The following is a 57,671-nucleotide window of genomic DNA, read 5'->3' on the forward strand; positions in this document are numbered from 1 at the left end:
CGTTGTAACCTTTCCGCTAATGACAATGGCAGTGTTTTCTTGGTAAGATACCTTAGCTTGCGTTTGAGTGTTTGCCAAGCCTGTTCGCTTACTGTTAACTGATAATGTCCCTTTAACTTTGTAAACTATCTGCCTTAACGAACAGTTACCAAAAAATGAGAAATAGAATCTTAACAATATTATTTTTAGCTATAAATCTGACTTTATTCGGACAAGAATCTCAAGACTGTTATGAAATAAAGTATCTCGATTTTTTTGGGTTAGACAAAATGGAAGTTATAAAATGGCCAGAATCTGAACTTGATGGACTATCGAAAATGGATTTTCCTAAAGACAGAGGTAAATCTGAAATCAAAACCAATTTCATTTTTAGGGAAGGCTACAGCAAGTCTAATAGAAATTTGCTATTGATTCATATTTGGTGTAAATTTACATCAAAATATAATATTATGGCTAGACAAAGTATTTCATTCACAAAACCAAATGATGAATGGCTGAAAGATCAAGTTGACAATAAAGAATATTCAAGTAAAAGTGAATTAGTCAACGATTTAATTAGACAAGCAAGAAGTCAACAAGTTCAAATTGATTGGATTAGGACTAAGCTCGAAAGAGCTGAAAATAGCGGATTTACTTCTGATAGTAAAGCGCAAATTCTTAAGCAATCTAAGGACTTACTTAATGGCTGAATTTAGAATAAGTAATACTGCGAGAGAGGACTTGATTCGAATTCATCATTACGGAGTTAAAAAGTTCGGAATTACTCAAGCGGATAAATACTTTGAGTCTTTTTTTGAATACTTTGAGATTATATCGGAAAGACCGTTTTCATTTGAATCAGTTGATTTTATAAAAAAAGGGTATCGACGTTGCGTTTGCGGATCTGATAGTATTTTCTTCAAAGTGAATGAAGACATTGTGGAAATAATGACAACAATTGGAAGACAAGATTTAAACAATATTCTATAAAAATACAGTTGGCAATAACTAAGCGTTCGTGCGAACGGTACGACCGAGCATGAATGCGGTGTTGAACTACACCGAGTCTTTGGCCGCTTTCTTTCCTATGGGGATTGCTATGTATTGGGATGGAAGTAATGTAAATGGGTCCATACCGGTTCGCTACCGGGGATTTCCTCCGCTATGAGCAGACATAATGATACTTTTAACTACACGGTTGAAATGAACAAAAGAAGCTCCAATTACGAATCGATTCTAAATTCAATGCAATCCGTCATTAATAATGAAATCGATACAAGGGTAGCATGGCCCAACCAAGATTTGTTTGATGAATAATTGAAAGGGCTACCCAGTCGATGCAGAATTACAGCAGAGACTAGGATCCTTACATATTTCAAATTAATCGACCCCACGCTTACTATATTAGAACTACATCTAAAAATGATTAGAGGCATCGAAATCTTGTCATCAAGAAAATAGGTTTTAAAATTAAAACTTATGCATTGTTCTTACTTATAGTTTTAGAGATAGAAGGTTGCTCCAAAATCCAAAAATAATTTTAATGGTTCATTTTAATGACCATTTTTGAAAATTGAATATTAAACTTATGATAGAATATTTCTTTTAAACCACATCATATACCCAATTCTACTTCTCTTAGTTTTAAGGGAGCGAAGAACATCCCATATTAAAAAACACGGCCATTCGCAAAAGTTGTATATTCGTCGTTATCAGATTTTTGTTACTTAAAATAAATCTTCAGAATTAATAAAGTATGCGATTATTCATGGACTTTCATAGTATCGACTCGGATGCTTTCACCGAGGAGGATATGTATAGAGCACATTTGAGAGATGTCGCTGTTCAAAATAAACATGGATTGATCTACAAGAGATATTACCTGAATCTTCACCAGAAGACGGCTTTTTGTTTAGTGGAAAGCCCAAGTAAGGAGGCCTGTATTGAAAGCCATAAAGAAGCACATGGTATTGGTGCATGCAACGTGATAGAGGTATCACGTGAAAATGAATTTATTCCGTTCTTGGGTGAAGGTGATCAAAACGAACAAGATTTGGCCTTGACCCTATCAGGAGATATTGATAGCGGCTTTCGTACAATTATGTTGGTTGATTTTTTACAATTAACGGAAACGCAAAAATCGATAGGACCTAAAATTATTGACGTTATTAAACAATACAGGGGAAGTGTTATCAAAGTCCCCAGTGAAAAGCATATGGCCTCTTTTATTGATGCCGGTGATGCGATTTCCTGTGCATTGCACTTATATAAGTACTTTGAATCTTTTGATCAAAATTTTCTATATAGTTTAGCTATGGCTACAGGTAGGCCCGTAGACGAACATAGCACCAATTTATTCCAAGAAACGAAGACCAAAGTAAATATTATGTCAACGTTTGGTATTAAGCATGGGGTTTACATGGATTTGGAAACCAAAATTTCTGCATCCCGAGGCCAAGATTTTTCCAAAATCGACGCTTCAATGGTTACCGTTCTAAATCAAGTCTCCTATAACGAAATTCAAAAATTAGAGAATTTACTACTGAAAAACCTAAACAATTCAAATTTTAAAAGTGAAGACCTTATTAAACAATTGGGTCTGAGCAAAAGTCAGGCCTATCGAAAAATTTCTTCCCTAGTTGGTCTTCCGCCCAATAAATTAGTATCAGAAATACGTTTGATACATGCGGCAAGGGCATTAAAAAAAGGAGGTAAGACGGTTTCAGAAATTGCATATGAATCCGGTTTTAGTAGTCCAACCTATTTTACAAGGGTGTTTCGAAACAGGTTTAATATACTTCCTAACGCCATAGCCAAATCTCAATCCGACTAACCCCTAAAAATAACTTTATAATCCAATTGGTGTAAATTGTTACAGCTTTTGGAACAAAACTTACACCTTAAATGTAGGTTTCCCTTTAGTTTTATCCTGTAGAACAACGGGTAAACATCCTTCATTTTCAATATTGGTATTTGAAGGCTTCCCTGTACTATGTGCCAATCAAATACAAAAAGAGAACTACTATGGAAATAGAAAAATTAAAGGACAAATTAGAAGGAAGCATTATTTTACCTCGAGATGCCGAATACGAAGAAGCAAGAACGATTTATAATGCGATGATTGACAAGCGACCCCGAATTATAATTAAATGCATAAATAAAAAAGATGTTGTCAAGGCGGTAAATTTTGCAAGGGAGAACAAATTGGAGGTTTCTATACGAAGTGGAGGTCACAACGGGGCGGGATTGGCCCTGGTAAACGATGGCTTGGTCATCGACCTTTCTGAAATGAAAGGTATTGAAGTAGATACCGAATCAAAAAGGGCAAAAGTACAACCTGGCCGTACACTTGCAGAAGTAGATAAAGCCACACATGAGCATGGTCTGGCGTTACCTAGTGGTATCATTGGAAGTACTGGTGTTGCGGGGCTTACACTCGGCGGGGGTATTGGTTATTTAAGTCGTAAGGGCGGACTTACGATAGATAACCTATTGGAGGCAGAGGTGGTATTGGCATCGGGGGAGCTCATAACAACCAACGCCTCTAAAAACCCAGACCTTTTCTGGGCGCTTCGTGGTGGTGGTGGTAATTTTGGGATAGTAGTTTCATTTACATTTAATTTAATTCCTATACGAAATGTATATGCGGGGCCCATGCTCTGGCCCTTGGAAAAGGCAGAAGAGGTTATGAAGTTCTATGATAAAATTACCAAGAACGCATCCAACGACCTCTACGGATTTTTTGCATTTTTGACCGTGCCGCCCGTCGACCCTTTCCCGCAACATTTACAGATGAAAAAAGTCTGCGGCATAGTTTGGTGCTACACGGGCTCTTTGGATAAAGCAGCAGAGGTATTCAATCCCATCCGCGCATTTGGACCACCTATTTTAGACTTTGTTAGCGAGCTCCCTATGCCAGCCCTTAATGGTATGTTCGACGGATTATATCCGCCAGGATACCAATGGTATTGGAAAGGGAACTACTTTGATGAATTGACAGACGAGTGTATTCACCAGCAAGTAATCCATGGGTCCAAAATGCCGACAATGCTTTCAAGCATGCACCTCTACCCCATAGATGGCAAAGTGCATGAAACACCCCAAGAGGATACCGCTTGGGCAAATCGTGGTGCGCGTTGGGCACAAGTTATCGTCGGTGTTTCCCCTAATCCTTCAGATGCCGATAAAATTACTGAATGGTGCCGAAATTATCATGAAGCAATGCAACCCTATGCCTTAGGTGGCGGGTATGTCAATTTTGCGATGGAAGATGATCAAGGACGGGTAAAAGAAAGTTATGGTAAAAATTATGATAGACTTCGTAAAATAAAGAAAAAATACGACCCGGATAATTTCTTTCATATCAACCAAAACATTCAACCAGCCAATTAATAATTACGGACTGCGCTAGTATCCATATAAAAACCTTGATCTTGATATTCTCCTATTAACGCTTCCAGAAGAATGTTTTTGATGCCAAAATCTTACTTTTTTGAATAACTAAACTTTTTGACCATGAAGGACAAGAAAAAGAACATTTCTCGTAGAAAATTCCTGAATCTCGGTGCCAAGGGATATGCCAGCGCCCATTTGGTTCAAAGCGTACCCTTTTCTTTATTTGCCGGGGTTCATCCTATTTCATCAACCCAGGAGACTTTCCACGGGGTTTGTTATCATGATTGCCCTGATTCCTGCAGTTGGTCCGTCAGTGTAAAGGATGAAAAGGTTTTGGAATTCAAGGCGAACGAACTGAACCCATTTACAGGAGGTAAACTCTGTGGAAAGATGGAGCGGTTTCCGGAGGATGTTACATTTCATCCAAATAGGATATTGACCCCGCTCAAGAGAATTGGCAAAAAAGGCGAGGGTAAATTTGAACGTATCAGTTGGTCACAGGCGCTGGAAGAGGTGTCCTCTAAACTCAAGGTAATCCTTAAGGAAAATGGTGGTGAATCCGTATTGCCTTTTGGTTACATGGGTACCCAAGGGCTTATCCAAAAAGCAGCCATGAGTAAACGCTTTTTCAAAAGAATTGGCGCCTGCAATCTGGCCGAGTCAATTTGTGGGGCATCTGCCATGTCTGGTGTATTCATAACCAACGGCCAGTCAATTGGTGTTTTGCCCGAGGATATTGTTCATAGTAGATATATTATACTCTGGGGTACGAACACAAAGCACTCAAATGTTCACCTTTGGCCCTATGTGATGAAAGCAAGGAAGCAAGGAGCCAAAATAATTGTTGTGGACCCGTTTGAATCCGCTACCGCCAAAGAGGCGGATTGGCATGTTCGGCCTATGCCGGGGACCGATGTGGCATTGGCGCTCGGGATGATGCATATCATAGTGAAAGAGGGGCTTGCAGATGTCGATTATATAAAAGATCATACCTTGGGTTTTGAAGAATTGAAAGAGCATATCCAAAATTATGATTCCAAAACCGTTTCCCGTATTTGTGATATTGAGGAGCAGGAACTCATAAAATTTGCCAAAGAATATGCGATGGCCAAACCATCGCTGATTCGTATGCTTATTGGCATGGAACATAATCTCAATGGAGGGGATGCCTTCAGGGCTGTTTCCATGCTACCTAGTATTACGGGAGCTTGGAGAGAACTTGGAGGAGGACTAATGCATTTCACATTTGAATTGGGTGGTAAGGCTTTAAATTTTGAGCGATTGGATTTTTACAATACCATACCAGTTGAAAATGGACGAACCATAAATATGGTTGAACTGGGCAAGGTGTTGAACACTGAAAATTTTAACCCTGAAATAAAGGCTCTTTTTGTGTTCAATTCAAACCCGGTCGTGACTATTCCCAACCAAAATCTAATTCGAAAGGGAATGAAAAGGGATAATCTATTTACGGTTGTCTTAGAGCACTTTATTACCGATACTGCCAAATATGCCGATTATATTTTTCCGGCGACAAGCCAATTGGAACATTGGGATGTTGCGGATTCTTGGGGGCAGGCGTATATTAATCTAAACCATCCAGCCATTAAACCTTTGGGGGAGTCCAAGCCCAATAGCGAGTTCTTTCGGCTACTCGCTGCGGAGATGGGCTTTGACGACCCGTACTTCAAGGAAACGGATTTGGAAATAGCTGAATCCCTATTTGACACAGATCACCCCTATATGAAAGGAATAACCTTTGAATATCTTAGGGAAAATGGTTGGGCACGCTACAACCTACCAGAACCATGGTTACCGCATAAAAATGGAAATTTTGGAACGGTATCCGGTAAATGTGAATTTTATAGCGCTCAACTTGAGAAGTCAGAAAAATCTCCGCTGCCCCAATACAAAAAACCCTCTTATTCCGTGGAAGAGGAAAGAAAATATCCTTTAAAATTACTAGCTATTAAATCAACAAAGGGATTCCATAATTCATCCCATGCCAACGTCAAAAGACTCATCGATGCTGAAGGTGATATTGAGTTGAAAATATCGGAATATGACGCAAAAGCAAGGAATATCTCTAACGGTGACAAAGTAAAAGCATTCAATAAAAATGGTATAGTAATCCTATATGCAAGAATAGGGAAACGCACAAGGAAGGGCGTTGTGATCATCCCCCACGGATACTGGCCCTCTTTGTTAGAAGGAGGTTCCTCTGTCAATGCCTTGACCAATGACTGGTTGGAAGAGATAGGAGGCGGTGCCGCTTTTAACGATACCAGGGTCCAAATAGTGAAAATTTAATAATGCAATTTCTATGAAAATAAGGATTCGCGATAATTCGGTGAGGTTTCGGTTGACCAAGTCGGAAGTCTTACAATTGGCTTCAAAAAAGCGTATGGAGAGTTTTACCGAAATAGCTGAAAAGACTTTTGTATATAAAGTCCTATCCAAGACCAATGCTGCTAAAATGTCCATTGTTTTCGAAGCGGATGGAATTGTCCTTACCGTACCGGATGATTTATTGAAGAAATGGCCATCGAACGATGAAATAGGCTTTTATGGAGAGCAGATTAACAAGAGTGGAAGCTTAACGAAATTGATGCTAGAAAAGGATTTTGTCTGCCTTGATGAGACGGAGGAAGATCAGTCTGATAACTATGAAAATCCCCGAACGGTCAACTAGTTCAAACGTCAAGGGCGTATTAATAGCATTTGATTATCGGTGTTCAGTATTACGATGCTGATTTCAAAGAAACCTAAAGTGTAATGACATTAACAATTTATAATCAACTTTTAGTCGTTTAAATACATAAACGTCCGATATTGTAGCATTTCAATTTTGTTTATCTTTTTTAAGCAGAAGTTTGCCGAGTTTTTATTTGTTTGGTTTTTTATTGATGGAGCTTTGAACCTCACCTTAAATCAATAGCATGAAAGCAATTTTTCTTTTAAAGGATATCTACAGGGAAGGCTTTAGAAACATTGGCAACTATATGATCAGAAACTATTTCAAGGCCTTTACCTGGTTTTGTCTTCTCATGCTGGCAGTAGTATTATATGCATTTCTCTATCGCCTATTCACAGGTTTCGCATTTGATTAAAAATTTCCGAACTTACAAATATGGGAAGCCTTTTAGCTTGGATAATTGATGATGATTTGGTTGCTCAATATACTGCAACCTATAAAATCCAGCAATCCAATTCAGAATTCAGGGTCATTTGCCATGATTCGGTTGAATTGGCACTGGACGCTCTGAAAAATGCAGTACAAGATAAAAATAGTGTCCCTGAAATTGTTCTATTGGATTTATCCTTTCCAAATAAAGGTGGGTGGTATTTTTTGGAGGAACTAGAAAGATTGGGACCGGAGTTATTTGCCATAAAAATTTATATTATCTCCGCATTCACCAACTCGAGGGATCGCGCTATAGCTGCTCTACATCCATCAGTAAAAGGGTACTTCGATAAACCCTTAACGGCAGTAGATTTTACTGAAGTTTTCGGTAAAACTCAAAATGAGTCTTAATGGAGACATTTTGTTTCACCAATAAAAAAGATTTTGTCAAAACAATACTTCTTATTGAAGACGTCATAATCTTTATTGGCCCAATTCATAACGTTCGTGCGTTCCCTTTTCCATGACACCTACTGGTTTCACCATTTGTCACAACTAAACTCTCAGACGTCAAAATCCTGGGAATGGATGCAGAAAAAAATACCTTTAGTTTTTCCAATACAGTACAACCACTATATTTGGAGTAAGGTGGTTATCGAGATTATAGGACTACGATTTTGACTAACACCATACGTCTATAACCCCTGCGTGTTTATTGTAGGTATCTCTACCTTTTTAACCAAAGAACAAAGGGTTAATCTCCAACACCCTCCCTGATATGACATGACTACCGTTATCCATGTCTGGGTTTCAATTAAAATCTTTTCATTCAATATAGAGAAGCCCAATCCTAAACTTTTGCCCATTGATGTACTGAAAATGTAACTTCGGTTTTCCGGTTCCCCTTCTGTCCCTACCCTTTGGCTACGACAGCCCAAGGCAAATTTGCCTATAAACAATACTATTTTAAAGTGCGACCTACAACTACCCGGGAAATTAAAACTAGATTTTGAAACAATCATTAAACCTAATTAGGTTTTTCATAGCTCCTTTAATTTTACATTAAGCCACATTAACTCCTATTAACCTTTCCTTAGTCCAAAGTTGTCCGTTTCACCTCTAATTTCGCAAAAACAGTTGAGAAGCACTGTACGTTGGGTTCCTTCTAAAAAACTTATGATCGAACTTACATTACGCTCAACATAGTTATTGACCAACTAAAGATAAATTATGAAAGACATTCCAATACCTGATTTTAGGATGAAATCCTATCATCAGGTTTTTAGGCCCCAATCGACTATTTTAAACCTGGCCGCCCTAATATTTACTTTCCTTATTACATCCAATATGATTTCCCAGACACCTACGGACGCCTTGATGATGCCATCAAGAAACGCTTGTGTTCTACTTAGTTATGATATGGGCAAGTTTGACCGATACTATGAGGGGGATTATTTAAGAGGGAATCAGACCATTGCCACGGTCAGTAGAAATACTTTTTTACCCATGGCAGCCGTGAGCATTTTAGAAGATCTAGACCTATATTTGGGACTGCCCTATGTAAAGACAGAATCCTCCGAACCTAACGGGGGAAAGTTCGAAGGAGCCCAAGGGTTTCAAGACTTTGTGGTTGCCGTAAAATACAGGGCTTTAGAAAAGCAAATGGGCATTGGTAAATTGAGCCTTCTATCCACAATAGGATTCTCTTCCCCTGCAACAAATTACCTATCTGACTACTTGCCTTATAGTATAGGTTTTGGAGCTCCCGAGTTTTCGTTAAGAGGTATTGCCCAATATGATTTCAACAATGGTTTATATATAAGGGGTATGGCCGGTCATTTATGGAGGGGTTATACGGAAGCCGAAAGGGATTACTATTACAACAATGGTAGTTATTATACTGCATGGATGGATGTTCCCAACGCATGGAACTTTGAAGGGGTGTTGGGCAAATGGTTTTTCAATTATACCCTAAAGGCGGAGCTAAGTTATTCGGCTCTTAAGTCGACCAGTGGCGACGACGTAAGGTTCTACAATGCGGCTCAGCCCACTAATAAAGTAGCGTTTGAACGTATAGGTGCTTCTTTGCAGTATTATATCCCTTCAATCAAAGGTCTGGGAGTAGTAGGCTACCACAGCCGTGTGGTCAATGGCCGAAATACGGCAAAAATGGCAAACACTGGATTTGGACTAACCTATCAATTCAATTACCTAAAGGATAAAAAAAACATAGAGGATGAAAACTAAATATATATTTATAACAGCGATAATAGTCCTGGTTATTGCAAATTCCTGTCAGAAGGATTTACCCCAATACACAGAATTTAAAAGTTATACCTACACCGAAAATGATGAGACCGGCGGAAACTGGAACCCTGTTTTGTTGGAAAATGCCACGGCTATAGACATTGCAGCACCTGAAGTAGTTACTTCCACCCAATATCAAGCTGAAATTGAAGATTTAAAGTCGAAAATTGCAAACATCAATGGCAATCAACGAAATTCAATTGATTACTGGACCAACAATGCCGTAGTACGATGGAACGAAATTGCATTGGAATTGATTGCCAAGTATAATTTGATACCAGGACCCAATGAAGATGGGTCCTATACATTGCCCAACCCTACTAATCCGGATGGGCCACCAGCTTTTCCCTTTGCGCACCCACCCTATGCCTGTAGGGCATTGGCCTATCTATCCGTGGCTCAGTTTGATGGTTTAATTTCCGCATGGCATTATAAATATCAATACAATAGGCCTGCCCCCTACCAACTTGACGAATCCATTAGTTATGCGTATGAGCCCAATGAAATACCCTCCTACCCATCAGATGGTGCGGTGTTGGCACGGGTATCCAAAAATATACTTACTGCCATGTTTCCATTGGAAGCCGAGTATCTAGAAAAGATGGAAAATGAGCATTTGGAAAGCCTGTTGCTATCTGGAGGAAATGTCAAAAGCGATATTGACGCAGGGGTTACCATAGCCAATACAGTGTCGCAAATTGCACTGGAAAGAGCGTCCAATGATGGGATGAAGAATGCACAGGCTCCAAAGGCGGTTTCTGATTCCATAAAAGCTGCGGCCTTTGAAAGGTTTGGATGGCAATGGGACAATCTTGAACTACCGGTGCGCCCCGTTGGACTAACACCATTGTTCGGGAAAGTTACCATGTGGAACGTAGATGATGTGGAAAGTGTACGTCCTATTCCACCACCAGCCTTGGACTCCGATGAATACCGAGATGACGTTGAAATTTTAAAAAATTACGCGGACAATATGACCGAAGAATATAGGGCCATTGCTAATTTCTGGCAAGATGGTCTGGGTACCTACACCCCACCGGGACATTGGAATCGATTTGCAAATGAATTTATAGTGGAAAGCAAAATGAATCCGTTGAGAAGTGCCCGTACCATGGCCTATATGAATATGGCAATCATGGATGCTGGAATCAGCTGCTGGGATGCCAAATACTATTACCACTACCCCAGACCGATTCAGACGATTCCAGGTTTTAAAACCATAGCTGGAACTCCTAATTTCCCCAGTTATACCTCTGGACATAGCGTATTCTCCGCCGCAGCTTCCGAAGTATTGGCATATATTTTTCCCGAAAAGTCCGATTTGGTCAGAGGGTGGGCAGAAGAAGCGGCTATCTCTAGGGTATATGGAGGTATTCACTGGACCTTTGATGCCACTGTGGGTACGGACCAAGGAAGAAATGTGGCACAATATACCATTGATGTCGCCAAATTGGATGGTGCAGATTAAGACATTCAAAAAAGAAATTCTTTAGAATGAAATTCAAAAGCTTACGAAAATTAAACCTTTTAACACTGGCAATTTTTACCCAAAATTTTCTTGTTTCGCAAGTCTTGGTCACTGGAACGGTAGTCGATGGAGAAAATAAGGAACCCCTCTTAGGTGCACAGGTCATTATTGACTCGATCACAGGAACATTGACCGACAACCACGGCTTTTTTAAAATCTCTCTAGAGGAAGGCGAATACACGGCAACAATAACTTATCTAGGCTTTGAGAAAAAAAATATTACTATAAATACTCGTGAACCGGATATAGGAACTATTGTCTTGCAACTGAGCAATACCACCCTTGAAGAAGTTATAGTGAGTGCATCGGCGAAAAGTTTTAAAGAAGACTTTAAAGGAAGTAATTTCAGAATTGCGCCCGCCACCCTGACCAATAGAAACCCATTGAGTACGGAAGAACTATTGAAAACCGTTCCCGGAGTAAATATCGTTGGGGACATGGGACTTTCCAACCGACCCAATATAAGTGTTCGTGGTTCTTGGGGAAGACGTTCCAAAAAAGTATTGTTAATGGAGGATGGAACACCCTCCGCTCCTGCGCCCTATATTGCACCGGGCGCCTATTACAATCCTGTTAGCGACAGAATTACGGCGATAGAGGTATACAAAGGAGCGGATATGCTAAGGTATGGTCCCAATAACATGTATGGAGCCATAAATTATATTACAGCACTTCCTCCACAAAAATCAAAATTGCGATTGAAATTAATTGGAGGCCAACGAAATTATCAAACCGGACTTATTTCTTATGGGGGAACATGGAACAATTTGGGGGCCTTGGTAGAAGGGGTCTACAAAAAGTTTGATGGTTTCACGGATAATTCTTCCGTAGAAGTTTTGAACTTGAACGCCAAAGTATTCGCAAAACTCTCCAATAATCAATCCCTTTACTTTAAGGTAAGTGGACAATCCGAGGACAACCAGGCCTCACTAAGTTCGCAGACCCCTTTTACATTTGAAACCGACCCTACACAAAATCCCTTGGATGCAGATCAATTCACTATGAGAAGGTATGGGTTGGATATTATACACAAATGGCTACCTACCGACAATCTCAGCTTTACTTCAAAGGCATATGCAAGTGATTTTGAGCGCGATTGGTGGCGTCAGGTAACAACAAAAATTAGGACTTCAGAATTGCAAAATTATGTTGGCGATGATATTTTTAATGACCGCTATAACTATCTGAATAATACAACCTTCAATGAAGAGGACTATGTCATTGTTGGTAGAATAGATGACGGGAAGGAAAGCACGACGGATAGTAGATGGACTTATACCGTTTCTGGTATCAAGGAGACCATGAAGTTACAGTATACGCTTTTTGAAGCTACTCAGCAATTGGAATCGGGTCTAAATTTGCATAGAGAGACCTTTAAAGACCGTTTCCTTATAGCCCAGAATAGCCGCTGGGCAAGAAGCGGGGACACATCTACAGATCTTTGGTACCGCCTATGGTCATTGAACGGATATCTAAGAAATGAAATAACTATTCAAAATTGGAGCATAACGCCTATACTTCGTTTTGAACATGTGGACATGTACCGACAAAATCTAATTGCCTTGGCACAAGAACCCTACCTTAAAAATATAGAAGAAGGAAGGGAACCGAATATTTATAATCAGTTTTTGCCAGGTATCACCTTGGAATACAGAATGTCCAATGGAGATCTTTACGGTAGTATCTATGAGGGTATGATAGCCCCTTCAAAAGTATTTGGTTTTTTAGTTGAACAGGACGGAATTGTTACCAATCCACTTTCTGGTGAGAACATTAATATTGAACCAGAATTAAGCTGGAATAGAGAAATAGGTTGGAGGGGAGAATTATTTCAAAATCGATTAGATGGTCAATTGACCTATTTTAACAATACGAGTCGTAATTTCTATGCAGGCGGAAGAAATGAAGTCTTTAACGAATTGGGAAAAATAAATGTTCAGGGAGTTGAATTGGCCCTAGGATTGGATGTACTACAAGGTAATGAACACAAATTACGGTTTTCAGGGAATATGAACCTTATGAAATCGAAAGTACTGGAAGGCAAATTGGAGGATAAGGATTTATTTTCCCAAGTAATCCATAGCGCTTCAACAGAAATGGAATATATCAATAAAGTAAATAACAATAGAAACGCCTATGACATTTACGTATCGGATGGTACGGGAGGAGAAACACTGATTACAGATCAAAATATTGATTCTGGAACCTTCCAAAATATGGTGAAGAGTGTTATTAAATTTGGAAATCAGGGCGTATCGGATGGTGAGGCACCCTATACCCCACTCGTGACCGCCAATTTTGGATTGAATTATAATTATAAAAGAATATCGTTGGGTGTTAGCGGGAATTTAGTGGGAAGTCAATATACCGAGTTCCATAATTTCGACCAGGAATCGGCGGACGGTGCCATAGGAAAACTATCCTCATATAAGACCTTTGATTTCTATATAAACTATGATTTTGAACTAGGCAACGGCATAGACTTGAATGCCTTTATTAATGGAAAAAATATTACGGATGAGATTTATAGGGCCTCAAGATTAAACCGAGCTACCTCGGGCATTTTTGGGGGTGGATTTCGACAGATAATTTTTGGATTGAATTTTGCCATTTAATGCCTCAAGGGGGCTTCCTTAAAATTAATATCGGGATTCATGTTTCAATTTTGAAATTTCGGTCAAGGTGGATTTTATTAAGGTTTTCAATTGTTTTCTTTTTTCCCTACAACTTACATGGTCGAAATCAAATTTGGATCTGCTAATGAGCCTATTGCAATATTCTAATCGGGTAGAAAGAGGTAAATGGGATATGGCTTTGGCATAAATATCGTCCAATTCAACCAAAGGGAGTTCTTTAGAATTGAAAAATTTGATTTGTTGGAGTAATCTCATTAAAGCATCACCTTTCCACTATAATAATTGCCACAAGAAGTTTGCCAAATTAAATCAATGTGTGGTACTGAAATTATTTTCCAATAATGTTGACCTTACTTAGGAGTTTCAAATTGACATAATCACACAATAGATTCTAAAAAATATGTTCTAATATGGTTTTAAATTATTAAATTTAGAATCTAAGTCAATGTAGAAATAGAGCACACGCTACCGCATACGATTTTGGCGAAAAATTGAAGACCAACCTCTGGGAAGCCCCATAAATAGGGTTTTATATCGAATTCATAACCCGGAGGCCGAGGGTTCAAGCCCCTCTCCGCTACCAATAAACAAAGAAAAAACCCAAGATTAAGGTCTTGGGTTTTCTATTTGCTACAATTTAAAAATCGATCTAGATTTCCCTCTAAGGATTTAAGAATATCACATTTTACCTTTTAACCAGGTTCTAGTTTCTTAAGCCATGAAGTATAGGCGCTATTTAAAATGCTCGCCTTTTCTTACATTTAAATAAATTGAAACTATAGGTATCATTTAATCATCTCAAAATTTTGTGCAAATTAGTGTTAGAAATCTGTTTTTTTCTTTTTTATGAATTGCACCTTAGTTGACTAGTAAAATACATGCCTTTTCAGTAAATTACTGCAAAAAATAGATCAAAGTTCACGTGAATGAATTTTATAGATTATTACAAAATTTTAGGGCTTGATAAATCAGCTACCGAAAAGGAAATCAAATCTGCTTATCGTAAACTGGCAAGAAAACATCATCCTGATTTAAATCCCAACAATACTGAGGCCGAAGAAAAATTCAAACAAATAAATGAGGCCCATGCAGTATTAAGCGACTCGGAGAAACGCAAGAAGTATGATCAGTACGGTAAAGACTGGCAACATGCCGAAGAGTTTGAAAAAGCTAGGTCGCAGAGACAAAGCCAGTCGAATCAAAATAATTATAGGCAGTATACTTATACGGGTAATCAAGAGAGTGATTTCTCTGACTTTTTTGAGTCTATGTTCGGTGGAGGCGGCGGATTCAGTGGCCAACAAAAATCAACTAAGTTTAGGGGGCAGGATTATAATGCGGAACTTCGTCTAAATCTGACAGAGGTACTTGAAAATCATAAAAGAACACTTACCATAAATGGTAAAAATATTAGAATTACAATTCCTGCTGGAATTGAGGATGGGCAAACGATAAAAATTAAAGGTTATGGAGGTGACGGAATACAAGGAGGTCCAAAAGGAGATTTGTACATAACTTTTTCCCTTTTAAACAATACTTCGTTTAAAAGAGATGGCGCCAATCTATATAAAACCATAGAAATTCCTTTAACCAAAGCTATTTTAGGTGGTGAGATTATTGTGGAAACCCTATCGGGTAAAGTAAAGTTAAAAGTTCAGCCTGGTACACAAAATGGCACTAAAATAAAATTGAAAGGAAAAGGTTTTCCCATCTATAAAAAAAATGGATTTGGAGATCTTTTTATCACCTTTAGCCCCAAAATACCAACGAATTTAACAGAGCAACAAAAAAAGCTATTTGAGGAATTAGAAAATACCGGTCTTAAATAACGAAACATGAAAAATTCCACATTCATATACATAGAAGAATTCTGCACTATTCACAATATTGAGACTTCACTTGTTCACCAACTTGTGGAATTTGAAATATTGACTCTTAAAAAAACGGATAATAAAGAAGTCATTGAATTAGAAGAACTTCCTAAGCTTGAAAAAATGGTAAGGCTTCATCAGGAATTGGAAATTAACCCACAAGGATTACAAGCTATTCATCACCTATTAGAGCAAGTAAACAAGCTACAAGAAGAAATTTTGGCACTTCGAAGAAAGTTGAATCGATTCGAAGAATAATAACTAATCCACATCTTTAATCTTACCGTGGGACCGTACATTTTACATTCAAACTGTTACTATTGGAAAGCAATGTTTTAGATTAAAAATAATCTTTAACTCATATGGTGCTATAGTTTTTCCATTAAGCCAAACCTTGGGACTGAAAAATAAGGGGTTACTCTGATATTAGAGCGAAACATCCCGCCCACATTAACATTATCGGTGCCAGTGTATCATTTTTTTTAAGACAAATAAAAAATAAATATTAATTTTATGGATTAACTATAAACCGGATTTTTTTAAACACTAATGCTCTACATAAATTTTGAACATCCTTGTGATCAATTAAGGAAATTAGCCCTTAGTTTGGGTGCCGACTTCAAGGAAAATCAAGATTCTGCAGTTTTAACTCTAGACAATGAAGTAGGAAAGGGTCACGTAACTACTTACAATGTTTTTGAAGGTCTAAACGTAAGAGTTTATGACATTACCTTCAATAAAGAATTAAAAATAACGAAAATGGAACAAGATCCTTCAGTTATTTATTTTCTTTATTGTGTTAAAGGACATTTCTTTCATAGGTTTGAAAATGAAGAAAAACCAAATAAAATATATCCCAAGCAGAACGTTATTTTCTCCAGTGCTTCCAACTCGCCTAATATCGTAATCTTCCCTGCCAAGATTCACATAAGGCTCAGCGCTATTTTTGTAAAAGAGAAGGTTAAAGTCCCCAACCCGAAGAGAAAAACCATTTTAGAGACGGCCATAGAAGAAATAACCTCTTTCATAGACAGAGACGCACCGTTTAGTTATTACGGCCAAATAAATCCCCTTACCGCGAAATACGCCAAAATATTAGTGGACAACACCAGAATGGATGCCGTGGGTAAACTTTTAATCGAAGGCGCTGTTGTAAATACATTAGCATCACAGGTAGATAGCCATGATGCCAATAAAAATGATACCAAATTAAGTTTTCCACTAAATAGCACAGAAACTTTAAAAATATCTGAGGTCGCCGAATACATAGCTGAACATATTGATCAATCTTTGACCATAGAACAATTATCCAAAAAATTTGGACTCTCTCCTAAAAAACTTCAGGCTGGATTCAGACATCTTTTTGGGGAAAGTTTGGGGAACTTTATAACTCATTTGCGCTTGGAGAAAGGCAAGGAATTAATTCAGCATTCAGATTTAACCATTTCTGAGGTTTGCTATAAAATAGGCTTTTCAAGTAGAAGTTACTTTTCAAAATCATTTGCTGAAAGATTTGGACTTTTGCCCAGTAAATACAAAAAATCATTGTCCTCGGAAGATTTAATTTACGAGCTAACTTATAAATCGACCATGGCCGATGCTATTGGCGCCAAAGAAATTGAAGAAATAATCGATGAAGCTTCTTCAACGAACGAAAAACATGATATTACCGGCTGTTTAGTGTGTCAGCAGAATAATTTTTTCCAGTTATTGGAAGGATCAAAATCAAACGTCCTTCTTATTTACGATAAAATAAAAAAGGACCCTCGCCATTTTAATTTAGAAGTGCTGACTAGAAAAATAAATTCCCATCGTTTTTTTCCTCAATGGAGTATGGCCCTGTTATCCGACAAAGATGAACTTAAGGAAACCTTCAAAAATAAGGCTATAAACCTTAACCTGGATACCTCCAAAATTTTGAACAATGATGACTTGAGTGTTTCCAGTACTGTCTTTTGGAGAAGGGTATTAAATATGATTAAAGCCTCTACAACTCCAGACTCATAGACTCTTATTTAACCGACCCTCAATAAACCACCAAGGAATAGGTGATTTATAAATTGAGTTAAGACACATGGTGTTTAATTAACTCAATTATAGATCAATGAGGGTTCAAGTTTCAAGATCAAAATTGTAATTTTGCAACTTTGCCATATTCTATGATCAACTACGAAGAAAATATTGAGGTTAAAGGTGCACGCGTCCATAATCTCAAAAACATAGACGTTACTATACCTAGGGAAAAACTGGTAGTGATTACCGGACTTTCTGGAAGTGGTAAGTCTTCTTTGGCATTTGACACCATCTATGCCGAAGGTCAACGTAGATACATAGAAACATTTTCCGCATATGCACGTCAGTTTTTAGGAGGTCTAGAACGACCGGATGTTGATAAAATTGATGGTCTATCACCTGTAATTGCCATAGAACAAAAAACGACCTCTAAATCTCCAAGGTCTACAGTAGGTACTATTACAGAAGTTTATGATTTTCTTAGACTACTATTTGCGAGAGCTGGCGATGCACATAGCTATAATACCGGGGAGAAGATGGTAAGTTATAGTGATGAACAAATAAAAAAACTGATTATTGGTTCCTATAAGGAAAAGAAGATAAACGTCCTAGCTCCGGTCATAAAATCAAGGAAAGGGCATTATAGGGAATTGTTCGAGCAAATTGCGAAACAGGGCTTTGTTAAGGTCCGCGTGGACGGTGAAATCAAGGACATTGTCAAAGGGATGAAGGTAGACCGATATAAAACCCACGACATTGAAATTGTAATAGATAGGCTAAAGGTCGTCGAAAGCGAAGATTTACACAAACGCTTGGCCGAAACCATAAATACCGCCATGTATAGCGGTGACGATGTATTGATGGTTTTGGAAGAAGGTTCCGACGTCCCTCGTTATTTCAGCAGGGACTTAATGTGTCCTACAACTGGTATTTCATACCCTACGCCAGAGCCCAACACGTTTTCATTTAACTCTCCAAAAGGTATGTGCCCAAAGTGCAGTGGTTTGGGGCACGTTTATGAGGTAAACGAGAATAAAATATTTCCAAATAAGAAACTATCCATAAAAAACGGGGGTATTGCACCTTTAGGAGACTATAAAAAATCATGGGCCTTTAAACAAATAGAGACTATTGCCCAGCGTTTTGATTTTGAGTTGACCGACCCAATCAACAAAATTCCAAAAGAGGCTATAGAAATTCTTCTAAAAGGTGGTAATGAGAGTTTTGAAGTGGATTCAAAAACACTTGGGGTCAAAAGAACCTATAAGATTGATTATGAAGGAATATCCAACTTTATAAAAAGTCAATTCGACCAGGCAGAATCAACCTCCATAAAGCGATGGGCCAAGGAATATATGGACAAAATTGAATGCCCTTCCTGTGAGGGAAGTCGCTTACGAAAAGAGTCCCTATATTTTAAAATTGATGATAAAAATATTGCTCATTTGGCCCATATGGATATTGCCGAGCTAGCGGAGTTTTTTGATGGACTGGAAAAGAAATTGGAAGGCAACCAATTAAAAATTGCCGAAGAGATCATAAAAGAAATTCGTACAAGGATTCGATTTCTTTTGGATGTAGGACTGGACTATCTTTCACTTAATAGAAGTTCCAAATCATTATCCGGTGGTGAAGCGCAGAGAATAAGGTTGGCCACACAAATTGGCTCCCAATTAGTTGGAGTGCTTTATATACTGGATGAACCCAGCATTGGACTTCATCAAAGAGATAATTCCCGGTTAATTAAGTCCTTGGAATCACTCAGGGATTTGGGGAATTCGGTCATTGTGGTAGAACATGATCGCGACATGATAGAGCGGGCAGACCATGTCATAGATATCGGCCCCAAAGCAGGGAAACATGGCGGAGAAATTATATCAGAAGGAACTCCTAAAGATTTAAAAAATCATCATACCCTAACGGCTGATTATATAACCGGAGTTAGGGAAATAAAAGTACCAAAGAAACGAAGAAAGGGAAATGGCCATAAAATTGTTCTTTCAGGATGCACAGGTAATAATTTAAAAAACATCACGGTTGAATTTCCCTTGGGGAAAATGATAGGGGTTACAGGAGTTTCAGGTAGCGGAAAATCTACCTTAATCAACGAAACTTTGTATCCAATTATGAATGCCCATTATTTTAACGGGGTTAAAAAACCAATGCCCTATAAAAAAATAAAGGGTCTTGAACATATTGATAAGGTAATTGATATTAACCAATCACCTATCGGTAGAACCCCACGCTCGAACCCAGCCACTTATACTGGTGTTTTCAGCGAAATCAGGTCTTTATTTACGAAAACACCGGAAGCAGCGATAAGAGGTTATAAACCAGGGAGATTCAGCTTTAACGTTAAAGGGGGACGTTGCGAAACTTGTCAAGGAGGCGGTTTACGGGTCATAGAAATGAACTTTCTTCCCGATGTATATGTGGAATGCGAAACGTGTAACGGTAAGCGCTTTAACCGTGAAACCCTAGAAATAAGGTATAAGGGCAAATCGATATCAGATGTTCTGGAAATGACCATAAATGAGGCCGTGGATTTCTTTGAAGCCATACCCAAAATACACAGGAAATTAAAAACGATACAGAACGTGGGTTTGGGCTATATTTCGCTTGGTCAGCAATCCACCACGCTTTCTGGAGGTGAAGCACAAAGGATAAAATTGGCAACAGAACTATCAAAAAGGGATACTGGAAATACTTTTTATATATTGGACGAACCCACCACAGGTCTTCACTTTGAGGATATTAGGGTGCTTATGGATGTATTGAACAAATTGGCGGATAAGGGAAATACAGTTTTGGTAATCGAGCATAACCTCGATGTAATAAAAATGGTGGACCACGTTATAGATATAGGCCACGAGGGAGGACGTACAGGAGGCCAATTGGTTGGATCGGGCACTCCCGAGGAAATCTGTAAGTTAAAAAATAGCCATACGGCAGAGTTTTTGAGGAAAGAACTAAAAATTAAAGCACACAAATGAGAAACGAAAAACATCATAAAGGATGGAATGAAATAAAAACCAATGACTCTTGGGCCATTTTTAAAATAATGGGTGAGTTCGTCAATGGGTTTGAAAAAATGAGTAAAATAGGTCCATGTGTTTCCGTATTCGGTTCTGCAAGAACAAAAGAAGATGGGAAATATTATCAATTGGCAGTACGTGTTTCCAAAAAAATAGCTGAGGCCGGTTATGGTGTCATCACCGGTGGCGGACCTGGAATTATGGAAGCCGGTAATAGAGGAGCTCATTTGGCAGGAGGTACTTCAGTTGGACTGAATATCGATTTGCCTTTTGAACAGCATGACAACCCTTACATAGACAATGATAAGAGTTTGGATTTCGACTATTTCTTTGTACGAAAAGTTATGTTCGTTAAATATTCCCAAGGTTTTGTAGTCATGCCCGGTGGTTTCGGCACATTGGATGAACTATTCGAAGCGATTACATTAATACAAACAAATAAAATTGGCAAATTCCCGATTATCCTTGTAGGTAGTGACTTTTGGTCTGGTCTTTTTGATTGGGTCAAAAACACGATGTTATCATTCGGGAATATAAGCGCAGAAGATTTGGACCTAATAAAAATAGTGGATACCGAAGATGAAGTTGTAGAAATTATTGATGCTTTCTATAAAGGTCACACTTTAAGTCCCAATTTTTAAATAATAATTTGAAGCACCCCCAACGTCTTAAGAATCAACTTTTAATTTTACTATTTTCCATAGTAAACTGGGTTACCTATGCCCAATATGAAACCAACCTCACCGTAAAACTAAATCAGTTTAACCATGAGTTGGATATTAAACAAGAGTTTAATTACTACAACGATTCCAATTACACATTGGGTTTAGTTTATTTCAATGATTGGGCACATGCCTATTCCAATAAAAATACGGGACTTGCCAAAAGATTTGCCCAAGAATTCAAGAAAAGTCTTCATTTGGCCAAAAAGAACGAAAGGGGATACACCACTATTATTAGTGCTGTAGATGGCAACTATGAAGGCTTGGAATGGGAAAGAACTGAGGATGACGACATCCTCAAAGTCCGATTGAACAAGGGTTTGGCTCCTCGAGAATCCGTTAAAATAATTATCACTTACAAAGTTAAACTTCCTCCAAATAAATACACGCCTTACGGGTTCGATGGAAAGGGCAATTACTATTTAAAAGATTGGTATTTAACTCCTGCAGTATATGATGGTAAATGGCATCTATATTCAAATAAAAACCTGGAAGACCTCTATACGCGTATTACAAAGACTACCATTGACTTTACCTACCCTAAAGGTGTTTTTCTAAATTCCAATTTTAAGGAAAATAAAAAAGCCCAAATGAGTAATAGCCAAAGGGTAGAATTGGTTGCTGAAAATCAAAAAAGTGCAGAGCTAATTATTTCCTCCCAAAATCTGTTTACAACTCATATTACTCCACAAATGAAGGTGGTGTCCAATATTTCGTCTCCGAGATATGATCAAATTGCCCAAGGTATCTCCATAAATAGGATTACCGATTTCATTGATAGAAATTTGGGCAAGTATCCGCATGATAAACTATTGGTCAGTGAAATAGACTATAATAAAGACCCTATTTATGGAATAAACCAGTTACCCTCATTTATTCGACCTTATGACCAGCAGTTTCAATTTGAAATGAAGTTTCTAAAAACTGCACTGAACAGTATCCTAAGAGAGACAGTGTTTTTGGACCCTAGAAAGGAACAATGGTTAAATAGTGCCATTGCAAATTATTTGATGATAGAATATGTAGAAGAGTTTTATCCAGATCAGAAGTTATTAGGGAATCTATCGAAAATTTGGGGAATTCGAAGTTTCAATCTAGCAAAAATGGAATTTAATGAACAGTATCCCTTTCTCTACAACCTGACCGCTAGAAAAAATTTAGATCAAGCCCTAATCACCCCCAATGATTCTTTAATAAAATTCAACCAGAAAATAGCCAATAAATATAAGGCTGGTCTTGGCCTAGCTTACCTGGCCGATTATATTGGTAAAGAAAAAGTAGATGAGAGTATAAAAACTTTCTTCAAGTATTACCAGCTCAATAAGGTCAAAATTTTAGACTTTGAATCCATACTAAAGCGCTCAACGGAAAAGGATATCAATTGGTTCTTTAGAGAATATGTTTCTACCGACAGGAGAATAGATTTTAAAATAAAAAAGGTAGACAAAACCCGGGATTCGCTGAATGTAACCATTAAAAACAAAGAAGGTACCAATGTCCCGATTAGCATGTTCGGCCTAAGAAATGATACTTTAGTCTCTAAATATTGGTTTAAGGATATCAAAACCCTGGAAACCTTTTCGGTACCAAACAATAATGAGGATAAACTGGTTTTAAATTACGACCAAAAAATTCCCGAATTTAACCAAAGAGACAATTGGAAGTCGCTAAAGGGATTTCTATCGAGCAATAAAAAATTAAAGTTCACTTTTTTCAAGGATTCCGAAAATCCGTACTACAATCAAGTATTCTATGTTCCCGTTGTTAATTTCAATGTTTATGATGGTTGGGTTCCCGGATTAAGATTATACAACAAAACCTTATTGGAAAGACCCTTTGTTTACGACTTTGCTCCCTCCTACTCTTTTAGGGAGAAGGCATTTGTGGGCTATGGAAAGTTTAGCTACCGTAAATATTTAAGTAAAAGTGGTCTCTATGTGGCCAATTATTCCCTGGGAGGTTCTACTTCACATTTTAATGTAAATTCAAGGTATACATCCATAACTCCAGCAATAAGTTTTGGATGGCGGCCAGAGAATTTAATTTCCAATAAAAGGCAGGTTCTATCTTTTAGGTTTGTCAATATTTTCAGGGATTTTGACGAAAGTTTAAGCGATTTGGCCAACAATCCAGAAAATCCTGATTATAGTGTTTTTAATGCGAGGTACCTTAACCGTGATAATGGTATTTTAGATTATAATTCTTGGTTTTTGGACTTTCAACTTGCAGGAAAGTTCAGCAAGCTTTCATTTGAGTATGAATACAGAAAATTGTTCGAGAACAATCGACAATTTAATTTTAGGTTTTTTGCCGGTAAGTTTCTCAGCAACAATACCACTTCGAATTTCTTCAGTTTTGCATTGGACAGACCAACGGATTACCTCTTTGATTATAGCTACTTAGGCCGATCCGAGGATACCGGAATTTATAGTCAGCAAATCATTATTGCCGAAGGTGGTTTTAAATCCTTTTTAGATGAGCGATATCGCTTTTCAGACAATTGGATGACCACCGTTAATACGAGTTTCAACGTATGGAGATGGATAGAATTATATGGCGATGCTGGTTTGGTGAAAAATAACGGTTTCAAGGAAAAGTTTGTCTTTGATTCAGGGATTAGACTAAATCTGGTAACGGACTATTTTGAACTGTACTTTCCTTTGTATTCTAATAATGGGTGGGAAATTTCTCAGCCAGATTATGGTGAGAAAATACGTTTTATAATTACGGTAAGTCCTAAAACCTTAACCGGACTGTTCACAAGAAAGTGGTTTTGATTTCAGTATTTTCAATTCACCCCTTCTTAAATCAATAAATAATATGAATTTCACAAAATAATCAATTTGAAATATGATTTTCGCAACGGTTAAAGCAAAATCGAGATTGCTAAAACGATTTCAATTCGGTATTTTTGTGAAAATTTAAAAAATAAATGGACGTTTCTTCCAAAACAAGCAATGATATATCATTTGAAGATTTTAAAGATCAAATTATTAGTGATTATAAAATTGCATTTTTAAGTAGAACCTGTAGTCTACTAGGAAGAAAAGAAGTACTTACGGGTAAGGCCAAATTCGGAATTTTCGGTGATGGCAAAGAATTACCACAGCTTGCCTTGGCAAAATCCTTTCAAAACGGAGATTTCAGAAGTGGTTACTACAGAGATCAAACCTTTATGATGGCGATTGGCCAATTAAAACCAAAGGATTTTTTTCACGGACTTTATGCTACAACCGATTTAGAAAAAGAACCTATGAGTGCCGGTAGGCAAATGGGTGGACATTTTGTTACATATAGTTTAAATGATGATGGCAGCTGGAAGGATTTAACAAAACAAAAGAATAGTAGTTCCGATATTTCGTGTACTGCCGGGCAAATGCCAAGATTGCTTGGACTGGCCCAAGCATCCAAGGTTTATAGAGAACTTAAGGATATTGATAGCTCCAAATTTTCAAACAATGGAAATGAAGTAGCCTGGGGCACCATAGGTAATGCCAGTACCAGTGAAGGTATGTTCTGGGAAACCATAAATGCTGCAGGTGTTTTGCAAGTTCCTATGGTTTTGAGTATTTGGGATGACGAATATGGAATATCCGTGCCTGCAAAATACCATACCACAAAAGAAGATATATCTAAAGTACTTTCCGGATTTCAGAGGGATGATACTAACCAAGGTGTCGAAATTCTAAAGGTTAAAGGATGGGACTATACAGCATTAATGCACACCTATGAAAATGCTGCCGATATTGCTAGACAGGATCACGTTCCAGTTATTATTCACGTTACCGAACTTACACAACCTCAAGGTCACTCCACCTCGGGATCACATGAAAGATACAAGGATGACGAACGTTTGGCTTGGGAAAGGGACAATGATTGTAACAAAAGATTTAGGGAATGGATATTGGAATCGGGTATTGCGGACGAAGAAGAATTGTCCAGTGTAGAAAAACAAATTAAAAGGACGGTAAGAGAGGCCAAAAAGGAAGCATGGACAGAATATCTTCATGAACATCTATCCCAAAAAAAGCAGCTGGTTCAACTTATAAATGAAGCAGCAAAAAAAAGCGCAAACAAGAATTTTCTTTCGAAATTGAAAAATGATTTAATCGCTGTAGATGAACCTGTAAAAAAAGATTTGGCCATAGCGGCAAGAAAGTCATTGCGATACCTAATAGGGGAAAATTCCAATGAAAGAAAAGCCTTGGGCCAATGGTTAACTGATTTCCTATCGGAATCACAACCCAAATTCAGTTCCCATTTGTACAGTGAAAATGAAAATAGGGCTACTAATATTAAGCCTATACCACCCACATATAACGCATCCAAAGGGGAAAAAATCGACGGTCGAGTGCTTCTTCGTGACAATTTTGATAAATTATTTGAAAAATATCCAAATGCACTGGTATTCGGTGAGGACACTGGAGCTATAGGTGATGTGAATCAAGGATTGGAAGGTTTACAGGCCAAATACGGTGAAACTAGAATAGCGGATACTGGGATTAGGGAGACCACGATAATTGGGCAGGGAATCGGTATGGCACTAAGAGGCCTTCGCCCTATAGCTGAAATTCAATACTTAGACTATATTTTCTACGCCCTAGCTACATTAACAGATGATTTGGCAAGCCTTCTTTATAGAACCTTTGGAAAACAAAAAGCTCCCCTAATTATTCGAACGCGAGGTCATCGCTTAGAGGGTATTTGGCATTCAGGATCGGAAATGGGCGGATTGATACATGTTCTTAGAGGTATTTATATTTTGGCGCCTAGAAATATGACCCAAGCAGCAGGTTTTTACAACACTTTAATGAAAAGTGACGAACCCGCGCTAATTATTGAAAGTTTAAACGGATACCGATTAAAAGAAGACAAACCGACCAATCTTGGAGAATACTGTACTCCGATAGGTGTTGTTGAAACTATAAAGGAAGGTGAGGATATCACCTTGCTTTCTTATGGTTCTACATTGCGTATAGTAGAACAAGCAGCTAAGGAACTTTTAGAAGTAGGAATTGATGCAGAGGTAGTCGATGCTCAAACGCTATTGCCTTTTGACATCAATGGAGATACCGTTAAAAGTGTAAAAAAGACAAATCGACTATTAGTTATAGACGAAGATGTGCCTGGGGGTTGTTCATCCTACCTGTTAACGGAGATCATTGAGAAACAAGGGGGGTATAAGTATTTGGATAGTGCCCCTCAAACACTAACGGCACAGGCCCACAGACCAGCCTATGGCAGCGACGGTGATTATTTTTCCAAGCCTAATGTAGAGGACATTTTCGAAAAAGTTTACGCTATTATGAACGAGGCCAATCCACAAGATTTTCCGCCTTTACATTAATTTTGAAACTACTTCCTTACCATATCATTAATCCTTTTTACGATTTTTAGGTGTTTAATATGCCATTCTAAGCCTATTCACTACTAAAATAACGATTCTTTAGTATCTTGTTTATTTAAATTCCATTTGTAAAATAATTAGAAAATAAGGAATGGAACCCAACCCCAAAAATATTGCTGGAATACTCAATCGTTACTATGATTTATCGAATCCCTCCATTTGTAAAATGGAAGGATATGAAAGTAAGAATTACAAGATTGAAAGTGGCAATGATTGCTTTGTTCTAAAAATATACAATTTAAATGAGCCTAATAAGGCCCTACTAAATGGGGAGAACAAAGTTTTGGAGTGCCTAAAATCTCTGAAACCCTATACTTTTCCTCTCCCAATTAAAACTATCAATGGCCAGCCATGGGTTGAAGATCAAGGCCATATTTACAGATTGCTATCCTTTTTAGAAGGAAAGTTTTTAGCAGAAGTTGATTGCGCTAAAGATTTAGGTTACAAATTGGGTCTTTTTTTGGCCCAAATGGATTTGGTTACTCTACCAATTTACGATACAGCAATTATTAGTAAGCAAACGAATTGGGACCTCCAGTGGTTACACAAAAATGAAATCTACACAAACCGAATCCAAAACACCCAAGATCGTAGCTTGGTGAATTATTTTTTAATGCAGTTTAAAGAGCAGGTTATTCCAGTACAAGACCTGCTAAGAAAAGGTGTTATTCACAATGATGGTAATGATTGGAATATATTGACCCAGAATAATACCATTTCGGGAATCATAGATTTTGGAGATATGTGCCATTCTTGGCTAATAAATGAACTGGCAGTGGCCCTCACCTATTTTATTATGGAAAAGGAAAACCCGCTGGATTATGCCAAAGAAGTAATAAAAGCATATAATTCCATACTGCCTTTAGAAGAGTTAGAGTTAGATGTACTCTATTACCTTATTGCTGGAAGACTGTGTACAAGCGTATGTAATTCTGCTTTCGCTAAACAACAAAATCCCGATTCCTCATATATCACAGTTAGCGAAAAACCCGCGTGGGATTTACTTTACAAATGGCTAACTATCAATCCAGTGAAAGCCAAGTATGCCTTTAGGAGCGCGGCCGGATTTGAACCTGGCAATAAAAAGGTATTGAATCAACAACTTGAATTACGTCGAAAATTCATCAGTAGTTCCTTAAGCCTAAGTTATGAAGAACCCATCTACATGAAGCAATCGGCATTCCAATATATGTATGACCAAGCCGGGAATACTTTTTTGGATGCCTATAATAATATTATGCTGGTCGGGCATTGCCATCCAAAAGTCGTCAAAGCAGGACAAATCAGCATGGCAAAATTAAATACGAATACCCGCTACCTATATGATGAATTGTTCACCTATAGCGAGCAATTACTTTCTAAATTTCCGCCTTCTTTAAACAAAGTATTTTATGTGAATTCCGGTAGTGCTGCAAGTGATTTGGCGCTTCGGTTAGCACAAACGCATACAAATAAGAGCAAGGTTATGGTCATGGAACATGGTTACCATGGAAACACGCGAATGGGAATCAACGTAAGCCATTATAAATACAATCATAAGGGCGGACCTGGAAAGAAAGAGTATGTGATACAAACTCCCATACCAAAGATATTTGAATCGGGACACAACTCAGAGGAAGAGGCCTCCAAATATTTTATTGAAAAAACACTATCCGATATAAGTTTGAATCAAAATGAAATTGGCACTTTTATAGCGGAGCCTATTATAGGGTGTGGTGGACAGGTGCCATTACCAAAAAATTATTTAAAGAATATTTACCCCGCAATAAGAAAACAAGGAGGGGTTTGTATTAGTGACGAAGTACAAGTTGGGTTCGGTAGACTAGGAGATTTCTTTTGGGGGTATGAAATGTATGGAGTTATACCGGATATTGTAATTCTAGGTAAACCTATGGGCAATGGCCACCCTATTGGTGCTGTTATAACCACTAAGGAAATAGCCCAAAGTTTTGAGAACGGCCCTGAGTTTTTTAGTTCTTTTGGGGGTAACCCTGTGTCATGCGCAATTGGTAAAGCAGTTTTAGAAGTTATCGAGGAGGAAGAGTTATCTAAAAAAGCAAAGGAAACAGGAAATTATCTTAAAAACCAATTAAAAGAATTGGGGAGAAGATATCCAGAAATTTCAGATGTACGAGGCGAAGGGCTATTTCTTGGAGTGGAAATTCTAGACCATAAAAAAAGACCCGATAGAAAGAAAGCACAGTATTTAAAAAACGGTTTAAGGCAAAGACACATCTTAATTGGTACGGATGGTCCACATGATAATGTACTTAAGATTAAACCTCCACTATATTTTAACAAGGAGAATTCCGATACATTAATAAGCAATTTGGAAATTCTTTTACGTGAAAAATAAAATCTCTACATTTATAGGAACTTAACAATTAATAATAAAAATTCCCCTGATGAAAGATATTGGACTTGCCTTTTTCAGAATTGCTACTTCTGCCATGATGTTGACTCATGGGTATGGTAAATTTCAAAGGTTGATTGCCGGAAATTTCGAATTTGGAGACCCCATTGGGATTGGTGCCGCACCTTCTTTATTTCTCGCCGTTATTGGAGAGTTTATTTGTCCTATCTTAATAATAGTTGGTTTTAAAACAAAATTTGCTGCTATTCCTACTGCTATTACTATGGCGGTGGCAGCTTTTATAGCCCATGCTACCGATCCATTTGGAGATAAGGAAATTGCGCTACTGTACCTTGTAGCTTTCATAACAATCGCCCTAGTTGGTCCGGGAAAATTCAGTATTGACAAGAAATAATTTAGGCTAAAGAATCTTATATAGAAGTTCCTTTAGTAGGTCTTCATTATTTACACTGGAAGCGTTAACCCCCTTTCCCTTAAGGTCTAACTCTCTTAGATTGCCAATAATTTGGCTCACCCTTTTCATAGGAAAATTTTTGGCCGCGGTCTGGTACTCGCCTACGAAATACGGGTTAATTTTAAGAACACTGGCTACATGCTTTGGCGAATGGTCATTAAGACCATGATATTGAAGTAATTGGGTAAAGAAACTGTGAAGTAAAGAAATAGTAAGTACAAAAGGGTTATCCTTAGGGTTCTGGGAAAAATAGGTAACTATTTTAGTTGCCTTAAGGATATTTCGTTCTCCGATAGCTTTTTTCAACTCAAAATTATTATAATCCTTACTAATTCCTATATGTTGTTCTATATCTTCTGGGGTAATCTCCTTTTTTTCAGGTATGGCAAGTTTTAATTTTTCCAGCTCATTATTTATTCTCCCTAAATCCGTCCCCAAATATTCTACTAACATAATTGCGGCCTTATGTGAAATAGTAAAACCACTTGAGACGAGGGTCTTTCTCAACCAATCGGAAACTTGATTTTCATATAATTTTTTACTTTCGAAAACAACACCGTTCTTTTTAATACTCTTGTATAACGCCTTTCTTTTATCCAATTTCTTGTACTTATAGCAAAAGACCAGTACCGTTGTTGGTTGAGGGTTCTCTGCATATCCGTTCAAGTTTTCAATAGTTCTGGACAAATGTTGTGCTTCTTTAACGATTACGACCTGTTTTTCCGCCATCATTGGAAAACGTTTGGCATGGCTAACGATTTCATCAATAGTTGCATCCTTGCCATAAAGCACCATTTGATTGAATCCCTTTTCTTCCTCGCTGAGCACCTTCTCGCCTATATAAGAAGCTATTTTGTCAATAAAGAAGGCCTCTTCCCCAAACAGAAAATAAATAGGCTTTATATTTCCCTTCTTTATTTCGTTAACAATTTCTAGTACTTCATCCATTCAGAAAAATTCATCAAATTTGTAACATGCAGGCCCTAAATTTTCCCAGGTATACCTTTAGGTTCAAAAATAGTCAAAATACGACGCTAATTTTTGACATAATTCGCAAAAAATTTATAGTCCTCACACCTGAAGAATGGGTTCGTCAACACGTGCTTAAATTCCTTACCACCGATAAAAATTATCCTACAAGTCTAATTAACGTAGAGAAACAGATTGTTCTCCATGGATTAAAGAAAAGATATGATGTAGTTGTATATAATCCGGATGGGAGCATTGAACTACTCGTTGAATGTAAAGCACCACAAATAAATATTTCACAAACTACATTTGACCAAATAGCCCGATACAATTTTAACCTTGATGCGACCTATTTAATGGTAACCAATGGCATACAACATTTCTATTGCCAAATGCTTTACAGCGAGGAAAAATATAAGTTTTTAAGGGAGATTCCTGAATTTAGCCGTTAATTTGCATTCGTTTTGAAAATTGCCATTGTCATACTCAATTGGAACGGGGAAGTCCTCTTAGAGCGCTACCTACCTTCGGTCATTAAATTTTCCGAAGGTCTTGCGGATATTTTTGTGGCCGATAATGCATCTACAGATGGATCCGTCGATTTTCTAAAACTCCACTATCCAAATATCAACATCATTCAGAATTCTACCAATGGTGGGTTTGCAAGAGGTTACAATGAGGCTTTGGAATCTGTAACCGCCGATGTCTTTTGTTTGTTAAATTCGGATGTCGAGGTTACACAAGGATGGCTGAAACCCATCATAAACTTCTTTTTGGAACATTCCGAAGCTGCCATCGTACAACCCAAGATATTGGATTTGTTGAAAAAAGACCATTTTGAATATGCTGGTGCCGCTGGAGGTTTTATAGATCAATTGGGTTACCCTTTTTGTAGAGGTCGAATTTTTCAAAGTCTTGAAAGAGATCAGGGTCAATATGAAGACTCTATTGAGATATTTTGGGCCACGGGGGCTTGCATGTTTGTTCGATCAGAAGTATTTAGGGAGCTTAATGGATTCGATGCGGATTATTTTGCACATCAAGAGGAGGTCGATTTTTGCTGGAGAGCCAAGAATCAGGGCTATAAAGTTTATTATGTAGGGGCATCAAAAGTATTTCATCTCGGTGGTTCCACACTGAGCAACATGAACCCCAAAAAAACCTATCTCAATTTTAGAAACTCCCTTTTCTCCATCACAAAAAATCTTCCAAGGCGAAAAGCTTTTTTGATTATAATTGTTAGGTTACTTTTGGATGGAATAGCGGCATTGCGATTTATTCTGCAATTTCGGTTTAGGCACTGTTGGGCCATTTTAAGGGCTCACCTAAGCTTTTACCGTCAATTTAGGAAAATGTATAGGAAACGGGAAAAAGCTAAATTTATATTAAAGTACTATATTGTAAAATCCATAGTATGGTCTTACTTCGTAAATGGAGTAAAGAATTTTAACATTTTAGTAAAAGATTAACTAAGTACCCCTATAAACGATTCTCAAAAACTATAATTTTGGTTCCGTTTAAATGAACAAGTAAATAACAAACATTAATATAGTTAAACAATTATGAAAAAAATCATTTTAGGCTGTCTCGGAGTAACGCTTTTATTGTCTTCATGTGTTTCGCAGAAGAAATATGCTGATTTAGAGGCAAAACAGAAAGAGACCCAAGATTTATTAAACTCAGCAACGGTTAAGTTGAATGACTGTTTGGAAGAAAAGGCAACTGCTGATTCTAGACTTTCAACACTTGAAGATCAAAATGCTTTTTTAAAGGCAAATAACCAAGAGTTGATCAATAATATGGGTAATCTGACGACTTTGACTACTAAAGGAGCGGAAAACTTAGAGAAGTCTTTAGAAAGTCTTCAAGAAAAAGATTTAACCATCCGTAAACTTAATGATGCTATCACTAGAAGAGACTCCGTAAACCTTTCTTTGGTTCAGAGCTTAAAAGGTGTATTGGGTAATTTGGATGATGAGGATATTGAAATTAGTGTTGAAAAAGGTGTTGTCTTCGTATCGATTTCCGACAAGTTATTGTTCAGCAGTGGTAGCTACAATGTTACCAGCAGAGCTAAAGAAGTGTTGGGTAAAGTTGCCAAAGTTGTGAACAACAAACCTGATTTTGAATTTATGGTAGAAGGCCACACGGATGACGTTCCATATAGAGGAAATGGTATATTATTAGATAACTGGGATTTAAGTGTTAAACGTGCGACTGCGGTAGTTCGAATTTTACAAAATGATTTCAACGTAGATCCTAAACGTATGACTGCAGCGGGTAGATCGGAATATGTTCCTGTATCCCAAACAGAAAAATCTAAAAATAGAAGAACAAGAATTGTCGTACTTCCAAAAATCGATCAGTTTTATAGCATGATCGAAGAAGGAATGAAAGACCCTTCAATCAATGGAGGTAGATAATTTCTAGGTAAATCATAAAATTAAAAGCGGCTCTAGGGCCGCTTTTTTTATAGAATCAATATTTCTGTTCCACCTAAATGATATCAACATCCCCTTTTCCTTCCCGAATCACCTGAGGAAAACCAGTGGATAAATCAATAATGGTCGAAGCCACATTTCCTCCATACCCCCCATCGATAACAATATCTACCAAATTATCCCATTTTTCGTAAATCAGTTCAGGGTCAGTAGTATATTCCAATACATCATCGTCATCGCGAATTGAAGTGGAAACAATGGGATTACCCAAAGCCTCAACAAGCGTTCTGGCAATGTTATTATTGGGTACACGTATTCCAACTGTTTTTTTCTTCTTAAAATCTTTTGGCAGGTTATTGTTCCCAGGAAGGATAAAAGTATAAGGCCCTGGTAAGGCCCTTTTAAGAATTTTAAAGGTGGCGGTATCTATTTGTCTCGCATAATCTGACAGATTACTTAAATCTGCGCAAATAAACGACCAATTGGCCTTAGCCAATTTTATACCTTTAATTCTGGCAATTTTTTCCAGAGCTCTGGAATTGGTAATATCGCATCCTAATCCATATACAGTATCCGTAGGATAAATTACTAGACCGCCCTTTCTAAGGACTTGAACCACTTTGTTTATTTCCCTAGGGTTCGGGTTTTCTTCATATATCCTAATGAGTTCTGCCATTTGCCTATGCTATTTTTGATAGACCCGAACATAATCAACCTCCATTATAGCTGGGAATATTGTGTCGTCAACTCCTTCTAATCCGCCCCAATTTCCACCCACTGCTATATTCATCAGAAAATAAAAAGGTTTGGAAAATGGCCAATTATCAGAATTGGAAATAGAGGGTCTCAAAAAGTTAAGTTTAATATTGTCTTCTGAATCGATATAAAATTTCATGTATTTATCCGTCCATAAAACGCCATAGGTATGAAACTCTTCCTCTATAGTTTCTAATGGTACCGGACCTGAAGTTATCTGGGTTCCCTTTACGTGGTTGTTTGCCTCACTGTGAACAGTAAAGTGAACTTCATTTGGACTAAAACTAACATATTCCATAATGTCAATTTCCCCACAGGCAGGCCACCCGACATTATTAATATCATTTCCCAACATCCACAACGCAGGCCATATCCCTTTACCCTTATCATCTGGTATTTTAGCCCTAATTTCGATTTTACCAAATGTAAATTCCTTTATACTATTGAGTCTGGCAGAGGTATAGTTACTTCCTTCAACACTTTCTTTTTTTGCAATAATTTTTAAAGTTCCGCTACTGACCTCCACATTGCCATTGTCCAAATAATTTTGTAGTTCATTATTTCCCCAACCGTTATTACCCGTTTCAAATTTCCAATTCTCTTCGGAAAGCGTCGTTCCATCAAACTCGTCACTCCACACGAGTTCGGCATCATCCCAATAATCTGAGGCAAAAACATCCTCTGTTACAGGAGGTATATTTTCATTCTGGACTACAACTTCTTGATCTTCCATATCCGCAGAACTCTGGCATGAGCCTACTAATAGGGAAAAGGAAAATAGTAAAATGGTGAATCTATATTTTAACATACCTTCATTTTTTGAATCAATATAATCAATAAATGGACATAAGCCTTAAAGGACCTCTAATTTGGCAAACCTGAGCAGTAGTTTTTTCACATCCCCTTGATCAAATTTAATTTCCGCTTTTCTGTCGTTACCAACTCCTTCAATTTTAAGGACTTCCCCTCGACCAAACCTGGTATGGTTAACCAATGACCCTTCGGTTAAACTGGGATCAATGGTATTTGTATTCCCCACGGGTTGAGACAATTCTGGTTTTATTTTTCTAAGTTTCTTTAATTGGTTTAGGTTGGGCCTATCAATACTTGGCGGTGTACCTTGTTTGGGTTTCGTTTGGCGTAACTTGCTTTTATCCACTTCCCCGAAAATATCGGCATCTATCATGGATTTATAGCGATAGCCACCATCCAAAGGAGTTAAGTTCTCAACATATTTTTCGTCGATTTCCTCTAAAAATCTACTTGGTTCCGCATCTATTAATTTACCCCAACGATATCGATTCTGGGTATACGTTAAATAGGCCTGCTTTTCCGCTCTTGTCAGTGCCACATAAAAAAGCCTTCGCTCCTCCTCCAATTCGCTTCTAGTGTTCATGCTCATTCCTGAAGGAAATAAATCCTCCTCCATACCTACAATGTATACGTAAGGAAACTCCAACCCTTTTGCCAAGTGGATGGTCATTAGGGCTACACGGTCATCGTCTCCAGTATCCTTATCTAAATCCGTGGCAAGGGCCACATCTTCAAGAAATTCACTTAAGTCTCCAGTGGCATCGGCAATCTCCTTTTGACCTTCAACAAAGTCCTTAATACCGTTGAGCAACTCCTCTATATTTTCCATTCGGGCAATACCCTCTGGTGTGCCATCTTTTTTAAACTCCAACAAAAGTCCGGTCTTTTTCGCTACTTGCTCCGACAAACTAAATGCATCGGTGCCTTCGTTCATAATTTGAAAACTTTTGATCATGGTCACAAAATCTTCCAATTTCCTTTTGGTACCAGAATTTATCTTTAAATCTATTTTAGAGATATTTTCCATTACCTCGAACATAGATCTCCCATAATGGTTTGCAGCTACCACTAATTTGTCCACCGTGGTTTGACCAATTCCCCTTGCAGGGAAATTAATCACGCGTTTTAAGGCTTCCTCATCTTTAGGGTTAATTATCAACCTTAAATAGGACAGAACATCCTTAATTTCCTTTCTTTGATAAAAAGAGAGTCCCCCGTATATTCTATAAGGAATATCCCTTTTTCTCAATGCATCCTCAATGGCCCTGGACTGGGAATTAGTGCGATAGAGCACCGCAAATTCCCCATTTGACATTTGATTCTGCATTTTATTATCCCAAATGGAATTGGCAACATACCGGCCTTCTTCCGCATCCGTTATACTTCGGTGTATTTTAATAACTCCTCCGTCGTCATTGTCCGTCCAAACATTCTTTTCTAATTGGTTTTTATTCTTCGCAATAATAGAATTGGCAGCGTTGACAATATTCTTGGTAGATCTATAGTTTTGCTCCAAGCGATACATACCGACATTGTCATAGTCGCGTTGGAAATTTAGAATGTTACTGATATTGGCTCCCCTAAAAGAATAAATACTTTGAGCATCATCACCAACAACACAAATATTCTGAAATCGGTCCGCAAGAGCCCTTACTATCAAATACTGGGAATGATTGGTATCCTGATACTCATCTACCAGAATATATCTGAAACGATCTTGATACTTTAAAAGAACATCCGGGAACCTCGTTAGCAATTCGTTTGTTCTTAAAAGCAAATCGTCGAAATCCATAGCGCCGGCCTTAAAGCAACGATCAACGTAATTCTGGTAGATATCCCCGATTCGAGGCCTTTTTGCCATAGCATCGGCTTCCATAAGTTCTGGGTTATTGAAATAGGCTTTGACCGTTATCAAACTATTCTTAAAGGAAGAGATACGATTTTGTACCTGTTTGTACTTATAGATATCCTTATCCAGTCCCATTTCCTTAATAATGGAAGAAATTAAACGTTGGGAATCCTGGGTATCATAGATGGTAAAGTTGCTGGGATATCCAAGCTTATCCCCGTCAAATCGCAATAATTTAGCAAAAACAGAGTGAAACGTACCCATCCACAAATTCTTGGTTTCGGAAACACCAACAATATCGGAAATACGCTTCTTCATTTCACGGGCGGCCTTATTGGTAAAAGTTAATGCCAATATATTAAAGGCGTCTACCCCCTGCTCCATTAAATATGCTATTCTGTAAGTAAGTACACGGGTCTTGCCCGAACCTGCTCCAGCAATTACCATTAAAGGTCCGTCTTTGTGCAAAACGGGTGCCTTTTGGGCGTCATTCAACTCATCTATAAAAGAACTCAATGTATTACAATTTTTAGAGTGTGAATTTAGCCATAATTAGACGATACCTGAAAAGATGTTTTTTAGAATTATAAACATTGTTCCAAGACGTTTGTTTCATTTTAAATATCTTTAGCAAATCAACAATTACTCTATGATAAAAAGTATAAAAATTGCTGGATTTCTTTCGCTCATACTAATAACGTTTCAAAGTGTATCTGCTCAAAAAAAAGAAAGCGGACCAATAATAGAAAAATATGGTGCGGTCTTTCAAATAGACAATGCGGATTACGAGGTAGATATCCAAAAGACGTTCAAAGCTGTTTTTGATATCATGAACTCGCCCGAGGATGTAGACCAGGTAAACCCGAGCATAGAAACAGCCGCTCGATTTTTGAACATGCATGCCCAAAACGGTATTCCTTTAGAGCAATTAAAAATAGCATTGGTTGTTCACAATAAGGCCTCAAAAGATGTCATAACCTCCGATGCCTATAAAACAAAGTTTGGGACCAATAATCCCAACGCAGAATTGATAAAGGCGCTCATGGCAGCAAATGCAGATATTATTTTTTGTGGTCAATCCTCTGCTTCAAGAGGTTTTCCAAAAGAGGAGTTATTGGATGGGGTACAATTATCCTTAAGTGCAATGACCGCTTTAATTCAATTACAGGACAATAATTATAGACTTATTAAATTTTAAACGAACAATATGAAAAAACTAGGAATAATTGCCTTAATACTCTGTGGAATAATAGCTACGGCTCAAAACTCCATGGAAAAAGATTTCAGCGCCATTGAAGATAAAGTGATTGAATGGAGAAGGTATTTCCATGAGAACCCGGAACTATCCAATAGGGAATTTAAAACGGCGGAAAAAATTGCCGAACATTTAACAAGTTTAGGAATAGAAATTGAAACGGGTGTTGCACATACCGGTGTCGTTGGAGTATTAAAAGGTAAAAAACTTGGAAAGGTTATTGCTTTACGTGCGGATATAGATGCACTACCGGTAACGGAAAGAAATGACCTTGCCTTTAAGAGTAATGTGAAATCTGAGTATTTAGGTAACGAAGTTGGGGTGATGCATGCTTGTGGGCATGACACGCATATTGCAATACTCATGGGCGTCGCGGAAATTCTATCTAAAAATAAAGACAAAATAAAGGGTACCGTTAAGTTTGTTTTTCAACCCGCTGAGGAAGGAGCACCTCCGGGGGAAGAAGGTGGTGCGGCCTTAATGATAAAAGAAGGTGTTTTGGAGAATCCGGATGTGGATGCCATTTTTGGTTTACATATAAATTCACAGACACCAGTGGGTATGATTCGATATAAGTCCGGTGGAACCATGGCGGCGGCACAGCGATTTGTTATCAACGTAAAAGGAAAACAAAGTCATGGCTCCCAGCCATGGTCGGGTGTTGATCCCATTATGATCAGTGCAAAAATTATTGATGGCCTACAGACCATTATAAGTAGGGAAATGAACCTTACCAATGAAGCTGCAGTGATTACAGTGGGTAAAATTACCTCAGGGGTTCGGAACAATATCATACCAGAAAGTGCCGAAATAGTGGGTACCATTAGAACGTTGGACTATGATATGCAAAAGCAATTGAATCGAAGAATGAAGGAAATGGTAAAATCCATAGCCGAGGCTTATCGAGGTGAGGCGACTACAGAAATTGCCTCCGGTACGGCCATTACCTATAACAATCCCGAATTGGTCACTCAAATGCTACCTACGATGGAAGCAGTTGCAGGAAAGGAAAATGTCGTCGTAACAAAAGCCATCACCGGTGCCGAGGATTTTTCGTTCTATCAGGAAAAAGTTCCTGGATTTTTCTTCTTTTTAGGTGGAATGACTCCGGGTAATACGGAATCATTTCCGCATCATACACCAGATTTTAGGATTGATGACAGCGGTTTATTGCTCGGTGTTAAAACACTCACTGCAATGAGTTTAGATTACTTAAATAGCGACAAAACCCCAAGACTGGAAAATAAACCAAAAGGTTAATAGTTAATGGCCTATCTATTTTTATTGCTGACCCTATTCCCGTGGTGGGGGTGGATACTTATCGTTCTAACCCTAGTGGCAATTTGGGACATTTTCATCCAAAAGAAGCACACCATAAAACATAACTATCCTATTGTAGGACATCTGAGATATTGGTTGGAAAGTATTGGTCCGGAAATGCGACAGTATTTTGTGGCCAACAATCGCGAGGAACTCCCCTTCAACAGAATTGAACGTGGATGGATTTATGCTTCGGCAAAAAAAGAAAACAACTATGAAGGTTTTGGTACCGATCGTGATATTTATGCCCATCAACATGTTTTTATAAAAAACAGTATGATGGCCTTCAAGGTTCCTGACGGTCATCCTAATGACCTTGACCCTACCTTCATGCCCTGTGCAAAGATTATGGGCGCATATAATAAAAGAAAAAAACCTTTTAGACCAGCCAGTATAATCAATATCTCGGCAATGAGTTTTGGCTCTTTATCGGCTGCTGCCGTAGAAGCTATGAATATGGGAGTGAAAAAATGCGGAGCTTATCATAATACGGGGGAAGGTGGTTTATCCCCCTATCACCAACAAGGTGGTAATGTAATATTTCACTTTGGAACTGGGTATTTTGGCGTAAGAACACCTGACGGAAATTTTTCAATTGAAAAACTTAAAAAATTAGTAGCCGATAATCCATCCATTAAAGCCATTGAAATAAAACTCTCCCAAGGAGCGAAACCAGGAAAGGGCGGTGTACTCCCAGGTGCCAAAATAACCCCCGAACTTGCAGCAATTAGAGGGGTTGAAGTGGGTAAAGATGTGCTTTCACCCGCAACACACAAGGCCTTTTCATCGGTTCCAGAACTCATGAATTTAATAGAGCAAATAGCTGAAGAAACGGGACTGCCTGTAGGTATAAAAGGAGCTATTGGTAAATTGGATCAGTGGGAAGAACTGGCGAACATGATGTTAAAAACAGGTAAAGGACCGGATTTCATTACCGTGGACGGCGGCGAGGGTGGTACAGGTGCTGCTCCACCTTCTTTTGCAGATCATGTTTCCTTGCCATGGGTCTATGGGTTTTCAAGCCTTTTCCAAATATTCTTGGAACGTAAACTTACTGAACGAATTATATTTATAGGTAGCGGAAAATTGGGTTTTCCTGCCAGGGCGGCTATGGCTTTTGCCATGGGAGTTGATTGTATTAACGTAGCGAGAGAAGCAATGATGAGTATTGGATGTATTCAAGCCCAAGTTTGTCACACCAACAGATGCCCCACGGGTATTGCCACCCAAAGTAAATGGCTGCAAAACGGAATTGACATACCGCTAAAGTCGGACCGTTTAGCCCAATATTTCAAAACATTCAGAAAAGAATTTTTAGAAATAACACATGCCGCAGGATATGAACATCCCTGCCAATTTACAATGGATGACATACAGGTGAACTTAGATGATAATGAACTGAACAAAAGTCTTGCGTACACCTACGGATACAATAAGCCAAAAGTAAATTTCAACGGAGTTCAAGAATTAAAAGACTGTTCGTATCTTGGCGGAAAATAAAATGCTAAAACAAATGAAGAGAATTTTACCCCTTTTTATTGTTATTTTTTGTGCCATGAATCCAGTTTTGGCGCAAAAGAAAAGTGAATTGATTTCTCAAAACCAAGAATTAAAATTTCAATTAGATTCGATTAAACGCTTGGTTTCCACAGCAGAATCTAATGAGAAAATTAGTATGATAAAGGCGGAGGAATTACAATCACAGGTATCCGAACTACAGGCAGCCAATGCTACTTTGCTAAAAAACCTGAATAGTTTTGCCGCACTCTCCAGTCAAAATTCAGAAAATATAAACAAAACCTTGGCCACATTGGAGCGAAAGGAGGCTCAATTGAAAGGTATTGTAGATGCCGTTGCTAGTAATGACTCTACGGCAATTGTGGTTTTGACCAATGCAAAACAGAGTTTAGGAGAAAATGCTAAAGTTCAAGTGAGCAATGGTAAAGTCGTAATATCCGAAAAATTGGATTTCTATTTCGCCGATGGTTTAGGAACTACAGTTCAGGAATCCGCAAAAATTTGGCTGGAAAATGTTTCAAAAATAATCAAGGCCAATCCAAAATCGACAGTTACCGTATCCGGTTTGAGTATGACAGGTGAATTGGAAGTTGCCCTTGACCAAGCGGCTTCTGTTGCACAAGTGCTTATCAAAGATTTTGGTGTGGAGGGCAACCGAATAAATGCCCAAGGATTGGATGGTGGATTTAAGGAAGGAATTCAAATAGAAATTCATCCGGACTATAAAACTTTCTACGCTATTGCAAAAGAGGATGCAAAGAATTAAAACGTATTTCGTCGATCAACCAGTATACTAATAGAAAAAATCGGTCGTTTAAGAGTCATAATATCAAACTAATAAAGTTAAATTATCAAAAATGACTTCAGACCAAATTTTTCAACTTTTTGCCTATTTATTACCTTCTATCGTAACCGGAGCCATCGCTTTTTATTTTTTTAGGATGCATACGAATAATGAAGAGGGCCGAAGGCGATACCTTTTACATAAAGATTCCCAAAAAGATACGCTACCGGTGCGTTTACAAGCTTATGAACGTATGGCTTTATTTCTAGAGCGTATTTCCATTCCCAGTTTGGTGGTACGCGTTGCTCCTACAAGTCAGGATAAGGATGCATATGAAAGTTTATTGACAAAAAGTATAGAAACTGAATTTGATCATAATCTCTCCCAACAGATATATATGACGGATGATTGTTGGAATATTATTAAAGCTGCAAAGAATGCTACCGTTCAAATGATTCGTAAAGCGGCTATGAGCGAATCTGATACAGCTGATAAACTTCGCGAGGATATTCTAAATGAAACTATGGAAAAAACCTCCCCTTCAACTACTGCACTTTCCTTCGTAAAAAAGGAAATTAGCGAATTGTGGTAGTGTGAGTTTGGAGTTCAATAAACCGATAAAACCTATTCGTTCTCGTTAGGCTCTATTGGGTTGGTTTCCTCGTTTTTATTCTTCGCATATAGATAGCCTCGTTTCCACCATAATGTCATTTTCTTCTTGTCAAAGATCAAGGAATTGGTAGTTAATATAGTGGGCGTATAATAGAGGTTGATGATGGCATTGTTCTGGTTAGCCACAAATTTCCCGATTCTTATATTTTGGTTTTCAATACGGTCGAATACGAAACTCATCATAGAAGTTAGTAGCTCAAAAGGATTTCTTGAAGGTAAACGGTTCAGATAATTTACCTCTGTGTGGAGTACAACTACATCCACTTCTGTCGCACCTCTTTTTATGGCTTCCTCGATAGGAACTATGCTTCCCAATCCCCCGTCGGCATACTCACAGCCTTCTTTTCTAACCAAACTCATAAAAGGCGTGTAATTGGCGGAAATCCAAATCCAATCGCAGAAATCTTCGTAGGAACAATCCTTAATAGATTTGTATTCTACCTGATTTAACGAAAGATTACTTACCGTAATAACCACATCGGACATTCCTTCCTTGAGCTTTTTAAACTCAGCAACGGTAAGACTATCACTAATAAGCTTTCTTAAATTCTCGCTTTCTCCAAATGTCTTTTTCCCGGAGATGAAATTTCGTATTACATTCCAATGATTAATACCAATTTCATCGCTTCCATGTTTTTTTTTGATGATAAAAGGGCAATTGTTGAAAATGCTATTCTGGTTTACATTAGAATAAATCCTCTTGATTTTATTCAACTTACCTAAGGCTAAATGGGATATTAATAAACTTCCTGTAGAGGTTCCCACAAAAATATCATAGGTCTTACCAGCTTCCTGTATAAGGAATTGGGCTACTCCTCCAGCAAATGCTCCTTTGCTTCCTCCTCCTGAAATAACCAAAGCTTTCATTATAAGTCTAATTTAGTTTTTAGATAACGTAAATCTGATGGTTTAAGTTGCATGGCCACCGTTGTAATCTGTTCTTTAAGCTTTTTACTTTCAAGCATTGTATCCAATAAGTTTCTTGCATACTTTCGAAACTGCCAAGAATGATGGTTAGAGGCCAAAATTAGTTGCCTTAATACTTCTTGATTTACGCCGTTTATTTGGTATAGATATTGAAAAGCATTTTGGCGCACCTCAGGGTTATAACTTGAATTGGTATAGGATATTAGTTCGTCCAAGTACCTGACCTTTTCAACTTCATTATAATTTGGTGTAACCAAGGCCAAAGTCAACCATAGCAACCGCACATTTTTATTGGGCAGTCCTGTCACTTCACTCATTGTATCCAAATAATTGAATTTTTTTTCTGGAAAGGTCTCCCATAATTTAAACAATGTTTGTTCTTGGGTAACATAACTCTTATCAGTTAGTAGGCTCTCAAAATTTTTCTTTAAATGTTCTGAAACTTTAGGGATAGCCAATGCCAATGCCTGCCTGACAAGTAAAGAAGTATCGTTCACAAATATATTATGAACGGTTGAATCAGAAATTTGGTTGCCATACCTATATAACATGTGATTCTTAAAGGGAATCGATGAATTTCGGTCCAATAACCACATTAACTTTTCTTCATCTAAAACCGAGGTAGAATCCGTTCTTTTTTGAAAGCTCAAAAAGTCTACAATACGTTCGTTTTTATTTTTTAGATAGGTATAAACTTCTTGCCGGGGAAACTCCTTAGAAATTAACCAAGAAGATTTGAACGAATCTAGATTTTGTTTCGATGCCTCTTCCATCTCCATTAAAAAATCGTCCACGGTGACATTTTGATAGGCGAATTTTTGCAAATAGGATTTGATTCCTTTTTTAAAAGCTTCCTCCCCTACTTGCTCCCTCAATATCACTAAAGCCCATGCTCCCTTTTCGTAAAAAGTTAGGCTACTTGCTTTGGGATTCAATAGACTTTCTCCCTTTCCCCCATCTGAAATTTCCAATAGTTGTTTGGCCGTATCATACAATTTCCAATAAAAATGTTCTTCACCAAATAGTTCCCTTTCGGCTAGATAGGCATAATAGGTGGCAAAACCTTCATGCAACCAATGGTTCTTCCCATCTTTTTCCGTAACCAGGTTACCAAACCATTGGTGAGCCAATTCATGAGCATTGATATTGACATAATTTCGGTCTATGAAGGAGGTAGAATCAATAACATAGGCATCGGAAAAAATCGTGGTACCCGTATTTTCCATTCCTGCATAGAGAAAATCATGTACGGGAATTTGTTTGTAATTCTGCCAAGGGTAGTCAACGCCAATTTCCTCCTCAAAGAAATCAAAAACCTCCTTGGTATACCGGTAGGTGGGTTCGACCTTTAAACTATCCTTCGGATAGAAATAATTTTCGATAGTAACACCACTATCCGATTTTACTTCTTGTTTTCTGTAGTTACCAATGGCAAAGGCCAATAAATAACTGCTCATGGGCATATTCATATCAAACTTCCAAACACCCCCTGAAATTTCCTGTAATTTTCCATTGGCAATGACTTGATTATTCGAAGATGTATTAATAGATAAATCGAACTCCACCTTTTCTTCCATATCATCGAAACTTGGTAACCAATGACTGGAATACTTACCCTGACCCTGTGTCCAAACTTGGTCATTATTTCGATTATCATCTTCTATTCCAATAAAATAAACGGTCTGTTTTGGGGTGCATTTATACTGAACATAAAGCTTATGCACAGAACCCTTATTAAATTTTTCCTTTATCAAAATCTTTTCATCATCATAACCCCATTTGATTCTTTTATCATCCAGCTGTATTTTTTCAAAATCCATGTTTTTGGCATCCAACCAAACAGAATCTATATCCTGGAGTATCTCAAAAGTATATTCGACATTTCCAGCTAAACTTTTTTCAGCTAAATTGGGACTTATGAAAACGTTTGCATGGATAAAATCTACGTTTTCCTGATGTTGGGCATTCCCATAAATTATACTCAGAAAAAATAAGTACAAAAATCTTGTCATAGATTATAAGTTACAAAAGCTAAATCAAATTTAGGCTTTTCCTTTATTGCAGATCACCTTAGTAAGTTCTAATTTAGGCGAATGAATGCCGGATTCCTTCAAACTCCCGTTGCATATTTAAAAGGTGTAGGTCCAAGCAGGGCCGAGACTTTACAATCCGAATTGGGCATCCAGGTCTATCAGGATCTCCTAAACCTATTTCCAAATAGGTATATAGACAAGACCCAATATTATAAAATTGGTCAACTACAGAAAAACAATGCCGAGGTTCAAATAGTGGGTAAAATCGTTCACATAAAAACTGTTGAACACAAGCGGGGTAAAAGACTAGTGGCCAAATTCATTGATGATACGGGTGAAATGGAACTCGTATGGTTTCGGAGTCAAAAATGGATCCGGGAAAATTTAAAATTGAATACCCCCTATGTAATATTTGGTAAGTGCAATTGGTTTAATGGTATGTTTTCCATGCCCCATCCAGAGATGGAACTAGTATCGGAACATGAAAAAAGTTTAAGGATTAGCATGCAGCCGGTTTATCCTTCAACCGAGAAATTAAGCAACAAGGGAATTACCAATAGGGTAATTAGCAAATTAGTACAACAACTCTTTATTGACACCAAAGGAAAGTTTCCGGAAACGTTGTCAGACAACATACTGTATGAATTAAAACTGATTTCCAAAAGTGAGGCACTTTTCAATATTCATTTTCCCAAGAATCAAGAACTATTGGCAAAAGCGCAATTTCGGTTAAAATTTGAGGAGCTTTTTTATCTACAAATGCAACTCATTGCCAAAAATATGTTGCACAAACAAAAAATAAAGGGTTTTAATTTTGACCAGGTAGGGACACTGTTCAATGATTTTTATGCCAACCATCTTCCCTTTGAGCTTACAAATGCACAAAAAAGGGTGATTCGGGAAATTAGGGCTGATTTAGGTAGCAATGCCCAAATGAACAGACTGTTACAGGGCGATGTGGGCTCCGGAAAAACCATTGTAGCGGTAATGACCATGTTATTGGCCATAGACAATGGATTTCAAGCATGCTTGGTGGCTCCTACGGAAATCCTTGCCAATCAGCATTACAACGGAATCAAAGAATTGTTAGCAGGAACCGAGGTAACCTGTGAATTATTGACAGGATCGGTAAAAAAATCGACAAGAAAACCAATCCATGAGCATTTGGAAAATGGGAAGCTTAATATTTTGATAGGGACCCACGCAGTGCTAGAGGACAAAGTCATATTTAAAAATCTCGGTCTAGCAATCATTGATGAGCAACATCGGTTTGGTGTAGCACAGCGATCAAAATTATGGCATAAAAATCAAATTCCGCCACATATACTTGTCATGACGGCAACACCTATACCAAGAACCTTGGCAATGAGTCTTTATGGGGATTTGGATATATCTGTTATTGATGAACTTCCTCCAGGTAGAAAGCCGATCAAAACCGTACATCGATATGATTCTAACCGTTTAAAGGTATTTCAGTTTATCCGTGATGAAATTAGAAAGGGACGACAGGTTTATATCGTATATCCCTTGATACAAGAATCCGAAGCATTGGATTATAAAGACTTAATGGATGGATATGAAAGTATAGTTCGCGATTTTCCACAACCTGAATATCAAATTTCCATCGTTCATGGTCAAATGAAACCTAATGATAAGGAATATGAAATGGAGCGTTTTGTAAAGGGGGAAACCCAAATAATGGTGGCGACGACCGTAATCGAAGTTGGCGTCAACGTTCCTAATGCATCGGTCATGATCATTGAGAGTGCAGAACGTTTTGGTTTATCCCAATTACATCAGTTACGTGGGCGTGTGGGACGTGGAGCGGACCAGAGTTTCTGTATTTTAATGACCAGTTACAAACTTAGTTCCGAAGCCAAAACACGCTTGGAAACTATGGTAGGAACCAATGATGGCTTCGAGATTGCAGAAGTAGACCTGAAACTTCGTGGACCCGGTGACATCATGGGGACGCAACAGAGCGGCCTACTAAACCTCAAAATTGCGGATATTGTAAAAGACAATTCCATTTTAAAATCCGCCCGATATTATGCCATGCAATTATTAAAGAATGACCCATCCCTAGATAAACCTGAAAACCTGGTCGTCCGGCATTTTTATGCACAATTGGTAAAATTTAAAAATATCTGGAACTATATTAGTTGATAATCATTTTTAACTTATTTCAATTTTGGACATCGTAATTTAAACCCGTCCACATTTCTTAAAAATACCTGTTTTTAATATTTTTACATTCTTACATGATAAAGATTATGAGCGCAACAAAAACGTTATTTGATAAGGTGTGGGATTCACACGTAGTACATAAAATTGAGAATGGTCCGGATGTATTGTTCATCGACCGACATATGATTCATGAAGTAACTAGCCCGGTAGCCTTTCTAGGATTAAAAAACAGAGGCATCGGTGTTTTATATAATGAAAGAACTTTTGCAACTGCCGACCATAATACCCCTACCCTAAATCAACATTTGCCTGTAGAAGACCCGCTTTCTGCAAATCAATTAAAAATGTTAGAGGAAAATGCGAATGAACACGATATTTCCTATTGGGGGCTGGGGCACGAAAAAAATGGTATTGTACACGTTGTAGGTCCAGAATACGGTATAACCCAGCCGGGAGCGACTATTGTGTGTGGCGATTCACATACTTCTACTCACGGCGCCTTCGGAGCTATTGCATTTGGTATTGGTACTTCTGAAGTAGAAATGGTCTTGGCTACTCAATGTATTATGCAGCCAAAACCAAAAAGAATGCGCATAAACATTGATGGAAGTCTTAGTAAAGGCGTTACCCCAAAGGATGTTGCCCTCTTTATAATAAGTCAATTGACCACCTCTGGAGCAACGGGTTATTTTGTTGAATATGCAGGGGACATTTTCCGAAATATGAGCATGGAAGGAAGAATGACCGTTTGTAACCTAAGTATAGAAATGGGTGCACGTGGCGGAATGATTGCACCGGATGAAAAAACTTTTGAATATATAAAGGGACGTGAATTTACACCTACCGGAGAGGGTTGGGATAAGGCAATGGCCTATTGGGATACTTTATATACCGATGAGGATGCCATCTTTGATAAAGAACTGACATTTGATGGGGCATTGATAGAACCCATGATTACCTATGGAACCAATCCAGGAATGGGTATGGGAATTTCAAACGATATTCCTTTGGCTTCTGCCACACAAGGTGGGGTGAGCAGTTATAAAAAATCATTGGAGTATATGAAATTCAATGAAGGGGAAAGTATGATGGGTAAGCCTATCGATTTCGTATTCCTAGGAAGTTGTACTAACGGGCGTATTGAAGACTTTAGGGCTTTTGCATCCATAGTAAAAGGTAGAAAGAAGGCAGATAACGTAACGGCATGGTTGGTTCCTGGTTCACACAAAGTTGAGGCGGCAATAAAAGAAGAAGGTATTTTAGATATAATTACCGAAGCTGGATTTGAATTAAGGGAACCTGGATGTTCGGCATGTTTGGCGATGAATGAGGATAAAATTCCCGCAGGAAAATTAGCGGTGAGTACCTCCAACAGAAATTTTGAAGGAAGACAAGGTCCTGGATCTAGAACAATTCTTGCAAGCCCATTGGTTGCAGCAGCAGCAGCGGTTACAGGAAAAGTAACCGACCCGAGAGAACTAATGGAATTAGAGACCGCTTAATTTAATACAGAAAACCACACTTAGACAAAACAAGATGGCATACGATAAATTCAATATACTTACATCAACAGCAGTACCCTTACCTATTGAAAATGTTGATACAGATCAAATAATTCCTGCACGATTTTTAAAAGCCACGGAGCGTAAAGGCTTTGGTGACAATCTATTCAGGGATTGGAGGTATAATCAAGATAATACTCCGAAAAAAGATTTTGTCCTGAACGACCCTACCTATAGTGGTAAAATCTTGGTAGGAGGTAAAAACTTTGGGTCAGGTTCTTCTCGAGAGCATGCAGCATGGGCGGTATATGATTATGGCTTCAGATGTGTGGTTTCCAGTTTCTTTGCAGATATTTTTAGAGGGAACTGTTTGAATATTGGTGTATTACCTGTTCAAATAAGTGCTGATTTTTTGCAAAAAATCTTCGATGCCATCGAAGCTGACCCAAATACTGAATTGGAAATTAGCCTTCCAGAAGAAAAAATCACTTTACTTGCTACTGGTGAAAGCGAATCATTCGAAATCAACGAATATAAGAAGAACAATATGTTGAACGGTTTCGATGATATCGATTACCTTTTAAATATTAAAAAGGATATCCAAACTTTTGCCGAAAATACACCTCTATAATATAATTTCCTTATAACGGAAAAAACCAATGAAAAGAAAGTTGGAAATTATGGATACCACCCTAAGGGATGGTGAACAGACCTCTGGGGTATCTTTTTCTGCGTCTGAAAAACTTACATTGGCTAAACTTCTACTCGAAGAACTTAAGGTAGACCGAATTGAAGTTGCCTCTGCCCGGGTCTCGGAGGGGGAACTGCAAGCCGTTCAGCAAATTACGGAGTGGGCCAAGGAAAATGATTATTTGGACAAAATAGAAGTACTAACTTTTGTTGACGGCGGTGTATCCTTGGACTGGATGGAAAAAGCCGGAGCCATTTCTCAAAATTTGCTAACCAAAGGATCATTAAACCATTTAACACATCAATTAAAGAAAACTCCCGAAAAGCATTTTAATGAAATCTCGGAAATTTTCAAATCCGCTCAAAAAAAAGGAATTATAAATAATATTTACCTTGAAGATTGGAGCAATGGAATGCGAAACTCCAAGGAATACGTTTTTGAGTTTTTAGATTTTCTAACCACACAGCCCGTAAAACGAGTACTTTTACCTGATACGCTAGGTGTACTTACCTACAAAGAAACTTTTGATTTTATTTCTGAAATCGTAGAAAAATATCCCCAACTCCATATAGATTTTCATGGGCATAACGACTATGATCTGGGTGTTGCAAATGTCATGGAAGCCATAAAAGCTGGATGCCATGGTCTGCATTTGACAATCAACGGCATGGGGGAACGTGCTGGAAATGCACCTATGGCCAGTGCTATTGCCGTAATCAACGACTTTTTGCCAGAAATAGACATTAACCTTAATGAAAAAGCACTCTATAAGGTAAGTAAATTGGTCTCCGCTTTTACCGGAATTAGTATTCCTTCCAATAAACCTATTGTTGGAGACAATGTTTTTACACAGACAGCTGGCATTCATGCAGATGGGGATAGCAAAAAAAATCTATATTTCAGTGACTTGATGCCGGAACGGTTCGGCAGGAAACGCAAATATGCCTTGGGTAAAATGTCCGGTAAGGCGAATATTCAAAAAAACCTTCAAGAGCTCGGATTAACACTCAATGATGACGAACTAAAGAAAGTAACCGCTAGGATTATAGAACTAGGCGATAAAAAAGAACGGGTTACCAAGGACGATTTACCTTATATCATTTCAGATGTACTGGACACGGATTTTCAACAAAAGGTTTTTGTAAAATCCTATGTACTGACACATTCAAAAGGATTAAAACCCTCCACTACCCTCTCATTGGAAATTGATGGGAAAATTTTCGAGGAAAATGCCTCTGGAGACGGTCAATACGATGCGTTCATGAATGCGCTTAGAAAAATATATAAATCCCAAAACCTTGTTTTGCCACGCCTTACCGATTATGCCGTCAGAATACCTCCAGGTAGTGCTTCGGATGCCTTATGTGAGACTGTAATAACTTGGGACATAGACGGAAAGGAGTTTACCTCTCGCGGACTGGATTCTGACCAAACCGTATCCGCCATCAAAGCAACGGAAAAAATGTTGAATATAATTTAATCAATAGAATAGAAAACAGCCATAATGAAACTAAACATAGCTCTTTTAGCCGGAGATGGAATAGGCCCAGAAGTTGTAGATCAAGCCGTAAAAGTATGCGATGCCATCGCAAAAAAGTATAATCACGAAATCTCTTGGAAACCTGCATTGACTGGTGCTGCGGCTATCGACGCGGTTGGTGAACCCTATCCTGATGAAACACATGAAATCTGTGCCAGCTCGGACGCTGTATTGTTTGGTGCAATTGGTCATCCAAGATTCGATAATGACCCTTCAGCCAAAGTACGCCCGGAACAAGGCCTTTTAAAAATGAGACAAAAATTGGGACTGTTCGCTAACGTCCGTCCTACATTTACCTTTCCTTCTCTAATTGATAAGTCGCCTTTAAAAAGAGACAGGATAGAAGGTACCGATTTAATAATTCTGCGTGAATTAACCGGCGGAGTCTATTTTGGGGAACGTGGTAGAAAAGACGATAATAATACAGCCTTTGATACCATGACCTATCAAAGATTTGAGATAGAACGCCTGGCCAAAAAAGGTTTTGAAATGGCCATGAAGCGTTCTAAAAAATTATGTTGTGTAGACAAGGCAAATGTATTGGAGTCCTCTAGGTTATGGAGGGAAACCGTACAATCCATGGAAAAAGACTTTCCTGAAGTAGAAGTCTCCTATGAATTTGTGGATGCAACCGCAATGCGTTTAATCCAATGGCCCAAGGGATATGATGTTATCATCACGGCGAATCTTTTTGGAGATATTTTAACCGATGAAGCTTCTGTAATTTCAGGTTCTATGGGGTTGATGCCTTCATCATCCGTAGGGAGTAAAGTTTCTCTTTATGAGCCGATTCACGGTTCCTATCCGCAAGCTGCAGGCAAGGATATAGCTAATCCTTTGGCAACTGTTCTTTCTGCCGCCATGTTATTTGAGGATTTGGATTTAACAAAAGAAGCTGAAGAAATTAGAAGAGTAGTTAACAAATCCTTAGCCGAAGGTATGGTAACCGAAGATTTGGCCGAAGGTGGTACATCCTATAAAACCAGCGAAGTTGGTAATTGGCTGGCAAAAAATATTTAAGTACTTATTATTTCAGAAAAAGAAAGCCTTCAATTGCATTCAATTGAAGGCTTTTAATATTATAAGCTAGCCAAAGCTTCCGGTGTTAATTCATAAACCTGTTTGACAATTTCCCGAAGGTCAGGGACTACGGTTCTTGCCAATCTAGAATTATTGCTCATCAAAACACATATACCCAAATCCGATTCGGGAAAAAGAGCGATTTCATTTCGGTAACTGTTTACACTGCCGCCATGATGCCATATGGTTTCTTCCTTATCTGTAATCTTATTTTTCATTGTGTGGATTCTCCATCCAAAGGCATAGGAGGATTTTACATGACCTTCCCAGCGTTGGTAATATTTATTATTTTCATTCAGGTCTATAAACGGATTAAACGCTGTGTCTAAATTCCTTTTGGACATTACGCTTGGATTATGACCCAGTAAAAACCGCATCCATTTGGCCATATCCGTAGGGCTTGCATCAATTCCACCAGCAGCTACCGCATTATAATAGTTTCCTTTTAAGGGTAAAACCCTCCATCCTTTTCCCCTTTTTGCATGGGGTTTCGCTATATTTTCTTTACGTGAAAATGATTCGTGATCCATTGAAATATTGGACATACCTAAAGGCATAAAAAAACGGTCCATCAACAAAGTATTTATATCCTTCCCTGTAGCCTTCAACATCACTTCTTGACTTAAGGCAAACATTGCATTTTGATAACTATACTGTTTCCCCGGTTCACTGATAGGTGTAACCTCTTTGAATTGTTCCGCTATTTTCTCCATAGAAACATTTGCTTCCACCAGATTGGTATAGCTATGATAAGGTGTGCCCGAAGTATGGGAAAGAATATTGGAAATCTTTACTTTACTTGTATTTAAACTATCTCCAAAATGGAACTGGGGAAGATAATCGGAGAGCTTATCATTGAACTTAAAAGCTCCTTCTTCAACCAATTTTGCCGCTAATACTCCAGTGAATCCTTTTGAAAGAGAGCCTAACCTAAATACAGTTTCGCCATTTGGTTTCGCCTTTTCTAAGAAATTTCGCTGACCAAAGCCATCCGACATTAAAATAGAATCTGCCTTAACTATGCTTACTCCGGCACCAACAATGTCACCAGATTTTATAGCTTCTTCAAAATAAGTATTTATTGCGAGTTCTAGCGCTCTTTTTCTGCTTGAATACATCTTGGCTCTTTTTTGAATGGCCAAACTATTTTGAATGTCCACTTTTGGAGTTTCATCCCTTTCCACATTAGTGGAAGCTGCTGAAAAAGTAAAAAGAATAAGGATTAATAATATGGAGCCAAAAAAGAGTTTTAAGCGTTGCACTTCTAAATAGATTTTAGGTTTAAATTCTAACGTAAAAAATTGAAATTAATTACGACCAAAATCATAAAGTTACAAAACAACAGTGGTATACCTATTCTAAATTACTGGCTCAATGCCATTTTTTTACACTTTCCCACTTTCTGTTTTCTATAGAGGTATATGGAAACCGCCAATACCACACCACAAGCGGCAAGAATTGCTCCCACCAGACTTGAGTACACTACCTCCAAACCAAAAACCATTGGTAATCCCGCAAGATATGCCCCTGAAGCATTACCCATATTAAACGCACTCTGGTTCATAGAAGACCCTAGCATTTCCGAACCTTTGGCAGTATTAATAATTGCCATTTGAATAGGTGTAGAAACAGTAAAGGCAATCGCTCCAATTAAAAATGTAAATACCATAAGAATATAAGGGTTGGTGGCTATAAACATATTAATGCCCAATATCAAAGACATTACGGATAAACTAATAATTACCGCCTTTAATGGAGAATATATCTCCGCCATTTTTGCCCCAACAAAATTTCCAAAAACCATTCCCAATCCTGCTAGCATCATGGCATAGCCAACAAAGTGGTCTTCCAAACCAGCCACATCTGTTATTAGGGGTGCTATGTAGCTATACCAAGCAAAAAAACCACCAGTACCAATTGTGGTTAAAGCGATCATAGCCCATAATTCCTTGTTTTTTAGTCCATCTATTATTTTTACCTGATGATCACCATTTGAGGCTTCCATTCTTGGCATCCAAAACTGAATGGTCGTTAAAGTCAACACTCCTACAATGCCCACTAGAAAGAATGATGTACTCCATCCAAGTTCTTGACCGATATAAGTTCCTACTGGCACTCCAATTACATTCGCAACGGTTAAGCCTGAAAACATAATGGCTATTGCTTGTGCGGATTTTCCCTTTTTTGCCAATTTCATTGCAACTACTGCTCCAATACCAAAAAACGCACCATGTGGAATACCCGATAAAAATCGTAATACGAGTAATGAAGTGTAATTGGTAGCCAAACCAGATAAAGTATTAAATAAAGTAAACCAAATCATCAATAAGAACAACATTCGTTTCGGGGACAATTTGGAGCCTAGGCTGGTCAACAACGGAGCCCCTAATACAACACCAAATGCGTATGCGGCTATAAAATGACCGGCCTGTGAGATTGTTATATCCAAAGAATTGGAAACTTCCGTTAGAATACCCATTATCACGAACTCCGTCAGTCCAATACCAAAACCTCCAATGGCCAAAGCAAATAATGCTTTTTTGTTCGATGTATTTATATTCATTTTTGATAAATTATAAATGGGAAATATCCCAAAAATTACAATACAAAGTTAGCTATTTGGTTTAGTACATATTTTCCCAACATTATCCAATTTATATGTAATATTAACCTGAACGGTTAGTTTTTTGTTAAGCATTGATAAAATGGCATATAATTTCAATTCTGTGTAAAAAACGAACCAGGTCTTTTTGATTTATACAATATGACCTTTATTACTGATTATAAGCGCTTCCAATAGATGTCAAAGTATGATAAAACATCAATCATTCAGTTTCATTAACTCGATATTTCTGAATTCTATAGGATGGCCTTCTGCCTGTAATGCTACATAACCTTCACTTAGTATTTTTGGGTAACCCTTTTTAATGAGTTCTTTGGCAAATTCATCTGAGTCATCATACTGGGGTTTACTATATTCCAAAACCTTCTTGCCATTGATTTTATGGCCAATTAATTCGCTTCCGTGTACTTCCAATTCCATTTTTACCCATGTAGTATCATTGATAGCAGGGTAACTTGAGTTCGTACAGTGTTCCGTTATTAAACGATTGTTCATTTCGATATGCGTTCCAGCTGTGCAAACGTTCCCCGTAAACCGTTTCATTTTACCATCACTACCTAAAATTTGCGCTTCGGGTGCTACCAGTAAAACTTGGTCAAGAGGCAATTCGGAAGGATGAAGGGAATGATATTTTATACCACTATTTTTGAAAGCCCAAGAGGGTGCGCCAGTAACCTTCTGTCCAATAAATCGATATTCTAAACGTAACCTGAATTGCGAAAGTTTTTCCCGATAGAAAATATGCCCGAAATTATTATCAAAAGTATCGTACGCATTGTAATTAACTACTAATTTACCATCTCTTACCTGAAAGGTGTTAAGGTAATTCACCCCATATTTCTCTCCTGTAAACTTTGGAGACCATCCTTCCAGGTCTTTGCCATTAAAAATGGAAACCCATTCGCCTTCTTTTCTTTGAATACTTGAACAACTAATAAAGAATATAATTAGTACTATTGAACACCATCTACTTCTCATTATTCTAAATTTTAAATCAACTACTATTATTCTGAAGTAATTTTTACTCTCTCTTTTAATTGTTCAAACTTGTGCATTTCAACGAACTTATTATCCAATCAGGTCTTTGAAAATAATTAACTGGGTAATTATAAAAGCTCACAGATTTACTAGAACAAGATTTAGAGGTCTGCTATCTATTTTCAATAATTGTAAAAGGTTTATTAATATGATAAAAGACTATAAAGTCAAGCGTTTATTAATAAGAATTAAGTTTATGAGTGTAACTAATTTTCTCAAAACAATGGTCTTTAATAGGTAATCTCTTAGTCAGAATATATCCTGAAACTTATAAGCTATTTTTCAAATCAAAAAGACCATTTTAGAATTCGTCAATACAAATTTTCACTACAAAATATAATCTGTACTTACAAAATTTGAAACTTTCGCCTCCAACAATTGCTGAACTGTTTCAGTATTCAAATCGTTATCCTTAAAGGCTACAAAGGTTCTAATAGAAAATGATCGTAATGCATCATGAACACTTAAAGTGGCCTGCGCAGAATCTTTCCTTCCCGTGAATGGATATACATCCGGACCACGCTGACAGGAGCTGTTTAAATTAACCCGACAAACCAAATTGACTAAAGAATCAATTAGCGGAGACAGACTATATACGTCCTTTCCAAAAAGACTTACCTGCTGGCCATAATTGCTTTCTGCCATATCATCTAAAGGCTCTTCAATATCGGCAAATGATAAAATCGGTATAATAGGACCAAATTGCTCCTCTTGGTATACTCGCATATCTTTCGTAACCGGAAACAAAACAGCGGGCCATATATAGTTATCAAAATGCTTACCTCCTTTTTTATTTAAAATTCTCGCACCTTTTGAGACGGCATCATCAATTAATTCTTGAATATATGCAGGTTTATCCGGCTCCGGTAATGGTGTTAATTTTACGCCCTCATCCCAAGGATTGCCAAACTTCAACTTATCCACTTCTTCGGAAAACTTTTTGAGAAAATTCTCGCGAACCTCTTCATGTACGTAAATAACCTTGAGTGCGGTACATCGTTGTCCATTAAAGGATAAGGTACCCGCTAAACATTCGTTTATGGTAAGGTCCATGTCTGCATCTGGTAATATAATGGCAGGATTTTTGGCTTCCAGACCAAGCACCAACCTTAGACGGTTACTTTTAGGATGCTGATCTTGTAGTGCATTGGCGGACTTACTATTACCTATCAACGCCAACACATCAACTTTACCTGTCTTCATTATAGGTGCTGCTACAGTTCTACCCCTTCCGAATAATACATTGACTACCCCTTTAGGAAAACAGGTTTGAAAGGCCTCTAATAAAGGAGTGATAAGTAAAACCCCATATTTCGCAGGTTTAAAAATGGTGGTATTTCCCATAATAATAGCCGGAATCAACAAGGCGAAAGTTTCGTTTAAAGGATAATTATAGGGACCCAGACAAAGAACCACTCCCAAAGGTCCACGTTTTATGTGGGCATAAACACCGTCATGTTTTTGAAACTTGGCCGCATTCCTATCTAAATTCTTATAATCTTCAATCGTATCTTCTACATACTCGACCGTTCTATCAAATTCTTTTTGTGAATCAAGAAGCGATTTTCCTATTTCCCACATCAGGAGTTTTACAACTACCTCCCTTTTTGTTTTCATTTGCTCCACAAAATTCTCCATACAAATAATCCGGTCCCTGACGTGCATGGTGGGCCATACGCCCTGACCTTTATTATATGCCTTTAAAGCACCATTTAAGGCATCGATTGCTTCTGGTTCCTGTAAATCGGGAACACTGCCCAATAAGGTAGGTTTATACTCGTCAGTGGAAGAAATAGTTGAAAATACATCTGTTGTTTCACCTGTCCAC

The 57,671-nt window shown here is 37.9% G+C and carries 45 protein-coding genes (1 of these 45 running past the window's edge); 35 read left to right on the forward strand and 10 right to left on the reverse strand.

Annotated features, from left to right (window positions below; translation table 11 throughout):
• The first annotated feature begins 449 nt into the window (after positions 1–449).
• The 22 genes from PP182_RS12845 to PP182_RS12950 all read left to right on the forward strand — a co-directional run bounded on the left by PP182_RS12845 (position 450) and on the right by PP182_RS12950 (position 29,785).
• A complete protein-coding gene (locus PP182_RS12845; RefSeq protein ID WP_272651981.1) occupies positions 450–689 on the forward strand; it encodes a ribbon-helix-helix domain-containing protein in 240 nt (79 codons plus the stop codon).
• Positions 682–969 carry a type II toxin-antitoxin system RelE/ParE family toxin gene (locus PP182_RS12850; protein WP_272651666.1) on the forward strand — a complete coding sequence of 96 codons (288 nt, stop codon included), beginning with the start codon at positions 682–684 and terminating at the stop codon, positions 967–969. Before PP182_RS12845 ends, PP182_RS12850 begins: the two co-directional genes overlap by 8 nt.
• Positions 970–997: 28 nt before the next feature.
• Positions 998–1,147 carry a hypothetical protein gene (locus PP182_RS12855; RefSeq protein ID WP_272651667.1) on the forward strand — a complete coding sequence of 50 codons (150 nt, stop codon included), beginning with the start codon at positions 998–1,000 and terminating at the stop codon, positions 1,145–1,147.
• On the forward strand, positions 1,144–1,296 hold the full coding sequence (locus PP182_RS12860) for a hypothetical protein (RefSeq protein WP_272651668.1): 153 nt from the start codon (positions 1,144–1,146) through the stop codon (positions 1,294–1,296). The genes PP182_RS12855 and PP182_RS12860 overlap by 4 nt, the downstream gene beginning before the upstream one ends.
• Positions 1,297–1,735: 439 nt before the next feature.
• Entirely contained in the window at positions 1,736–2,812 is a 1,077-nt protein-coding gene (locus tag PP182_RS12865) for a nickel-binding protein (RefSeq protein WP_272651669.1), read from the forward strand.
• 191 nt (positions 2,813–3,003) lie between these two features.
• On the forward strand, positions 3,004–4,371 hold the full coding sequence (locus PP182_RS12870; RefSeq protein ID WP_272651670.1) for an FAD-binding oxidoreductase: 1,368 nt from the start codon (positions 3,004–3,006) through the stop codon (positions 4,369–4,371).
• A 123-nt stretch (positions 4,372–4,494) separates the two neighbouring features.
• Entirely contained in the window at positions 4,495–6,684 is a 2,190-nt protein-coding gene (locus PP182_RS12875) for a molybdopterin-containing oxidoreductase family protein (RefSeq protein ID WP_272651671.1), read from the forward strand.
• 13 nt (positions 6,685–6,697) lie between these two features.
• Positions 6,698–7,066, forward strand: coding sequence for a DUF7009 family protein (locus PP182_RS12880; RefSeq protein ID WP_272651672.1), 369 nt, complete (start codon positions 6,698–6,700; stop codon positions 7,064–7,066).
• Between the two features lie 247 nt (positions 7,067–7,313).
• The gene (locus tag PP182_RS12885) at positions 7,314–7,484 is read left to right on the forward strand and encodes a DUF6747 family protein (RefSeq protein ID WP_272651673.1); all 171 of its coding nucleotides are present in this window, start codon (positions 7,314–7,316) and stop codon (positions 7,482–7,484) included.
• Between the two features lie 20 nt (positions 7,485–7,504).
• The gene (locus PP182_RS12890; RefSeq protein ID WP_272651674.1) at positions 7,505–7,909 is read left to right on the forward strand and encodes a response regulator; all 405 of its coding nucleotides are present in this window, start codon (positions 7,505–7,507) and stop codon (positions 7,907–7,909) included.
• A gap of 819 nt (positions 7,910–8,728) precedes the next feature.
• Complete coding sequence (locus PP182_RS12895; RefSeq protein WP_272651675.1) at positions 8,729–9,745, forward strand: transporter; 1,017 nt, start codon at positions 8,729–8,731, stop codon at positions 9,743–9,745.
• Positions 9,735–11,273, forward strand: a complete 1,539-nt coding sequence (locus PP182_RS12900) for a phosphatase PAP2 family protein (RefSeq protein WP_272651676.1) — start codon at positions 9,735–9,737, stop codon at positions 11,271–11,273. Before PP182_RS12895 ends, PP182_RS12900 begins: the two co-directional genes overlap by 11 nt.
• A gap of 26 nt (positions 11,274–11,299) precedes the next feature.
• Positions 11,300–13,948 carry a TonB-dependent receptor gene (locus PP182_RS12905; protein WP_272651677.1) on the forward strand — a complete coding sequence of 883 codons (2,649 nt, stop codon included), beginning with the start codon at positions 11,300–11,302 and terminating at the stop codon, positions 13,946–13,948.
• A 947-nt stretch (positions 13,949–14,895) separates the two neighbouring features.
• Positions 14,896–15,798 (forward strand): J domain-containing protein, encoded by a 903-nt coding sequence (locus tag PP182_RS12910; RefSeq protein ID WP_272651678.1) that lies wholly within the window; start codon positions 14,896–14,898, stop codon positions 15,796–15,798.
• Positions 15,799–15,804: 6 nt separating this feature from the next.
• Entirely contained in the window at positions 15,805–16,098 is a 294-nt protein-coding gene (locus PP182_RS12915) for a chaperone modulator CbpM (RefSeq protein WP_272651679.1), read from the forward strand.
• Between the two features lie 291 nt (positions 16,099–16,389).
• Entirely contained in the window at positions 16,390–17,847 is a 1,458-nt protein-coding gene (locus PP182_RS12920) for a BLUF domain-containing protein (protein ID WP_272651680.1), read from the forward strand.
• Positions 17,848–17,999: 152 nt separating this feature from the next.
• Positions 18,000–20,846 (forward strand): excinuclease ABC subunit UvrA, encoded by a 2,847-nt coding sequence (uvrA, locus tag PP182_RS12925; RefSeq protein WP_272651681.1) that lies wholly within the window; start codon positions 18,000–18,002, stop codon positions 20,844–20,846.
• Positions 20,843–21,529 (forward strand): TIGR00730 family Rossman fold protein, encoded by a 687-nt coding sequence (locus tag PP182_RS12930; protein WP_272651682.1) that lies wholly within the window; start codon positions 20,843–20,845, stop codon positions 21,527–21,529. The genes uvrA and PP182_RS12930 overlap by 4 nt, the downstream gene beginning before the upstream one ends.
• Positions 21,530–21,537: 8 nt before the next feature.
• Entirely contained in the window at positions 21,538–24,387 is a 2,850-nt protein-coding gene (locus tag PP182_RS12935) for a metalloprotease (protein ID WP_272651683.1), read from the forward strand.
• Positions 24,388–24,542: 155 nt separating this feature from the next.
• Positions 24,543–26,957, forward strand: a complete 2,415-nt coding sequence (locus PP182_RS12940; protein WP_272651684.1) for an alpha-ketoacid dehydrogenase subunit alpha/beta — start codon at positions 24,543–24,545, stop codon at positions 26,955–26,957.
• Between the two features lie 151 nt (positions 26,958–27,108).
• Positions 27,109–29,373, forward strand: a complete 2,265-nt coding sequence (locus tag PP182_RS12945) for an aminotransferase class III-fold pyridoxal phosphate-dependent enzyme (protein ID WP_272651685.1) — start codon at positions 27,109–27,111, stop codon at positions 29,371–29,373.
• A gap of 49 nt (positions 29,374–29,422) precedes the next feature.
• Positions 29,423–29,785, forward strand: a complete 363-nt coding sequence (locus PP182_RS12950; RefSeq protein ID WP_272651686.1) for a DoxX family protein — start codon at positions 29,423–29,425, stop codon at positions 29,783–29,785.
• Between the two features lie 6 nt (positions 29,786–29,791).
• Here the strand turns inward: PP182_RS12950 and holA are convergent, their stop codons facing one another.
• Positions 29,792–30,793, reverse strand: a complete 1,002-nt coding sequence (gene holA, locus PP182_RS12955) for a DNA polymerase III subunit delta (protein WP_272651687.1) — start codon at positions 30,791–30,793, stop codon at positions 29,792–29,794.
• Between the two features lie 26 nt (positions 30,794–30,819).
• On the opposite strand from holA, the gene PP182_RS12960 reads away from it, so the two are divergent.
• The 3 genes from PP182_RS12960 to PP182_RS12970 all read left to right on the forward strand — a co-directional run bounded on the left by PP182_RS12960 (position 30,820) and on the right by PP182_RS12970 (position 33,237).
• Positions 30,820–31,266, forward strand: coding sequence for a type I restriction enzyme HsdR N-terminal domain-containing protein (locus PP182_RS12960; protein ID WP_272651688.1), 447 nt, complete (start codon positions 30,820–30,822; stop codon positions 31,264–31,266).
• 12 nt (positions 31,267–31,278) lie between these two features.
• A complete protein-coding gene (locus PP182_RS12965) occupies positions 31,279–32,283 on the forward strand; it encodes a glycosyltransferase family 2 protein (RefSeq protein WP_272651689.1) in 1,005 nt (334 codons plus the stop codon).
• A 93-nt stretch (positions 32,284–32,376) separates the two neighbouring features.
• Positions 32,377–33,237 carry an OmpA family protein gene (locus tag PP182_RS12970; RefSeq protein WP_272651690.1) on the forward strand — a complete coding sequence of 287 codons (861 nt, stop codon included), beginning with the start codon at positions 32,377–32,379 and terminating at the stop codon, positions 33,235–33,237.
• Between the two features lie 73 nt (positions 33,238–33,310).
• Here PP182_RS12970 and PP182_RS12975 read toward each other — a convergent pair whose 3' ends face one another.
• The 3 genes from PP182_RS12975 to PP182_RS12985 are packed head-to-tail and all read right to left on the reverse strand — an operon-like array spanning position 33,311 to position 37,189.
• Positions 33,311–33,931 carry an L-threonylcarbamoyladenylate synthase gene (locus PP182_RS12975; RefSeq protein ID WP_272651691.1) on the reverse strand — a complete coding sequence of 207 codons (621 nt, stop codon included), beginning with the start codon at positions 33,929–33,931 and terminating at the stop codon, positions 33,311–33,313.
• A 9-nt stretch (positions 33,932–33,940) separates the two neighbouring features.
• On the reverse strand, positions 33,941–34,819 hold the full coding sequence (locus PP182_RS12980) for a glycoside hydrolase family 16 protein (RefSeq protein WP_272651692.1): 879 nt from the start codon (positions 34,817–34,819) through the stop codon (positions 33,941–33,943).
• Between the two features lie 45 nt (positions 34,820–34,864).
• Positions 34,865–37,189 (reverse strand): ATP-dependent helicase, encoded by a 2,325-nt coding sequence (locus PP182_RS12985; protein ID WP_272651693.1) that lies wholly within the window; start codon positions 37,187–37,189, stop codon positions 34,865–34,867.
• 133 nt (positions 37,190–37,322) lie between these two features.
• Between PP182_RS12985 and PP182_RS12990 the strand changes: the two genes are divergently transcribed.
• The 5 genes from PP182_RS12990 (at position 37,323) to PP182_RS13010 (ending at position 42,142) form a co-directional block, all read left to right on the forward strand.
• A complete protein-coding gene (locus PP182_RS12990; protein ID WP_272651694.1) occupies positions 37,323–37,871 on the forward strand; it encodes a DsrE family protein in 549 nt (182 codons plus the stop codon).
• 9 nt (positions 37,872–37,880) lie between these two features.
• Positions 37,881–39,188, forward strand: coding sequence for an amidohydrolase (locus PP182_RS12995; protein ID WP_272651695.1), 1,308 nt, complete (start codon positions 37,881–37,883; stop codon positions 39,186–39,188).
• A gap of 6 nt (positions 39,189–39,194) precedes the next feature.
• Positions 39,195–40,748 (forward strand): FMN-binding glutamate synthase family protein, encoded by a 1,554-nt coding sequence (locus tag PP182_RS13000; protein ID WP_272651696.1) that lies wholly within the window; start codon positions 39,195–39,197, stop codon positions 40,746–40,748.
• 13 nt (positions 40,749–40,761) lie between these two features.
• The gene (locus tag PP182_RS13005) at positions 40,762–41,532 is read left to right on the forward strand and encodes a hypothetical protein (protein ID WP_272651697.1); all 771 of its coding nucleotides are present in this window, start codon (positions 40,762–40,764) and stop codon (positions 41,530–41,532) included.
• A 91-nt stretch (positions 41,533–41,623) separates the two neighbouring features.
• Positions 41,624–42,142, forward strand: a complete 519-nt coding sequence (locus PP182_RS13010; protein ID WP_272651698.1) for a DUF7935 family protein — start codon at positions 41,624–41,626, stop codon at positions 42,140–42,142.
• A 32-nt stretch (positions 42,143–42,174) separates the two neighbouring features.
• On the opposite strand, the gene PP182_RS13015 is transcribed toward PP182_RS13010, so the two are convergent.
• Together PP182_RS13015 and PP182_RS13020 are read right to left on the reverse strand one after the other, a co-directional pair.
• Complete coding sequence (locus tag PP182_RS13015; RefSeq protein ID WP_272651699.1) at positions 42,175–43,089, reverse strand: patatin-like phospholipase family protein; 915 nt, start codon at positions 43,087–43,089, stop codon at positions 42,175–42,177.
• On the reverse strand, positions 43,089–45,161 hold the full coding sequence (locus tag PP182_RS13020) for a M1 family metallopeptidase (protein WP_272651700.1): 2,073 nt from the start codon (positions 45,159–45,161) through the stop codon (positions 43,089–43,091). Before PP182_RS13020 ends, PP182_RS13015 begins: the two co-directional genes overlap by 1 nt.
• A gap of 81 nt (positions 45,162–45,242) precedes the next feature.
• Here PP182_RS13020 and recG point away from each other — a divergent pair, with 81 nt between their 5' ends.
• The 5 genes from recG to leuB all read left to right on the forward strand — a co-directional run bounded on the left by recG (position 45,243) and on the right by leuB (position 52,122).
• Entirely contained in the window at positions 45,243–47,348 is a 2,106-nt protein-coding gene (gene recG, locus PP182_RS13025; protein WP_272651701.1) for an ATP-dependent DNA helicase RecG, read from the forward strand.
• A gap of 107 nt (positions 47,349–47,455) precedes the next feature.
• Positions 47,456–48,871 carry a 3-isopropylmalate dehydratase large subunit gene (gene leuC, locus PP182_RS13030; protein WP_272651702.1) on the forward strand — a complete coding sequence of 472 codons (1,416 nt, stop codon included), beginning with the start codon at positions 47,456–47,458 and terminating at the stop codon, positions 48,869–48,871.
• 34 nt (positions 48,872–48,905) lie between these two features.
• Positions 48,906–49,502 (forward strand): 3-isopropylmalate dehydratase small subunit, encoded by a 597-nt coding sequence (gene leuD / locus PP182_RS13035; RefSeq protein WP_272651703.1) that lies wholly within the window; start codon positions 48,906–48,908, stop codon positions 49,500–49,502.
• 28 nt (positions 49,503–49,530) lie between these two features.
• The gene (locus tag PP182_RS13040) at positions 49,531–51,042 is read left to right on the forward strand and encodes an alpha-isopropylmalate synthase regulatory domain-containing protein (protein ID WP_272651704.1); all 1,512 of its coding nucleotides are present in this window, start codon (positions 49,531–49,533) and stop codon (positions 51,040–51,042) included.
• 24 nt (positions 51,043–51,066) lie between these two features.
• The gene (gene leuB / locus PP182_RS13045; protein ID WP_272651705.1) at positions 51,067–52,122 is read left to right on the forward strand and encodes a 3-isopropylmalate dehydrogenase; all 1,056 of its coding nucleotides are present in this window, start codon (positions 51,067–51,069) and stop codon (positions 52,120–52,122) included.
• A gap of 59 nt (positions 52,123–52,181) precedes the next feature.
• Here leuB and PP182_RS13050 read toward each other — a convergent pair whose 3' ends face one another.
• From PP182_RS13050 to PP182_RS13065, 4 genes are all read right to left on the reverse strand, one after another.
• Positions 52,182–53,444 carry a serine hydrolase domain-containing protein gene (locus PP182_RS13050; RefSeq protein WP_272651706.1) on the reverse strand — a complete coding sequence of 421 codons (1,263 nt, stop codon included), beginning with the start codon at positions 53,442–53,444 and terminating at the stop codon, positions 52,182–52,184.
• Between the two features lie 101 nt (positions 53,445–53,545).
• Entirely contained in the window at positions 53,546–54,745 is a 1,200-nt protein-coding gene (locus PP182_RS13055) for an MFS transporter (RefSeq protein WP_272651707.1), read from the reverse strand.
• 258 nt (positions 54,746–55,003) lie between these two features.
• Positions 55,004–55,783: a 3-keto-disaccharide hydrolase gene (locus PP182_RS13060; protein WP_272651708.1), complete on the reverse strand. Its 780-nt coding sequence runs from the start codon at positions 55,781–55,783 to the stop codon at positions 55,004–55,006.
• Positions 55,784–56,170: 387 nt separating this feature from the next.
• A protein-coding gene (locus tag PP182_RS13065) for an NADP-dependent glyceraldehyde-3-phosphate dehydrogenase (RefSeq protein ID WP_272651709.1) crosses the window boundary here: on the reverse strand, positions 56,171–57,671 show its 3' portion. It continues 92 nt past the right edge of the window; 1,501 of the gene's 1,593 nt are visible here — the last part of the coding sequence; its start codon lies off the right edge, out of view; the stop codon is at positions 56,171–56,173.

It is taken from the genome of Maribacter sp. PR1, assembly GCF_028464145.1.
Taxonomy (GTDB): domain Bacteria; phylum Bacteroidota; class Bacteroidia; order Flavobacteriales; family Flavobacteriaceae; genus Maribacter.

Bases quoted from the DNA above. Each gene is read 5' to 3' on its own strand.
- PP182_RS13055 (WP_272651707.1), bottom strand. From the start codon at position 54,745: ATGAATATAAATACATCGAACAAAAAAGCATTATTTGCTTTGGCCATT.
- PP182_RS13060 (WP_272651708.1), bottom strand. From the start codon at position 55,783: ATGAGAAGTAGATGGTGTTCAATAGTACTAATTATATTCTTTATTAGT.
- leuC (WP_272651702.1), top strand. From the start codon at position 47,456: ATGAGCGCAACAAAAACGTTATTTGATAAGGTGTGGGATTCACACGTA.
- PP182_RS12915 (WP_272651679.1), top strand. From the start codon at position 15,805: ATGAAAAATTCCACATTCATATACATAGAAGAATTCTGCACTATTCAC.
- uvrA (WP_272651681.1), top strand. From the start codon at position 18,000: ATGATCAACTACGAAGAAAATATTGAGGTTAAAGGTGCACGCGTCCAT.
- PP182_RS12865 (WP_272651669.1), top strand. From the start codon at position 1,736: ATGCGATTATTCATGGACTTTCATAGTATCGACTCGGATGCTTTCACC.
- PP182_RS12975 (WP_272651691.1), bottom strand. From the start codon at position 33,931: ATGGCAGAACTCATTAGGATATATGAAGAAAACCCGAACCCTAGGGAA.
- PP182_RS12845 (WP_272651981.1), top strand. From the start codon at position 450: ATGGCTAGACAAAGTATTTCATTCACAAAACCAAATGATGAATGGCTG.
- PP182_RS13005 (WP_272651697.1), top strand. From the start codon at position 40,762: ATGAAGAGAATTTTACCCCTTTTTATTGTTATTTTTTGTGCCATGAAT.
- PP182_RS13040 (WP_272651704.1), top strand. From the start codon at position 49,531: ATGAAAAGAAAGTTGGAAATTATGGATACCACCCTAAGGGATGGTGAA.
- PP182_RS12940 (WP_272651684.1), top strand. From the start codon at position 24,543: ATGGACGTTTCTTCCAAAACAAGCAATGATATATCATTTGAAGATTTT.
- PP182_RS13015 (WP_272651699.1), bottom strand. From the start codon at position 43,089: ATGAAAGCTTTGGTTATTTCAGGAGGAGGAAGCAAAGGAGCATTTGCT.
- PP182_RS13010 (WP_272651698.1), top strand. From the start codon at position 41,624: ATGACTTCAGACCAAATTTTTCAACTTTTTGCCTATTTATTACCTTCT.
- PP182_RS12900 (WP_272651676.1), top strand. From the start codon at position 9,735: ATGAAAACTAAATATATATTTATAACAGCGATAATAGTCCTGGTTATT.
- PP182_RS12895 (WP_272651675.1), top strand. From the start codon at position 8,729: ATGAAAGACATTCCAATACCTGATTTTAGGATGAAATCCTATCATCAG.
- PP182_RS12930 (WP_272651682.1), top strand. From the start codon at position 20,843: ATGAGAAACGAAAAACATCATAAAGGATGGAATGAAATAAAAACCAAT.
- PP182_RS12945 (WP_272651685.1), top strand. From the start codon at position 27,109: ATGGAACCCAACCCCAAAAATATTGCTGGAATACTCAATCGTTACTAT.
- PP182_RS12995 (WP_272651695.1), top strand. From the start codon at position 37,881: ATGAAAAAACTAGGAATAATTGCCTTAATACTCTGTGGAATAATAGCT.
- PP182_RS12950 (WP_272651686.1), top strand. From the start codon at position 29,423: ATGAAAGATATTGGACTTGCCTTTTTCAGAATTGCTACTTCTGCCATG.
- PP182_RS12990 (WP_272651694.1), top strand. From the start codon at position 37,323: ATGATAAAAAGTATAAAAATTGCTGGATTTCTTTCGCTCATACTAATA.
- PP182_RS12960 (WP_272651688.1), top strand. From the start codon at position 30,820: ATGCAGGCCCTAAATTTTCCCAGGTATACCTTTAGGTTCAAAAATAGT.
- holA (WP_272651687.1), bottom strand. From the start codon at position 30,793: ATGGATGAAGTACTAGAAATTGTTAACGAAATAAAGAAGGGAAATATA.
- PP182_RS12910 (WP_272651678.1), top strand. From the start codon at position 14,896: ATGAATTTTATAGATTATTACAAAATTTTAGGGCTTGATAAATCAGCT.
- leuD (WP_272651703.1), top strand. From the start codon at position 48,906: ATGGCATACGATAAATTCAATATACTTACATCAACAGCAGTACCCTTA.
- PP182_RS12880 (WP_272651672.1), top strand. From the start codon at position 6,698: ATGAAAATAAGGATTCGCGATAATTCGGTGAGGTTTCGGTTGACCAAG.
- PP182_RS12885 (WP_272651673.1), top strand. From the start codon at position 7,314: ATGAAAGCAATTTTTCTTTTAAAGGATATCTACAGGGAAGGCTTTAGA.
- PP182_RS12980 (WP_272651692.1), bottom strand. From the start codon at position 34,819: ATGTTAAAATATAGATTCACCATTTTACTATTTTCCTTTTCCCTATTA.
- PP182_RS12970 (WP_272651690.1), top strand. From the start codon at position 32,377: ATGAAAAAAATCATTTTAGGCTGTCTCGGAGTAACGCTTTTATTGTCT.
- PP182_RS12870 (WP_272651670.1), top strand. From the start codon at position 3,004: ATGGAAATAGAAAAATTAAAGGACAAATTAGAAGGAAGCATTATTTTA.
- PP182_RS13000 (WP_272651696.1), top strand. From the start codon at position 39,195: ATGGCCTATCTATTTTTATTGCTGACCCTATTCCCGTGGTGGGGGTGG.
- PP182_RS12905 (WP_272651677.1), top strand. From the start codon at position 11,300: ATGAAATTCAAAAGCTTACGAAAATTAAACCTTTTAACACTGGCAATT.
- PP182_RS12890 (WP_272651674.1), top strand. From the start codon at position 7,505: ATGGGAAGCCTTTTAGCTTGGATAATTGATGATGATTTGGTTGCTCAA.
- PP182_RS12850 (WP_272651666.1), top strand. From the start codon at position 682: ATGGCTGAATTTAGAATAAGTAATACTGCGAGAGAGGACTTGATTCGA.
- recG (WP_272651701.1), top strand. From the start codon at position 45,243: ATGAATGCCGGATTCCTTCAAACTCCCGTTGCATATTTAAAAGGTGTA.
- leuB (WP_272651705.1), top strand. From the start codon at position 51,067: ATGAAACTAAACATAGCTCTTTTAGCCGGAGATGGAATAGGCCCAGAA.
- PP182_RS13020 (WP_272651700.1), bottom strand. From the start codon at position 45,161: ATGACAAGATTTTTGTACTTATTTTTTCTGAGTATAATTTATGGGAAT.
- PP182_RS12860 (WP_272651668.1), top strand. From the start codon at position 1,144: ATGAGCAGACATAATGATACTTTTAACTACACGGTTGAAATGAACAAA.
- PP182_RS12920 (WP_272651680.1), top strand. From the start codon at position 16,390: ATGCTCTACATAAATTTTGAACATCCTTGTGATCAATTAAGGAAATTA.
- PP182_RS12875 (WP_272651671.1), top strand. From the start codon at position 4,495: ATGAAGGACAAGAAAAAGAACATTTCTCGTAGAAAATTCCTGAATCTC.